This is a genomic window from Gordonia sesuvii (assembly GCF_036350415.1).
In the GTDB taxonomy this organism is placed as follows: domain Bacteria; phylum Actinomycetota; class Actinomycetes; order Mycobacteriales; family Mycobacteriaceae; genus Gordonia; species Gordonia sesuvii.
This window is the reverse complement of record NZ_JAZDUF010000007.1, coordinates 170,609-225,686: the sequence shown is the minus strand read 5'-3', so window position 1 is coordinate 225,686 and position 55,078 is coordinate 170,609. Positions and strand designations below refer to the sequence as shown.

Below are 55,078 nucleotides of genomic sequence, written 5' to 3'. Positions count from 1 at the left end.
AGGAGGGACTCATCCGCCCGCTACGCCCGGCCGACAGCGCGGTCGAGTCGCGCGCCCGCCTCTGACGTCGCTAGGAGTCGCCGCCACGATCGGCCACGCCACCCGGCGTCGGCAGTTCCGCGATCACATCGGCCTTGGCCGGGTCGAAGGCGAAATACCCACTGATGACCGCGCTCTCGGGTAGCGCGTCCGGATAGCTCCAGGCGACGTTCTCCACGACGATGTCACCGATGACCGCCGTCCAATAGGTGGATGCGCCCTTGTAGTTGCAGTACGTCGTCAGCTCACCACGGCGTAGCAGATCGGTGCGAACATGCGACGGCGCGACGTAGAGCACCGGTTCCAGCGCTGTCTCGAAGACGATCACGGTGTCCGTGGTGTCCACCAGCGTCGTGCCGGCGACCTCGACGCGCAGGCGTCGACTGGTCGGACGGCAATCGACCCGGTGGTAGGGGTTCGGCGGATAGTAGACGAGTTTGCGGCCTTCCTCGTACCACTCGTCGACCGCGTCCCACGGCACATGTACATGGCCCGGCGCCTCTGGTTCCGGCTCGCCGGGCAGGTCTCCGACCTCGTCGGCGGGGAACACGTAGCTCAGGAATTGGTACGGGCGATGCACCATCAACGCTCGCTCGGTGTCGAGGACGACCTGGCCGGCGCGCACCGCCTGGATGCGTCGCGGATGCGGCTCGACGAACACGACACCGGGCGGCACCGGGCTCGAATACCACCCGGCGGGCTCCGGGCTCAGCGGGCCCCGGCCGGCGACGAGACTCACCGGCCGTCCTCGACGCCGTCAGCGACCGACAGTGCACGGACGATCCGTCGACTCATGTGTTGGTCCGCCTTTCACGACATCCGACCCGGAGAAGAAGGTTGCCCTGCTCCGGATGTCGGGTCAATACCTCCGCTGTGGTCATCGGACCGCGTCAGGCGGATGGGCCGCTGAGGAAGGCGTCGAGCTGCGCCAGCGACGAGGTCATACCGGCGGCGTGATCCTCGGCCGAGACGCCTCGCGGTACGTTCTCGGCGGTGATCTGTACGCGTGTGCCACCGTCCACCTCGGACACCGACCAGGTCATCGTCATCGTGCCGGCGAAGTCGGGGTCGTCCGACTCGAAGTCGACGGCCTGCACGACCCGGACATCGGGGACGATCTCGACGAAGCGAGCCTCGACGATGTCGGCATCCGCTCCGGATTTGCCGCCCGCAGCCGGGACGACGGCGTAGGTCAGAGTCAGTCGGTACGACCCGCCCTGACGTGCGTCGAAGTGGTCGAATCTTCCGGTCATCCCCTGCGGGGGAAGCCATTCGACAAGAGCGTCCGGGTCGACGAGTGCGGCGAAGACGCGTGGCAGCGGTGCCCGGATGACCCGTGATGCCTGGTCGGTTCGCCCCCGCGTGGTCGTCGGCCACGGTCGTGGGTCGCGTCCCGTGACGGCCACGGTGGCCTCCAGCTCGCCGACTCCGTCCCGATGGACACGCGCACCCCAGAGCTCGGGTACGGGCGCGGTGGGGACGAATTCCGTCACGTGATCATGGCAGGCGCGCACGAGGTCGGCGGGCGGGTCGAACGGTGCATCGATCGCGGCGGCGAGATCCCAGCCGTGCACGATCACCTCGGTCAGGACGATGCGTCCCCACGTGGCGTTGCTCAGCCCGAGGCCGGCATTGTCACTGACACCGGACCAGGGCTCAGGGTGGGCCCACGCGCGGCCCAAGTCGATCAGGTGGCCGGCGAGTTGTTGCCGACCGTCGCGGGTACGAGTGTCGGCGCGGGCACCGGTCGGCTCGGCGGCAGCAGACCGGGAGCCGGCCACCTCGGTGAAGCCCGTCGCGAACTCCTCGATGTGATCGAGCAGGGCCGCGACGTCGTAGTCGGCACACGGGGTCCGGGCGGCGAGGTCGTCGTCGGTCACCGCCATGACCAGCTCGCTCAGTTCGGCGCACGCTTCGCTGAAATCGATCACCCTCGGCCTTTCGTCGGTGCGTTCTTCCTTCTGTACTGGTGTGACCACGCTGCGCGTCGGGATTCATCGCGCTATACCTGCACGTGTGGACGATGCAGCCGACATTGCGTTCCGTTCCCTGACGGCCGGCGACATCGATCTGCTCGTCACCGCGACGTTGGAGAACCTGAACTGGTCTGGCCCGCGATTCGATCGAGACGACGTCTGGGCTCGACCGGAGTTTCGCCGCTATGCCGAGTTCGACTCTGCCCGTGGTGACTTCGGTGTGGTCGCGCAGCATGGTCGGGAGCCGATCGGGGTCGGCTGGGCGCTGTTCCTGCCCACGGAACATGCCGGCTACGGCCACGTCGACGACCGCACACCCGAGTTCAGCCTGTGGGTGGCGTCGCGGAGCCGAGGCCGGGGGCTGGGGCGAGAGATCGCAGAACGGCTCCTCCGCGCTGCGCGGGACCGGGACATCGCCGCGGTGAGCCTCTCCGTCGAGCCGGGAAATACGCGAGCGCGGGGCCTGTACCGATCCCTCGGCTTCGTCGACGTGGCGGGACGACGAGACGACGGCGTCATGATGTGGACGGCGCCCGGCTCGTGAAAACGAACGGAGTCACTCGGCGCGAGCGGCGAGAGCGGCGTGCGGGCGGACGCCGGCGTGGCCGGGGCGGCTGAGACGTTCGAGTTCGGTGAATCCGGCCGTCGCCAGAACGTATGACATGGCGTCCACCGGCCATCGAAAGGCTGTCGCGACCTTGTGGTCGAAAGGCTCGACCTCAGGTCCTTCGAAGAAGCCGACAACGAGGACCCCGTCCTTCGCGATTACTCGGCGGAACTCGGTGAGCACCTTGCCGAGTGCGGTCGGCTCGAAGTGGATCAGCGAGTACCAGGCGAGGATGCCGCCCAAGGAGCCGTCGGGAACATCGAGCGTCCGCATCGACCCGACCTCGAACTCCAGATGTGGCCAGTTCGTGCGGGCGTTGTCGACGAAGGCCGGCACCACGTCGAGGCCTCGGATCGTCACACCTCGACCGGACAGATAGGCGGTCAGATGTCCCGGTCCGCACCCGGCGTCCAGCACGGTGCCTTCGCAGCGTCCGAGATGCCGCTCGAGGAACGCGAGGTCGAGGGCATCGACGGCGGCAGTCGAGCCGAACAGTCCGATGTAGGAGTCGGAGATCGCAGAGTAACTGTCTGCGATCTCCGACTCCGGCACGCTCACAGTCTACGAACCCACGTTCTGCAGCCTTGGTTTCTGTGCGATCTCGTTTGAGGGGCCCGTGCTGCATCACAGCATGACATTGTTGATGTCATTGGAGGTGCGGACATGAAAACAACGGTCACCATCGACGACGAACTGCTCGCCCGGGCGGCCGAGCTCACGGGTGTTCACGAGAATGTCGCCCTACTCAGGCACGGGCTGCAGACGCTGATCAGGGTGGAGAGTGCGCGGCGCCTCGCCGCTCTCGGCGGGACCGATCCAACTGCCTCGTCCGCTCCGCGGGGTCGCTCGGCCAACCCGTGATCCTCGTCGATACCTCCGTGTGGATCGATCACCTGCACTCCACCGAGCCGCACCTGGTCGACCTGCTCGGCATGGATGAGGTCGGTTGCCATCCGCTGGTCATCGAAGAGCTGGCACTGGAGTCGATCAAGGACCGCGCAACCGTGCTCGATCTCCTCGGCAGCCTGCGCGGGTTCCCGAACGTCGGCCATGAGGAACTCTTGCTGATGGTCGACTGTGACAAATGGTCGACCGCGACAAAGCGTCACGTCGGCGCTTCTGGTGATGGTTCTAGTGTCCCGCACCGGAAATTCGTTGATGATTTCGACGTCCAGGCGGCGCCTCGCTTCGTTGGCGTCGTCGCAGGTACATCCAGTACCTGCTCCTCCGCCGCCTCGCGATGCATCCACCTGGACCGCCGAACTCATGAAACGAATTTCCGGCGCGGGACACTAGCACCCCGACACTCGGCGACCGGCGCCCCCGGCGAAGGTCCTCCGCAGGGCGCTTCATTCACACTTCGGTACGGTTGGTCGGAGTACGAAGCATGAACCGCGCACGAATCCGAGCGAAAGGACATGCATGACCGCGCCTGCGACGACACCGAAGGACGCGCCTGCGAGGACGCCGAAGGACCCCTCGAAGGGGTACGTGGCACTGCTGGGTTGGAGTCTGGGGGCCATCGAGGCCCTCGATCGATTCGACCGCCGATACGTGGTGGTGGCCCCCGAATGGGCCGAAGAGTATTGCGCCGAGCACGACATCCCCTACCTGTCGTGGAACTTCGAGCGACTCAACGACCGCTCGATGGAGATCGCCGAGACGCTGCAGGACATGGGCGTCGACGTCGCGATCCCGCTGTTCGAGGAAACCGTGGAGTGGGCCGGGGCGATCAACTCCGTCCTGATGGACAAGCCGCGGCTCTTCGGACAGGCGATGCTCCTGCGTGACAAGGCGCTGATGAAACGTCGCGCGCAGCTCGGCGGGATCCGGGTGGGGATCTTCGAGGAGGCGCACGACCGCGACGACGTCGTCCGTTTCCTGCGTCGCGTCAACCAGACGCTGCTCAAGCTCGACGGCGACCCCAACGACCCCATCCACCTCAAGGCCTTCGACAAGGCCGGCTGCCTCGGCCACCGGGTTATCCGGACGCCCGACGAGGTGGACACCATCCCCGAGGAAGAGTTCCCGGTGCTGATGGAATCGCATCTCGACGGCTGGGAGTTCGCTGTCGAGGCGTGGATTCACAACGGAAAGATCAAGTTCCTCAACATCTCCGAGTACGTGACCCTCGGGTACTCGGTGTTCGTGCCGGCGACCCCCGAGTTGGAGAAGTACCGTCCGGCGATCACGGCGCAGATCGAGAAGCTGATCAAGACCTTCGACATCGACTTCGGGTTTGTGCACCCCGAGTACTTCGTCACCAATGACGGCGAGATGTACTTCGGTGAGGTCGCCTACAGGCCGCCGGGCTTCAAGGTGTTCGAGCTGCTCGAGCGGGCCTACGGTTTCAACGCCTACCAGGCGCTGGTGCTCTCGTTCGATCCGAAGACCACCGAAGAGGAGATCGACGCGTTCTTCCCGCGCGAGGTGGTCGACGCGAGTGGTGTCGCAGGCTGCTTCGGCGTGTATCCGCGTCGTCGCGTGGTCTCGCACCTGGAGGTCCCCGAAGAGACGGCCGACGACGACTACTACGAGACCAACGACCTCTCCGAACCCCTGGAGGAGACCGTCACCAAACGCACCGCGTTCGGAACCCACTGGGGTCTGCTGTACTTCTTCGGAGAGGACCCCTACCGGATGCGCGATCTGCTCAAACGGCAGGAAGAGCTCGATTTCTACGTCTGAGATTCCGCCGTCCGGGACGGCGCTGCGCGGCGACGACCGGCCGCGTGGCGTGGATCGTGAGAACAAAAGGGTGCCCGTGCCATCTATCGACCACACCGACACCGGCCGTGCCCAGGACTCTCGCCTGGCCTCGAGGATCGATCAGCTCGACCACGCCATCACGGCGATGGCCGACGCGCCGGACTTCGCCAAGCCGGGCAAGCTGCGTCGCGTATTGGACGCGTTGCGGCGGGTGCTGACCCAGGAGGGCGGCTGCTCGACGGTCCGGAACAGAGCAGCCGTGCTGGAGCGTGCCGGCGTCTTCGCCGGGTCGGACTGGGATCAGCCGGCGATCCTGGTGCCGTCGCTCGCCGGCCCCAGTCTGCACAGCGCGCAGACCGACACGGTGATCCTGGAGTCGACGAGTGAGCTTCGGTTGGTGGCGATCGCGGCGGGCGATTACGAGCACCCGGACCTGACCGCCGACGACGCCCGGCGGTTCCTGTCCCAGGTGCTCGCGTTGAACCTCGATCTGTTGCTGGCCGCGCCGTCGGAGACCGAACGGGCCCGGCAGGGCGGCGCCGGGCGGGTGGCCCGTGGGGTGTTCGCCTATGTGCTCGACGAGATCGGGTACGACAGCGTGCTCGACGAGCTGGTCGAGGAGATCTGGCGAATCCTGCGTCAGCGGCCCATCCAGGTCGATCACGTGAAGGCGATGGTGACGCGGATGGCCATCCATCGCAGCGACCCCGACGTCGATCTCGGTACGGCCGCACAGGGTCTCGACCGATTGACGACCGCGCTGTTCGGCCCCACCGAGGCCTGCCGCGAAGACCCGGGGGTCGACGTCTACCTGTCGCGGCTGTCGGCGATGGATGCCGAGGGGCTGGAGTTCGAGGCGCGCGGGTTCGCGCGGGCCATGCACGACACCGGTCTCGTGTCCGGCTATCACGCGGTCCTCGTCCGGTTCCTGGTGGAGGACAACGTGTATCTGCTGCCGGAGGCGTTGGGCCTGTCGGAGGTGGGGCGCAACTGCCTGTTGCGCTACTCCGATCTGGTGCACGAGCTGATCGTCCGGACGGTGCAGCCGCAGCATGCGCAATGCCTCTACGGATTGGCGTTGCTGCTCGACCGGGGCATCCTGCACCAGCCGCCCGTCGTGCCATCGCTGTGGCGGCAAGTGGCGCTGCGACTTTCACCGGACGTGCGGGAGCGGTTGGCGTCGGCGTTCGGTCCCGCGACCGAACCCGAGTCGCTGCTGCTCGGGGGCCTGCTGTCGATGTTGGGGCAGCCGCTGGGGGTCGGGCAGGGAGATAACCCGACGTGCCAGTCGGCGCGCGCGTTGTCGATGTGGGCATACAACGACCCCGACTATCTGCTTCAGGTCGTCGCCTGGGCGGCCCGCGACGACGAGGTGGTCGCGCATTTCGAAGGGCAGGCGATCTCGTCGACCGAAAGCGTCGGTGGTGTTGCCACCGCCGACCCGATCGACCTCGATCCCGTGTCGCTCCTCGTGGTTCCGCATCTGGACCGGATCTATGCCGAGATGGTCCGGCGCTGCGCCGACCGTCCGGGCGACCCGCACCGGTGGGTGAATCCGGAGTTCCACGGCTGGTGGTCGGCGCGAGGTTTCCGCATCAACGTGGATGTCGCCACCGGCGACATCATCGACCTCGACGACTTCGTGCGGCAGTTCTATGCGGCCTATCATCCGGCCTTCAACGGCAATCAGCCGCTGATCCACCCGCAACCCGCGGGCATCGCCTTCACCGACAGCGCAGCGCGCTACGTCGGCTGGCATGCGATCACCATCCTGCGGGTCGCGACCGACCCGGCCGGCGACATCCGGGTCTACTTCTTCAACCCGAACAACGACAGCGGGCAGGACTGGGGCGACGGCGTGGTGGTCGGGACGGCCGGCAACGGCGAGCGCCCCGGCGAGGGATCGCTGCCGTTCGCGCAGTTCGCGTCGCGGCTCTACATCTTCCATGCCGACCCGCTCGAGGACGGCGCCACCGGCGACGTACCTGCCGAGGATGTCGCGGAGGTTGTCGGCTACGTCGAGCGCAGCTGGGGTGCCGACCGCACGATCCGGCCACAACAGGAGACGCCGGCTGGTGTCGATCACTCTAATTGACCGATACCCGAGCGGCATGTTGGTGGTCACACGGGGGTGAGCCGCAGCACGGGGATGGTGCGTCCCAGTGATGCTGTCGTTGCTCGGTAGTCGGCAAAGCCCGCGTACACGCGCTCAGCTGCGGCGAAGAGTCGACGGTAGTCGATCGGATCCGCCACAGTCGCGGCGGTGAAGGATTCGTCGCCGAGCCGACAGCTCGGGTTGGCGAGGAGGTTGTGGTACCAAGCCGGATGGCTTTCTCCGCCGAAGTTGGACGCGATGAGGATGACATCGTCGCCGTCATGGAAGTACAGCACCTGGGTTTCTCGCCGATGCCCCGAGCGCGCTCCGGTGGTTTGCAGCGGTGCCGTCGGCACAGACCACGTCGGTGGGTATCGTCCGCGGGACAGGCGGTACAGCGGGGGATCTATCCGGGTCGCGACGTGGCGGGCAAAGGCACGGCCGGCGCGCGATCGGCCAAAATCCGTCCAGAATCGGTAGACCCTGCTGCGCGGAGTGTTCGGATCGACTCGTCGGAGCGGCATCGGTGACTCTCCATCGCCCCCGTAGGGGTCAACCATATCCCCGGCCACCATGATCACCCAGCGAACGCTCGTGCGGCACCCGCTGGTGTCGAGCGTTCGGACGACACGGGTGCCGGAGGCCGAGGACGGTGACCACGGCGGAGGGGCGGGATCCCGGGCTTCGGTACGGTTGCCTCGATGCGTGCGTTGTGGGAGCGGTTCCGTGCCCGCCTGCCGCGGCGTGTGCGTTCCGCCCTCGATCTCGCCGTCGCGACCGTCAAGGACTCCGGCGACGATCGCATCACCGGGCTGGCCAGCGAGATCGCGTTCTGGGTGCTGTTGAGTCTGCCCGCGGTGACGATCGCGATGGTGTCGTTGGCGGGGCTGCTCGACCCGGTCCTGGGGTCCGACGCGCGCGTCCAGCTCATCGAGCGGATCGAGGAGATCGCCGGTCAGGTGTTCCGTCAGGCGACCGTCGACGACGTCATCTCGGCGATGCTCGATCAGCTGTTGATCGAGGGTTCGCCGTCGGTGTTCTCGCTGTCGTTTCTGATCGCGGTGTTCACCGCCAGCCGGATCCTGCGCGTCGTGGTCCTCGCCGTGACCATCGCCTACGACCTCGACGACGAACGTCCCACCTGGATGGCCCGGGTGCTGGGCTTGGTGTTCTCTGTGATCGGTCTGGTCATCGGTGTGGTGCTGGTGCCGTTGGTGGTGGCCGGTCCGCAGCTGGGTTTCATCGTCGAACGGCGTTGGGGGCTCGAAGGTCTGATGCTGGGCGAGACCTGGACCGTGGCGTACTGGCCGGTGGCGATCGTGGTTCTCACCCTGGTGGTGGCCGCCCTCTTCCACTGGGCGACACCGCGGCGGACGCCGTTTCATCGGGACCTGCCCGGTGCGCTGCTGGCCACAATCGGTGGTCTGGCGGTGAGCGCAGGTCTGCGCCTCTACACCGGTAACGCCTTCGGCGGGGATGCGGTCTATGCGCCGTTGGCGGCGCCGCTGGCCATCCTCGTCTGGGTGTGGCTGGTGGCGATCGTGCTGCTGTTCGGTGCCGAACTCAACGCCGAGATCGAGAAGGCGCATCCGGCCAACGGCTGGCCACCGCCGCGGCGACGGTCACCGGTCGAACTCGGCACCAGTGGGCTCGCTCGCGTCCGCAGGATCGCACGTCGACGTGAGGTCAGAACACAGTTCGTCCCCCGGGATTCGCCAGACTCCGTCAGTTCGAATGATTGCCGAGTTTCGGAGAGGGGTTGCGAAGTCCCGGGGGACGAACGGCTCAGAGATCAGAAGTGATGGTCAGGAATCGGCGACGACGGCGCGTTCCTTGGCGTCGGCCTTCTTCTCCGCGATCTCTTCCTGCACATCGATCTCGGTGGTGCCCTCCGGGAGCCGTCGGGACGGCCCGGTGCGGTAGTGCGTCGCGTAGAGCATGATGCCGACGAAGGTGAGACCGCCGACCAGGTTGCCCACCACGGTGGGGATCTCGTTCCACACCAGGTAGTCGGCGATCGAGAAGTCGCCGCCGAGCATCAGGCCGGAGGGGAACAGGAACATGTTGACGATCGAGTGCTCGAAGCCCATGTAGAAGAACAGCATGATCGGCATCCACATGCCGATCACCTTGCCCGGCACCGACGTCGACATCATCGCGGCGACCACACCTGTGGAGACCATCCAGTTGCACAGCACACCGCGGATGAACAGGGTCAGCATTCCGGCGGCGCCGTGCTCGGCGTAGCCGACGGTGCGTGAATGGCCGATCTCACCCAGCTGCTGTCCGATCGCGTCGGGTTCCACGCTGAAGCCGTAGGTGGCGATGATCGCCATGAACAACGCGACGGTGATCGCGCCGAGGAAGTTGCCGACGAAGACCAGGCCCCAGTTGCGCAGCATGCTCTTGACCGTCACGCCTCGACGTTTGTCCAGCAGCGCGAGTGGCACCAGGGTGAAGACGCCGGTGAGCAGGTCGAAGCCCATCAGGTACAGCAGACAGAAGCCGACGGGGAACAGCACCGCGCCGAGTAGTGGCTCGCCCGTCCGAACCGTGATCGTGACCGCGAATGCCGCGGCGAGGGCGAGGATCGCGCCCGCCATGTAGGCGCGGATCAGGGTGTCCCGGGTGGACAGGAATGTCTTTGCCTCGCCGGCATCGACCATCTGTTTGGCGAATTCGGCGGGCTTCACATACGACATGCGAGCTCCTCAGGTAGGCAGTGAACGCCCGCCAGTCAATCGAGCCGGAATGTCGGTTTTGTGTCAGGGCGACGAAACGGTGTTACATCCTCCTCACGATGGCCCCGAACCCGTGTGATGTTGCGCGGCTGGGGGAGCGGCACTGTGACGCGGCGCACGAAAGTGGGTTCACGCGGGGGGATCTCGCCGATCACCAGATGACGGCGATCCCCGCAGCCGTCACCGACAAGACACCGGCCGCGACGAACAAGGCCCGGGGGACGGGCTCGCCCGTCCTGCGTTGCCGGGCGCTGCCCATCCCGAGCACGCCACCGAGGACGAGCAGGATGGCCAGCTTCACGGCGATCTTCGGGTAGTTGAGGTCGATGCCCGCGGGCCACGGCGCGGCGAGAGCCAGGCCGGTGAGCAGGGACAGGAGCAGGCCATAGTCCATCAGCCGGGTGAAACGGAACCGGCGCGCGGCCGCCTCGGCCGCCCAGGCACCGAACGTGATGGCGAAGCCGACGATGTGCAGCAGGACAACGACGTTGCGTAGTAGTTCCACGCGACCAGATTATCCGACTCGAGCAGCGGCCACTACGGACTCGGGGGACGGACTCGAGTCGTCAGAGGCGTGCCTCCTGACCTGCCGCGACATCGATCAGCGCGCGCACATTGACGTCGCGGGCCTCCCGTCGTGCGGCGGCGGTCCGGTTGTCGGAAGGCACGAGCAGACGCAGACCGCGGGGGTGGCTGCGCAGGGTCAGCGGCGTGGTCAGCTCCATCGACTCACCATCGATGCCGGTGGCCGCGTGGCCGCTGCGGGAGTGGATCACCACGGACTCGGTGGTGAACTCGTGCCAGAACGGGCTGGTCTTGCGAAGCCCGAACGCCGAGCGCGCCATCAGCCGCGCCGCCTCGGCGGCCGTGGAGGTGGACACCGCGATCACGCCGAGTGTGCCGGTGTCCATGCGCCGACGCGTGGCGGCATCCAGCGATGTCGCGGTGACGTAGGGGTTGTTCGACACCAGAATCATGAACGCGCCGTCGACCTCGCGGCCCGACGGTGCGGTGAACTGCAGGTCGAAGGGCTGCGCGGTCGGGCCCAGCAGGTCGGGTAACAGCATCGCCGCGGTCTGCGCCTTCTCGTCGCGGTAGGACTCCTCGGCCACGATGGTCGCGTAGACACCGAGGGAGACGTTGTTGACGAAGAGGCGGCCGTTGACGGTCGCATAGTCCACTCGGCGCTCCACGGCGTCACGAAATGCCCGCAGGGTGGTGCGAGGGTCGGCGCGGTCGAGTCCGAGGTCGAGAGCGAAATGGTTGCGCGTCCCCGCGCTGACGCACACGAACGGCAGATCGTGCTCCACCGCGACGGAGGCGACGAGGGCCTGCGAACCGTCCCCGCCGGCCATCCCCAGGCAGTCGGCCCCGGAGGCCACCGCGTCCCGCGCGATCTGTTCGAGATCGTCGCCCGGCTCGAGTACCACCGTCTCGACACCCAGTTCGGCTGCCGCCTCGCGGATTCCGAATCGCTGCACCTTCCCGCCGCCGGAGCGTGGATTGCAGATCAGTACCGGCTTGGCGGGTGGTCGGGATTCGCGTCGACGATCCAATGCGTGCAGGTCCGGGACGAGCGCGTACCTGGCGCATGCGATCGACACACCGAAGACGAGGACGGTGGCCGTCAGACGAACGACGATCGCGTCGAACGCGAGCAGCGCGTGACCCATCGCCCACGTGACGACCACGAGACCCGCGACGATGGCCATGGCGCCCCAGATACGTCGTCGATCGCGTTCGGTGACCACCCACCACGCGCCGGCGACCGCGGTGAGCAGCCCGGCCACGGCGACGACGACCGATGCGACGCTGTGCACCACGAAGCCCACCGACAGCGCCAGGAAGACGCCGAGACCGATCAGGGAGACTATTGCGCCGACGCGACGTCGAGGACCCGGTCTGCCGACCGCGTCGGGGTGATCGGTGGTGGAACGGCCCATTGCGTCACCGCTCAGCGAGGGTTGAGGCGGAACGACCGCGCGCCGACCGCGTACAGGCGATGCAGGTCGTCGGCGTCGGGTGTCCCGTCCGGGTGGATCGTGACGTTGTTCATCTTCGCGAACTGCGGTTGGCCGTGACAGATCTCGCCGTAGTGGGCGACGACGTCGGCCTCGTCCGTGAATGCCTCGACGTCGGCGGTCTGCCGGTGACGTCGCAGCCTGATCTCGATCGGGGTACCCGTCTCGAGGTTCTTGCGCCACGGGAAGTGCGTTCCGATCAGCAGCGCGTCACCGACCCGGGTGTAAGCCACCGGGAGGGTGTAGAGCCGGCCCGTCCTGCGGCCCACGATATAGAGGGTGAGCAGCCGACCGCTGACCAGTGTGTGCAGAACCGGGGTGGCCAGCACTCCTCGGACGAGCCGATTGGCGGCGTCCTGATACTTCATCTTCTGCGGCGCATCCGGGCTCGTCACGACAGTCAGGGTACCCATCGGCGACGTGCCGGTGACCGCTCCGCGCCGGTGCTCGTGTGGCGGACATCGCCGGCGCGACGCAAGGTGGGAGGACCTGAACCCGAACGAGGAGAGCTCATGACCGCTCCGATCATGCCCAAGTCCGATGCCGCCGATCTGATCGTCGCGGCGCGAATCCGGCAGGGCCTCAAGTGGTCCGACATCGCCGAACGCATCGACGCACCCGTCGTGTGGACCGTCGCCGCGTTGCTCGGCAAGCATCCGGTACCCGCGGACAAGGCCACCATGGTCGTCGAACTGCTCGGTCTGGGTGAAGGCGTCACGGAAAGCCTCATGCAACAGCCGACACGGGTGGCCGACGACGCGGCCGCCACGGATCCGACGATCTATCGGTTCCATGAGGCACTCGCGGTCTACGGGCCGGCGCTCAAGGAGCTGATCCACGAGGAGTTCGGCGACGGCATCATGAGCGCCATCAACTTCAAGGTCGATGTGTCCCGCCGCCCCGATCCCGACGGTGACCGGGTGGTGGTGACCTTCGACGGGAAGTTCCTCGACTATCGGTGGTGATGTCGATCTGGAGGATCGTCGATCGTCTTGATGGTGTGGCTCCCGACACGGGGAGACACTGAGACGAGGAGGACATCATGCGATTCGCACTATTGATCAACAACGCCGAGCCGGAACCCGGTCAGGTACCCGATGAGGCCATCGCCGAGATGCAGGTCGCGATGAGTGCCTACACCGACGCCCTGAACGCCGCCGGCGTCCTGGTGGCGGCCGAGATCCTCGAGCCGACCGCACGCACCCAGACGGTGACACGCCGCGATGGGGACCTGCGCGTCCAGGACGGTCCGTTCGCCGACACCCGGGAGGCCTTGGCAGGCGTCTTCCTGCTCGACGTGCCCGACCGCGACGCGGCGATGACGTGGGCGGAGAAGTTGCCGGCGACGCAGTACGCGGTGGTGGAGGTGCGTCAGGCCGCGCTGTCATGTGTCGACGGTGCCTGGGCGCACTGAATCAGTCGTGTGACCACGAGCTCGGCATCCGAGGTCGCGGAGCGTGCGGCCCGGGAATCCTACGGTCGGTTGCTCGCCGCGCTGGCGGCGGCCACGCACGATGTGGCCGCCGCCGAGGACGCGCTCGGTGACGCGTTCGAACGAGCCCTGCGGCGCTGGCCGGCCGACGGTGTGCCGACGGACCCGGACGCCTGGCTGCTCACGGTGGCCCGCAATCGTCAGCGCGACCTGTGGCGTTCGGCGGCGTTCCGCACCGCGGTGCCGTTCGACGAACTCACCCACGACGGTGTCGCGCCGGACGGCATCGTGTCGCCGTTGCGTGACCGTCGGCTGGAACTGCTTCTGGTGTGCGCGCATCCGGCGATCAGCGCGGGTGTGCACGCACCGTTGATGCTGAACACCGTCCTGGGCTACACGGCCGAACAGATCGGGCGCGCGTTCGCGATACCGACGTCGACGATGGCGGCGCGGCTGGTGCGCGCGAAGCGTCGCATCAAGGAGCGGGCGCTTCCGTTCCTGGTGCCGTCGGGTGACGAGGTCGGGCGCCGGGTGGCTCCGGTGCTCGAATCCGTCTGGGCGGCTTTCAGTATCGAGTGGCCGACCGTCCCGCGTGAACGGCGAGCGCTGTTGCTCGGTCTGGCCCGGGTGATCAGCGAGGTGTTGCGCGATGATGCCGAGGCGCACGGGCTGGTGGCCGCGATGGAGTTGTCGTCGGCGCGGCTACCGGCCCGCACCGACGACGACGGCAACTTCGTCCCGTTGTCGGAGCAGGACCCGGCGCGGTGGGACGCCGACCTCATCGCGGATGCGCACGGTCATCTTCGTGAGGCCCACCGGCTGAGGTCGATCGGACGGTTCCAGCTCGAGGCCGCGATCGGGGCAGTGCACTGCGCGCGACTGCCGGGCCGTCCGCCCGATTGGGACGTGCTGCGCAGACTGCACGAGTCACTGCAGGCGATGGCGCCGACTCTCGGCGGCGCCGTCGCGCTGGCGGCCGTCGTCGCCGAGACCGACGGCCCCGCAGCGGCCCTCGCTCGACTCGACTCGGTTGCCGGGGTGCACCGGTTCCAACCGGCGTGGGTGACTCGTGCCCACCTGCTCGAACGGTTGGGACGCGACGACGAATCGTCGGCGGCCTACGCCAAGGCGATCGACCTGACGACCGACACCACCGAACGCGCGTACCTGACACGGCGCCGCGCGGGTCTGTGACGGTCGCGATGCACGCGGGTCAGCCGGGGAGGCTCGTCACCGCGAGCACCACGAGGGCGGCGAAGCACACCACCAAGAACGCCGAGCGCCATGCCAGGGCCGTGACCGGTTTGTCGATGCGGGCCGGATCGGACCCCATCGGGCGGGTGCTGGTGCGGTCTGGGCTGTTGCGGTCTGGGTCGGCCCGGGGCGGTCGGGGCGTGGTCGGGGATTCGATGACTGCCATGACGTGTGTCCTCTCGGAAGGTCGTGGAAAGACCATCGCGTCGGCCGCTTGGATCGCACTTGCGGCCGGCTTGGGCGGCACCGGAAGACGTGGAACGCCAACGGCTCCGTCGATCGATCGACCGACGGAGCCGCCCCGCTCCCCGGGGTATCAGGGCACGAGTCCGTACCCGCCGCCGAACGGCAGTCGCGGCTGATTCGACTGGCCGCCGGATTCGGGAATGGTGGTCTGCGCACGATCGACGGCACTGCCCAGCGTCACCTGCACGGTGCGGGCGTCGTCGCCCGAACCCACGGTCAGGGATACGGTGTCGCCGGGCGAGTGGGTCAGCACCTGGGCCATGAGGTCGGCATAGTTGCTGACCGGGGTGTCGGCGACCTTGGTGATGACGTCTCCCTCAGAGATGCCGGCGTCGGCGGCAGCGCCACCGGGCTCGACGCCCGCGACCTGTGCCCCGGGTGCCGATCCGTTGGCAGCCGCAAGTGAACCCGTCACGCCGAGAACGGGTTTGGTGGCCTCGCCGTTCTGCAGCAGTTCGTCGCCGATCCGCTTGGCCTCGTTGACGGGGATTGCGAACCCGAGGCCGTAGGCCTGCACACCGCCGGCGGTGGCCTGCCCGGTGTTCACCGCGGAGTTCACGCCCACCACCTCGCCTTGCAGGTTCACCAGCGGCCCACCGGAATTCCCGGGATTGATGGGGGTGTCGGTCTGCAGGCCGTTGTAAACGGTGACGCCTGAGCCGCTTTCGTCCGCGGCGGTCACGGTGCGCGACAACGCACTCACGATGCCCGACGTCACAGTGTTGGAGAGGTTCTCCGGGCTGCCGACCGCGACCACCTGCTCGCCGACCTGCAAGGAGTCGGAGTCGCCGAGGGTGGCGGGGGTCAGGCCGGAGGCGCCGTCGAGTTTGATCACCGCGAGGTCGTAGGACGGTGAGGTGCCGGTGATGTTCGCCGTGTACGCCTTTCCATCGCCGGTCGTCACCTGGATGGTGTTTCCGTTTCCGGCCGCGGCGACGACGTGGTTGTTGGTGAGGACGTAGCCGTCGGGGGACAACACGATCCCGCTACCCACAGCGGTGCCCTGTCCGGTTGCGACCTGGATGTCCGCGGTCGACTTGGAGGCGACCTGTGCGGCATAGGTGACCGAGCCGGGTTTCACATCGGCTGCCTGGCGGGCGTTGTCGGGCTGTGAACTCAGGACGGGGACCGCAGCAGGCGAGGCGTTGTCGAGCAGGGCACTGCCGCCGACGCCGACGGCGCCGCCGAGCAGACCGGCGATCAACGCTGTCGCGATGATAGGCCGGGTGACGACCCGCGACCGGGGCGCAGGGCCGTGGTGAGGGGCGGGGCCGTGTTGCTCGGTGGGGCCGTACGGATGTTGTCCGGTCGGCCAGGGTTGCTGTGGCCCAGCGGGGTATGGCCCAGCGGGGTGCGGGGCAGAGGGATATGGGGCAGAAGGGGATTCGGCAGAGGGGGATTCGCCAGTGCGGTCCCCGGTTGTCGCGGGGATGGGCTCGGTGGCCGGCTCGGGGTCGACAGCACTGCGCTCGGGCCCGCGATCGTGGTTCCCGGTGGGATGAGGTTCGTTCACGACACCACGATGCCGATCGAGGTTGAGAATAAGTCAAGAGTGGGGATGCGGATTCGCTGACAATTTCCTGCGTCGCATCTCAGCGAATTCCGAGGTTCACCGCAATACGAGGGCGACGGTGCGATCGACCACCGCGTCCAGATCGTCGCCGAGCGCGCCGGTGAGCCACTGTTGTGCGAGTTCGGCCATGGCCCCGGTGAACATCGCGGCACCGGTGCGCAAGGTCAGCGGGTCCGGGGCCGGCCGGGTGGACGCGGTCTCGGCGAGCACGAGATCCATCAGCAGATCCTGGGTCGCCGCACGCCGGGCGGTCAACACGGGGTGCGCACGCCCCTCGGTGAACAGGATCCGGCCGCATCGGGGATCGTCGGAGGCGAAACCGAGCACCGCCCGGACACCTTCCGACGTTCGTGTGCGAACGGACGATCCGGCCGCCGACATCGCCTCGGTGACGCGGACGGAGAGCCGTTCCGCGACCATGTCGTATACGGCGCCGAGCAGTTCATCGGTGTCGGTGAAACTCTCGTAGAAGTATCGGGTGTTCATCCCGGATTCCCGACAGACCGATCGCACTGACAACCCGGCGGCACCCGCGGCGCCGAACACCTCGAACGCGGCGTCGATCAACAGCGCCCTCCGCTCGGTGCGGCGATCGGTGAGTGGCACACCTGCCCAGCGGGTCGGACTCGACATCGACCCAGCGTACGACGAGGTCAGCAAGATGGAAACCAAAGTCTGGTCACGGCCGTCACCAGAATCTATGCTGGAGCCATCACGTCACGCCGTCGAACCCAGGGAAGGACCGGGACATGCCGTTGACATTGGGCGCACCATCGATCCCGAACGTGCTGCCGTTTCCGCTGCCACACCAGTTGATGGGGATGTGGCTCAACGGTCGTTTCGACGACGCGGTACGCGCGAAGTTCTTCCGCGGCATGCAGTTCGGTGAGCCCGAAGGTGACCCGGGGTGGTTCGGCCCGGACAGTGCGACCTGGTACGTCCACGCTCACACACCGACGCTGATCTTCGGGTTGCAGTGCGCCTCGTACCTGGAGCGCCTCGACCCGAGCATCTTCTGGATGGGCGTCCATCATTCGCGGCTGGTGGAGAAAGCCGACGACGGCGAGCCGACCGGCCGCATCGACCCCGCCGGGGCGGCGGTCCGCCTCGGACACTCGCTGGCGTTCTTCATCGGTACCGCGTACGGCTCGACTGACACGGCCGAGAAGCTGGCGAGGACGGTGCGCGCGATGCACCACACCATCAAGGGCACTCGCCCCGACGGGCTCGCCTATGACGCCGACGACCCTGACTGGCTGCGCTGGAACTATGCGACGGTCGTGTGGGGGATCGCCACCGCGCACGAGATCTACCACCCGCGGCCGCTGCGTGGCGACGCGCTCGACCGCTACTACGCCGAGTTCGTCCGGGTGGGCCACGCACTCGGCGGTACCGATCTGCCGGCCACCAAGGCCGATACCCTGGCGTGCCTGGAGGAGTACCTGCCCAGACTTGCTCTGACACATGGCAATGCGATTGCCACGGGCATCAACCTGACCAACCCGGCGCAGGGGGCGGTGGACTGGGCGATCCGCGACACGATGCCGGAGTGGGCGGCGCAACTCGTGATGCATCGCCCGCCGAATCCGATCGAGCGTCGGGCGCGGCGCAGTGTGGTGTGGAGTGCGCTGAACGGTCTTCAGGCGAGTATGGGGGAGCTGCCCGAGTTCGCCGCGGCACGCGCCCGCGTCGCCGGCGGTGTCACCATCGCGCACACCGAGCCGCAGTACGTTGTCGGCACCGATCCCGCACTGGACCGAGCCGAGGTCGAGGCCGCTCTCTGATCGGGTTCGTGCCTTTTGCCACTATCGCCTCTAACCGCTGGTCGAGTAGCCGCGTCCTTTCGCTGGTCGAGTAGCTGCGAGCCGCTAGGCGAGCGGCGTATCGAGACCTCTTCGGCTGCACGGGATCTCGATACGCGACTCGCCTAGCGGCTCGCCGCTACTCGATCAACGGAGGGACACGGGATCTCGATACGCGACTCGCCTAGCGGCTCGCCGCTACTCGATCAGCGGAAGGGAGGGAACGGGAGGCGAGGGGAGGTGTGCGCTACTCGATCAGCGGGAGGGACGGTGCCCTGCCGATCAACGGAGGGGCGGACGGTGTCAGCGCCGCACCGCGATCTCTTCGCCGAGTCGGAATCCGGTCGCCAGCGGCAGGTCGTCGCCGCTCCAGAAACGTCCCGGATCGAACCAGCTGGAATCTTTCGACGCGTCGAGCAGACCCATGTCGGTGTAGGTGATCGCCACGACCTCGGCGCAATACGCCGACTCGAGACCGGCGTCGTGGGCGTGTCGGCGCGCACGCCGGTCGCGGGCGAGCCGATCGAGATACGGGATGCCCCGGACCACGTCGACACTGTTGGGCACCCGACCCCGAAACCACCGTCCCGCCAAGCGTGCGGTCGCCGGGAACGGCGTCCCGTCCAGGCGGGCGATCACCTTCAGCAGGCTGTCCTCCTGCGCGGCGGACACATCAGGGGTGAGCTGGCGGAGCCAGCAGTCCTGGTCATAGCGATCCATCCACTGCCGGACCGCCTCGCGCGCATCGTGTAACTGAACACCGCGGTGATTGCTGCCGGTCCAGACGTCGGTCAGCTTGTCACCGAGCTCGGCATGCCACAGCAGGGGCGGCAGATCATCGATGGCGACGGTCATCGCCACGTGGTTGACCGGCGCGTTCGTCAGGGTGCGGATGGCCCGGTCCGGTCCGGAGCGTCCGCGGAACAGCCACACGTCGCCGGTGCGCGTCACGTCCAGGGCCTCGTCGAGATCGATCCCGCGGTCGCCCAACTCGTCGTCTGTGCGCACCAGAGCAGACTAGACGAGCCACTATCCTCGAGCCATGCGCAACGCGTGGAGGTGGTTGGGACTCGCCGGTGCCGTCGGGGTCGCGGCGGGTGGTGTGCTGGTGGCCCGCGATCAGCGTCAGCGCAACGCCTACAGCGCCGACGACGTCCGTGAACGGCTGCACCGACGCCACGAAGAGGCCCAGGCCAGAGACGCCGCGGACCCACCGTCGTGAGGGGCCTGCCGCAGCTCACCGCACCGGTCGACCCGGTGGCCGCGCTGACCCGCATCGCGTGGCTGCTCGAGCGTGACCGGCAAAGCACCTATCGGGTCGAGGCGTTCCGGAAGGCGGCCCGCGCCGCCGCCGAGGTCGGCGACGACGAGCTGCGCCGACGCGCATCGGCGCGCACACTCACCGACATCCGAGGTATCGGCAAGAGCACCGCAGCGGTGATCACCGAGGCGGCGGCCGGTGAGGTACCGGGATATCTGCAGCAACTCCAGGACACCGCGCCGGCATCGCTCGCCGAGGGCGGTGACGATCTGTACGCGGCGCTGCGTGGCGACCTGCATGCACACACCGACTGGAGCGACGGCGGAGCATCGCTGGACGAGATGGCTTCCGCGGCAGCAGCGCTCGGCCAGGAGTGGCTCGCGATCACCGATCACTCGCCACGATTGACCGTGGCCAACGGACTCAGCGAGGAACGACTGACCCGCCAGCTCGACGAGATCGAGACCCTGAATGATCTGCTCGGCGACGAACTCCGGGTGCTCGCCGGTATCGAGGTGGACATCCTCGACGACGGGACCCTGGACCAGACCGACGCCATGCTGGACCGGCTCGACATCGTCACCGCCTCGGTGCACTCGAAACTCCGGATGGACTCCGCCCCGATGACACGTCGGATGGTCGCCGCCGTCTGCGACCCGCGGGTCAACGTGCTCGGCCACTGCACGGGCAGGCGCGTGGTGCGGGGCCGGGGCGCTCGGCCGCCGTCGCAGTTCGACGCCCGAGAAGTGTTCAGCGCCTGTGCCGAGCACGGCACCGCGGTGGAGATCAACTCCCGGCCGGAACGGGTCGATCCACCCGACGAACTGATCGCACTGGCCCGTGACCTCGGGTGCCTCTTCGCGATCGACTCCGATGCGCACGCGCCCGGTCAACTGGACTTCAAGGCGCTCGGCGCGCACCGCGCCGAAGAGTTCGGGATCGAACCGGATCGCATCGTCACCACCTGGACCGTCGACCGCGTGATCGACTGGGCAGGAACATGACAGCCGACCGGCGGGTCCCGGGAGAATGGACCCGCCGGTCGGCGTGTGCGCTCGGCACCGAGGTCACTTGACCTCCGAGCGCAGTACGCGGATCACCCCCAGCGTCAATGGGATGGCGATCCACACGATCGCGGAGACGGCCAGCCGGGCCCATTCGCCGCCGGTGGCCCACTCGCCGGACTGGAATGGCAGCAACGTCAATCCCGTGTCGACCCATTGTCCGAGGTTGTCGGCAAACCACGGCACGAGTTCGGTCATCAGCATCAGGGCCGTCGGTAGGGCGAAGTAGGCGACGATCGCGCCCGGGGTGTTCAGGATGAGCGCGGCGAAACCGAATCCGAGCAGGAGCCCGAAAATCTGCAAGAGGAACGAGTTGAACAGGCCGGCCGCGGTGAACGACCAGGCGCCCGCCGGATCGGTGTAGATGATGTCGGCGATCACCGTGGCGACCGCGCCCATCGTCAGCGCGATGATCACCGCGGCGACGCCGGTGATCAGCGCTGCGAGCAGCTTGGCCGTCACCACGCGTTCCCGTCGCGGCTCCATCGTGAATGTGGTCAGCGCCGCGCGTTGACTCCACTCGCCGGTCACCAGCAAGATCGCCAAGACCGGCAGGATGATCCCGGTCGGGATGTTCATGACACCGAAGAGCTCACCGAAGTTGAGGTTCTCCGGACTGTTGCGCTCCGTGATCAGCATCGCCACTGCGACGACGACCGACAAGACACCGATCGACGCGGTCAGCCAGAAACCGGCCCGCGTGTCGACGAGCTTGCGGAGTTCGACGAGGGTGAGTCGGCTGAGCGGGATCGGCCTACTGCGCACGTCGAGATCGATACTCGGCGCGGGTATCTCGGTGCGGGTGCGGACGGGGTTCTGGACGGTCATGACGGGACTCCCTGCAGGACGGGTTGTTCACGTTGGGTCTGTTGGGTCAGTTCGAGGAACATCTCCTCGAGTTGCGCGCCGTCGCCGGGGCGCAACTCCATCAGGGCTATCCCCGCGGTGGCCGCGACCCGCCCGACCTCCTCGGGTGCGGCTTCGGTGGTGAAGCCCCCATCGGTGGCCGGCAGTGTCCGGATACCGGCACCCGCCAAGGCAGCGGCGAGCGCGGCGTCGTCGAGCGAGCGGACCCGCGTGCCCTGCGCGGCGAGCAGATCGGACTTGGTGCCCTGGGCGACGATCCGCCCGTGACCGATGACCAGGATGTCGTCGGCGATGATCTCGATCTCGTGCAACAGGTGCGACGACAGCAGGACGGTCCCGCCACGATTCGCGTAATCGCGCAGCAGGGTCCGCATCCAGTGGATGCCCGCCGGGTCGAGGCCGTTCGCCGGTTCGTCGAGGATCAGGATGTGCGGGTCACCGAGCAGCGCGTTGGCGATCCCGAGCCGCTGGCGCATGCCGAGCGAGTAGTTGCGGACGCGCCGGTTCGCCTCCTCCGGCGTCAGGCTCACCATCTCGAGCATGTCGTCGACGCGAGACCGGTTGACGCCCAACGTCATCGCGGTCAGCCGGAGGATCTCGGCGCCGGTGCGTCCGGCGTGCTGCGCCGACGCGTCGAGCAGGACACCCACCTGGGTCGCCGGGTTGGGGATCTCGCGATACGCGCGGCCCCCGACGGTCGCCGAGCCCGAGGTCGCCGGGGTCAGCCCGGCGATGATTCGCATCGTGGTGGATTTCCCCGCACCATTCGGACCGAGGAAGCCGGTGACCTGACCGGGCGTGCAGGCGAACGAGACGTCGTCAACGGCGGTGTGGTCGCCGTATCTCTTCGTGAGGTTTTCGACAGTGATCATGACGTCCATCGTCTTTCGCCGGCATACCCGCCCGCATCGGCCGTGCGGACAGAATGTGGATAGCCGAAAGTCGGAGACGACTCTGGCCGCACGGTTGAGGTGACCCCGACAAGACCCCGATTACGGTGTAGGGGTGCGCCCCGAGGACTATCAGCCGCGTCTGTCGGCGGCCAGCCACGTCTGGCGTCTCGCGCTCATGCTGCTCATCTCAGCGGTCGCGTGGGGTTCGCGCGTCGGCTACCAGTGGGAGCAGGCGCGCTGGTGGTTCGTCGCCGACCTCACCATCGGTCTCCTGACCTACGTCGCCGTATGGTTTCGACGCTCGCACCCGGTGGCCGTAGCCACTTTCGGCAACCTCGCCACCGTGATGTCGGCGAGCGCGGCAGGTCCGGCCACGCTTGCGATGGTGTCGCTCTCGACCCGTCGCCGGTGGCCGGAGATCATCCCGCAGGTGGTCCTCGCCCTCGTGTGTGGAGTGGTCGCCGAGGAGTTCTTCAACGTGCCGGATGTCGCCGAACCCTGGATTCTCCGCTACGGCATCATGCTCACGGTCATCGCGACGATGGTCGCATGGGGCATGTACATCGGGTCCAGGCGTGAGCTCCTGGCCAGTTGGCGGGCGCGTGCCATTCTCGCCGAGTCCGAACGGGATGCGGAGATGCGTCGGGCCCGTTCGGTGGAACGCGCACAGATCGCGCGTGAGATGCACGACGTTCTGGCACACCGGATCTCGACGGTGAGCATGCATGCCGGTGCGTTGGCGTTTCGCGAAGACCTCGGGCGCGACGAGATCCGTGCCACGGCCCAGACCATCCACGAGACGTCGCGGCTGGCCCTCACCGAACTGCGCGAGGTGCTCGGAGTTCTGCGCGAGGGGCCGGGCGACGCCGATCCGGAGTCCCCACAGGCGGTGCCCGCCGATCTCGATGCCCTGATCGAGGACAACCGCCGCAACGGGATGCGTGTCGAATACCTCTGCACCGCCGATCTCTCCGCACTCTCGCCGGCGGTTTTCCGTACCCTCTACCGGTGCCTGCAGGAGGCACTCACCAACGCCCGCAAACACGCACCGGCCGCCACGGTGACCGTGCGGATCAAAGGTGACGAGTCGACGGGAGTCGACCTGCTGGTGGACAACCCGCTCCCGCTCCGGGCGGAAACGGTCACGCCTCCACCCTCCGGACTCGGACTGGTGGGTGTGGCCGAACGTGTCGCGCTCAGTGGCGGCCGACATTCCGCGGTGCACACCGACGACCGCCACTTCGTCTTGCACGTGTGGCTACCGTGGCATCCATGACAGCGCGCATCATGGTGGTCGACGACGATCCGCTGGTCCGGTCCGGATTGCGTCTGCTGCTCGGTGGGGACCCGGAGTTCGAGGTCACCGCGGAGGCCGGCAACGGGCGTGAGGCCATCGACCGGCACACCGCCGAGCCCGTCGACATGCTGCTCATGGATCTACGGATGCCGGTCATGGACGGCATCGCGGCCACGGGCGAGCTCAAGGCCTTCGACGACCCGCCCGCCGTGATCGTGCTGACCACCTTCGACGCCGACGAGTACGTGGTGCGTGCGCTCGCGGTGGGGGCCGACGGATTCCTCCTGAAGGACACGTCCCCGCACGACATCGTCGCGGCGATCAAGAACGTGCTGCGCGGCGAGCCCGCACTCAGTCCCTCGGTGACCGCGACGCTGATCAAGCAGGTCGTCGACGGGGGCGCGAATCGTCGGTCGCCGGAGGCCCGCGACGCTGTGGTCACGCTCACCGACCGGGAGCGAGACGTCGCGATCTGCGTGGCGAAAGGAGCGTCGAACGCGGAGATCGCCGCCGAGCTGTTCATGAGTGTGGCGACGGTGAAGGCCCACATCTCACACATCTTCGCCAAGCTCGGCACCACCAATCGGGTGCAGGTGGCGATCATCCTGCACGACGCCGGGCTGGCCTGACCTGCGCGCAGGTGACGCGGTGGTGGCGCACCGGTTCGATCGTGTGGACACTGGAGGGCACACGGCTATCACGCCGACCCGCGCTGTCAGGAGGTCGCAATGGCGGACAACAACAACCCGTTCGGGATGAGCCCGGAGGATTTCGATCGCTTCGCGCGCGAAGCATCGGAGGGTGTCCGCGACATGGTCGGCAAATTCCTGACAGGTCCGGGTGCGGCGGGTGGCGCGTGGTCGAACCTCTTCGAGGACGCCGGTCGCACGCGTCGGCGCGAACCGGAGACCACCGGGGAGACCGGTACGGGCGTGTGGGCCGTCTTCGTCGTCAGCGACGACGGCGGAGCGCGGGTCGAACAGGTCTATGCCTCCGAACTCGACGCGCTGCGCGCCAACAAACACAACACCGACCCCCGCCGCAAGGTGCGGTTCCTGCCGTACGGGATCACCGTCAGCGCGCTCGACGAGGACGATTCACCCGAGGCCTGAGCCGCACCACTGCACCGATCGCTACTGGGCCGATCGCAGCGCCGCGCGGCGTTCGGCTGCCTCACTGAATCGGCGGCGTTGCACGTCGGTCCGGGGTACGAGTTGGGGCACCGGATGGGGCCGGCCGTCGTCGTCGGTCGCGACCATCGTGAAATAGCAACTGTTGGTGTGCCGCCGTTCGCCGGTCCGCACGTCCTCGGTGTCGACCCGGATGCCGACCTCCATCGAGGTGCGGCCCGTGTGGTTGACCGACGCCGACAAGGTGAGGACCTCGCCGACACGGATCGGTTCGCGGAAGATCACCCGGTCCACCGACAACGTGACCGCATAGCGTCGCGAGTACCGGCTCGCGCAGGCGTAGGCGACCTGGTCGAGGAGTTTGAGTAGCGTTCCCCCGTGGACGTTGCCGGCGAAGTTGGCCATGTCCGGTGTCATCAGCAACGACATCGACAGGCTGATCCGGTCGGCGCTGTCCCTCTCTGTGCTGCCGGTCTCTGCGCCATTTTCCTCTGCGCCGTTGTCCTCTGCGTTGTTGCCCTTTGCGGCCGGGTCGGTGGTCTGCATGTCTGTCTCCCGTCGGGCAGGATGGCTGATCGTCCGACCAGCCTTGCACCAACCACCCGAGCGCGGTGGGGAAGTGACGGGATGTCCCGGCGATCATCCGGTCGGTGACTGTGCCACGATGACCGGATGATGGTGATCGCCGAGGCGTCGTCGGCAGCCGATACCGTGGCGATCGAATCACTCTTCTGGATCGCCGCCGCAGCGGTCGCCGCGCCGATCGTCTCGCGCATCTTCCGCGGCTACGTCCCCGACGCCGTGGTCCTGCTCGTCTTCGGCATGGCGATCGGCCCGCATGTGCTCGGGTGGGCCGACCGGGACAGCGTCGAGATCCTCAGCGAACTCGGACTAGGCATGCTGTTCCTGCTCGCCGGATACGAACTGGACCCGAAGTTGTTGGGCGGCAAATCGGGTCGGGTCGCGCGGTTCACGTGGCTGGCGGGGCTGTTGATCGCACTCGTGGCGGTCACCTTCACCGTCCCCGACGAGGATTTCGCCGCGCACATCGCAGTCGCGATCGCGCTCACCTCCACGGCGCTGGGCACGCTGCTACCGATCATCAAACAAGACGGGCTGCTCGACACGCCGCTGGGCCGCTCGGTGATGGCCCATGGCGCCGTCGGTGAACTCGGCCCGATTCTCGCGATGTCGTTGTTGCTCACCAGCCGCAGCGTCGGCGGGGCCATCGTGGTGCTCATTCTGTTCGGGGTGGCCGCACTGCTGATCGGTGCGTTTCCGCAGCGACTCCTCGAACGGATCCCCGGATTGCGTTACGCCGTGTACGAGATGAGTGGTGGCACATTCCAGTTGCCGATCCGAGTGGTATTCCTGCTGCTGGTGTCATTGATGACGGTCGCCGCGGTGTTCGAACTCGACGTCGTGCTGGGGGCATTCGCCGCGGGGCTGATCCTGCAGCGGCTGAACGGGCCGGCGAACCACGACGTCGGGAAGTCGTTGGAGGTCATCGGGTTCGGCGTACTGATCCCGATCTTCTTCGTGACGTCCGGCATGGGTATCGACGTCACCGCGGTCCTCGGTGAACCAGTTCTGTGGGTCGTCCTCGTCGTCGCAATCGGTCTCGCCCGGGGATTGCCGGTGTGGCTGAGCGAGCGCTACATCCCACACGGGTCGAATCTGACAGAGAAGCGCGAGCGAACCCAGCTCGCCCTCTACGCCGCGACCGGCCTTCCGATCATCGTCGCGGTCACCGAGGTGGCGACGGAATCCGAACTGATGTCACTGCAACTCGCGTCGAGTCTGGTGGCGGCGGGAGCGACGACGGTCCTTCTCTTCCCGCTCATCGCTCGCCTCGTCAAACCCACCGAACGCGTGTAGCCGTCGCCCCGAACAGTCGGGGCGACGGCCACATCACGATTGCTGAGATGTCAGCGGTCAGACCTCAGGGTCAGAGGTAGGCGCCGCAGGTCGGCCACGCGCCGGGACCCTGGCTGGCCAGAGTGTTCTCCGCGACCCGGATCTGCTCGGCCTTCGACGCGTTCGCCGGGTTGCCGGAGCCACCGTTGGCCTCCCAGGTGCTCTGCGAGAACTGCAGACCGCCGTAGTAGCCGTTGCCGGTGTTGATCGCCCAGTTACCGCCGCTCTCGCACTGGGCGACGGCGTCCCAGTTGTTGGCTGCCGAGGCGGTGCCGGCGACGGCGGCGAACGGGGCCAGGGACAGCGCACCGACGACTCCGGCACGCACAGCAAGCTTCTTGAAACTCATGGTCAACGTTCCTCCTATCGCCACCCCAATAGCGGGCTGGGCGGCTGATCTTCGGACCGGTCGCGACCGTACAAGCTGGTAACGGTCAGGTCACATCAGCGCAGCTACCTGCGGCATCTGGATCACGCATTGATAACAGGGGTGGGATTCCGGCGAATTACCAGCGCACCGCGGCGTGTCGCTGCTTCGGGATCACGATTCGACATTCGATTCAGTGTGAGAAACCGCACAGCCGAAATGTGGTATCGGTCACTGCGTTTGCGGCAGGTCGGGTCGGTTCGTCGGGGGTCCGGAACTCAGGTCAGGTCGGCACGCAGTGAGTCATCGAGCGACGCGCGGACGAGGGCCGCGGCGAGGGTTGCCGGTGTGCCGTCGGCGAGTCGTCCGAGTGTCTCCGGGTCGTCGGGGAGACCGAGTTCGGCAGCAGCGGTCAGGGCGCGCTTGTCGAAGTACGGCGCCACCCATTGCCAGACGTCCTGGACCTCACGCAGGAAGACGGATGCGCCGGTCGGCCCGATACCGGTGAACTCCTGGAGGAGGTCTGCGGCGCGCTCAGTGTCGCGGTCGGCGTTCGCGGCGAGTCGGCGGAGGTCGCCCCCGTAATCGTCGACGACCTTGCGGCCGGCCTCACCGAGGCGCGTTGCGGTGCTTTCGTCGTAGCGGACGTAGTGGCCACGGCCGAGGGCGTCGACGAGACTCTGCCACTTCGCGTCGGCCATCTTCTGTGGTGTCCGGTATCCCGCGGCATTCAGTTCGCGCGCAGCGGCGACCGCGATGTCCGCCGAGATGCGCGCACTCAGTAGGAGCGACAGGACCAGCAGTTGGAAGAGGGGCGCGGGCGTGTCCTTGAGGGTGATGCCTGCTGCGTCGGCGTAGGTGCGGCCTGCGCGGTCGATCAACGCCGTCGCGGTGGCCTGCTGCTTCTTCGACACGGTTGCTCCTCCCGGGCGAGATGGACGTCGTGTGGTCTCGTCCGGAAGTGCTACCCGGTCTGCGTACGTGTCAACCGGTCAGCAGCACCTCGCGCCGGGGCGGCGATCCTGGTCGGCGTATCGGCCCCGCCAGTAGGCGGACTCGGACAGCACCGGTTCCCGTGGGTGGGTGCGCGCCATGTGTTCGACGTAGCGCCGGTAGTCGTGGTCACCCATCAGGCTCCCGACATACCACCGGACCGCGTCGACCGCGCGCCGCAGACGACCCATCACGGTTCACCCTTCTCGCCACCGGCGGTCGCCGGCTCAGGAGGGGAGCCCGGCGGATGGTCGTGCAGGAACTCGTCCCATTCCTTCTGCAGGTGGCGTTCGGTCGGCGTCGTGATCAGTCCTCGCGGTCCGAAGATCCGGGACGGCACGGGTTCGTCCTCGGTCGTCGGCAGCCCGCCGCTTCGGACTGCCTTCACGCAGAGGTACGCGCCGACCACGGCGACGATCAGGACAAGCGACGCGAAGATGATCGAGAGCGTCCCCTGGATGAACGTGTTGCGTACGACGGCGTCGATCTCGTCACTGCTCGTGGCCGTCTTGAACGTCGTCAACCCCTGATCGCGGGCGCTCACGAAGTCGCGGTGCTGTGCCCAGTAGCCGATGGACGGGTTGTCGGAGAAGATCTTCTGCCACGACGCCGACATCGTGACGATCAGATCCCACACCAACGGCACACCGGGAATCCACGCCCACTTGAACTGGCCGCGTTTGAACAACACGACGGTCACCACCGTGAGGGCGACCGCGGCCAACAACTGGTTGGCGATGCCGAACAGCGGGAACAGGGTGTTGATCCCGCCGAGTGGATCGGTGACGCCCATCAGCAGGATGGAACCCCAGGCGGCGCACACGATCACGGTGCACAGCCAGGCCCCGGGGCGCCAGGACGGATCCTTGAACCGGCGGGCGCCCGGTAGATTTCCGAGGCCGTCGGAGAGCATGAAGCGTGCCACGCGCGTCCCGGCGTCGACCGTGGTGAGGATGAACAGCGCCTCGAACATGATCGCGAAGTGATACCAGAACGAGCGCAACGACTCTCCGCCGATCGCCTGCTGCAGCGTTTCGGCCATGCCCATCGCCAGCGTCGGTGCGCCACCCGTCTTGGAGACGATCGACGCCTCCTCGACACCCTCGGCGGCCTGCTCGAAGTACTCCGGCGTGACCGGTGCGCCGTCGAGCCCGAGGCCGTTGACGTACTCCGCGGCGCCCGCGGCATCGCCACCGGTGACCGAGGCGGGGGCGTTCATCGCGAAGTAGAGATGCTGATCGAGGATGCACGCGGTGATCAGCGCCATGATCGCGACGAACGACTCGGTGAGCATGCCGCCGTACCCGATGATCCGGGCCTGACCCTCCTTGGCGAGCAGCTTCGGCGTGGTGCCCGAGGCGATCAGCGAGTGGAAACCGGACAATGCGCCGCACGCGATCGTGATGAACAGGAACGGGAAAAGGGCACCGGCGAACGCGGGGCCCTGTCCGTTCCAGGCGAATTCGCTGACCGCCGGCGCCTGCATCACCGGCTGGACGAGCAGGATGCCCACGGCGAGCAGTGCGATCGTGCCGACCTTCATGAACGTCGACAGGTAGTCGCGGGGTGCGAGCAGCAGCCACACCGGCAGGATGGCGGCGGCGACACCGTAGATGATGATCGCCCAGCTCAGCGCCACCGGTGACAGACTGAACCAGTCGTTGCCCCAGGAGGATTCGCCGACATATCGGCCGGCCACGATTGCCGCCAACAGGAGTACCACCCCGATGGCGGATACCTCGCTGACCCGGCCGGGCCGGAAGAAGCGCAGATACACCCCCATGAACAGGGCGATGGGAATGGTCATGGCGATCGAGAAGACGCCCCAGGGACTTTCGGCCAGGGCATTGACCACGACGAGTGCGAGGACCGCGATCAGGATGATCATGATGACGAAGACCGCGACGATCGCCGCCGTGCCGCCGACCGCACCCAACTCGTCCCGGGCCATCTGGCCGAGGCTGCGCCCGCGACGACGAGTGGAGATCGACAGGACAAGGTAGTCCTGAACACAACCGGCCATTACCGCGCCGATGATGATCCAGATGGTGCCGGGCAGATAGCCCATCTGCGCGGCGAGGACCGGGCCGACCAGCGGCCCCGCGCCGGCGATCGCGGCGAAATGGTGACCGAAGAGAACCCGGCGGTCCGTGGGCATGTAATCGCGCGAGTTGTCGAGGATCTCGGCCGGCGTCGCATGGTCGTCGCGGGGTTTGACGACCTTCATCTCGATCAGTCGGGCGTAGAAACGGTAGGCGACGATGTAGGTGCACACCGCGGCCAACACGAACCAGACCGCATTGACCGATTCGCCGCGGACCAGGGCGATGATGGCCCAGGCCACCGCGCCGATGAGCCCGATGACCGCGAACAGAATGCGCTTGCCGACGGTCATCGGGGAGCGATCCACGATGGCCACCGGAGGCAGGTCCGGATCGGTCCGGAGGTAGGTGATGTTCGGATCGTCTGCGCGCTCGTCGGTCACCGCCATGGGGGCACCTTCCTCGAGTAGCGAGTGTGGCCCGCGTCACTATACGCCCAGACTCTGGTTCTGCTGCCCACACCATTGAATCGAGATGCCAACTCGGGCAATCTGGGCGCCATGTCGAGTCCGACCGCCCAGCCCTCGCACCCCGCCGATCACGAACGGCAGGCGGCCCAGATCGTCGCCCGTCTGTCGACCGCGGACAAGGCATCACTCACCACCGGGGCGGACTTCTGGCACACCGCCGCGATCACCGACGCCGGCGTCGCGTCGGTGATGCTCACCGACGGCCCACACGGAATCCGCAAGCAGCGCGGGGATGTCGATGCGCTCGGCATCAACGACTCCGTTCCGGCGGTGTGCTTTCCGCCGGCCGTCGCGATGGCGTCGTCGTTCGACCCGGAACTGATCGAGCGGGTCGGGGATGCGCTGGGGCGAGAATGCCTCGCCGAGGATGTGTCGGTGATCCTGGGGCCCGGTGTCAACATCAAGCGATCACTGCTCGGCGGCCGCAACTTCGAATACCTGTCCGAGGATCCCCATCTCACCGGGCGCATCGGTGCCGCCCTGATCCGCGGCATCCAGCAGCACGGTGTGGGCACATCGGTCAAACACTTTGCCGTGAACAATCAAGAGCACGAACGACTTCGGGTGAGCGCCGACGTGGACCCGCGGCCGTTGCACGAAATCTACCTCCGAGCGTTCGAACACATCGTCGCCACCGCGCGGCCCTGGACGGTGATGGCCTCCTACAACAAGATCAACGGCGTCTACGCGACCGAGAGTTCGTGGCTGCTCACCGAAACCCTTCGCCGACGTTGGGGTTTCGACGGACTCGTCGTGTCCGACTGGATGGCCGTGGACAACCGCGTGGCAGCGCTCGCGGCGGGCGTCGACCTGGAGATGCCGTCGAGCGGCGATCTGGGCCCGGCTGCGGTGCGCGAGGCGATCGCCGACGGCGACCTCTCATCCGAGGTGCTCGACGACGCGGCGAGCCGCGTCGTCGCGCTCGCCCTGGCCGCGGAAGCGAACCGGGTGTCGGGTGCGACCTACGACCGGGAGGCGCATCACCGTCTGGCGCGTGAGGTGGCCCGCAGATGTGCGGTCCTACTGAAGAACGACCCGGTCGGCGGGGAGGCGCTACTGCCGCTTGGGCACGGGGCGCGGGTGGCCGTCATCGGCGAGTTCGCACGTACCCCGCGATTCCAGGGCGGCGGCAGTTCCAAGATCAATCCATTCCGCCTCGACGCCGCACTCGACGAGATGCAGGCCATCGCGGACGACGGCGCGATCTCCTTCGCTCCCGGATTCGTGGTCGGCGCAACCGAATCCGACCCGGACCTGCACGACACGGCGGTGGCCACGGCCGCAGGCGCCGAGATCGCGGTGGTCTTCCTGGGCCTCGGCGACGACGACGAATCGGAGGGATTCGACCGTTCGAGCTGGACCTTGCCGGAACCTCAATTGGCCCTCCTACGTGCAGTTCTCGCCGTCAACCCGCGCACCGTGGTCGTGCTGTCGAACGGAGGAGTGGTGGATCTGGCCGAGATCGACGAGGCGCCCGCGGTGTTGGAGTCGTGGCTGCTCGGCCAGGCCGGCGGCGGCGCGGTCGCCGAACTCCTGTACGGACTCGCCGACCCGTCCGGTCGACTGGCGGAGACGATCCCGCACCGCATCGAGGACAGCCCGGCCTTCCTCGATTTCCCGGGAGAGCAACTCCACGTCCGCTACGGCGAAGGTGTGTTCGTCGGATACCGCTGGTACGACGCCCGCCGCATCCCCGTGCGATACCCGTTCGGGCACGGACTGTCCTACACCACTTTCGATTTCGGCGACCTGGAGGTATCGGCGACGGGCGATGCACTCCGCGTGCAGGTGCGGGTGACCAACACGGGTCGGCGGGCCGGTCGCGCGGTCGGCCAGGTGTATGTGGGTCTCGACTCCTCGAGGGTTGCCCGCCCGCCCCGGGAACTCAAGGCGATCGGCGTGGCCGACCTCGAACCGGGCGGCACCACGGTGCTCGATCTCGACATCCCCGAGTCCGAACTCGCCTACTGGGATCGGGACCTCGACGACTGGGTGGTCGAGGCCGGACGGTACCGGGTCGAGGTGGGTGCCTCCAGCCGCGACATCCGTGTACGTACGACCGTCGACGTCGACGGCGACGGCGCTGGGCGGGCGATCCGGCTGGGCCGCTCGGCAACCGTCGGAGAGGTGCTCGAGCACCCCACCGCCGGACCCGTCGTGCGGTCTGCGGTCGCGGCCACGATGGGTGTCGAGGACCTCGACCCCACGATGCTGATGCTGGTCTCGTCGTTCCCGATCCGCCGCGTCGCGCCGATGCTGGGACTCGACGACGAGCGGCTGCGAGATCTGCTGAACTGACCGACCTTGCTGCCTGACCGACCTTGCTGCCTGACCGACCCTTCCTGCTTGTCGACCCTTTCTGCCTGTCGACCCTGCCGCCGACCGGCCCCACCGGTCAGCGGTCGCGTCGCCGGTGGAGGGTCACCCGGCCGCCGTCGCCCGGCGCGTATGCCACGCCACGGGAGTGCCACCGTTCGCCGCGGCTCGTCGTCGGCTCGACGGTGAAGTCGCGTAGCAGTGTCCGCAGCACGACGTCCATCTCCATCTGCGCGAACGCGGCCCCGATACAGCGACGCGTACCGCCACCGAACGGTAGCCAGGCCGGTCCGGGTGTGCTCCCGAGGAAACGCTCGGGGTCGAAGCGTTCCGGATCGCGGAAGTGTCGGCTGTCGTCGTGGAGCAGCGAGATCGCGACCATGATGTTGTAGCCCTTGGGAATCCGGTACGGCCCGAGCTCGATCATGTCGTCGACGACGTGTCGGCCGGCGAAGTCGATCACCGGGCGGCTGCGCTGGATCTCGGTGATGGTGGCGGCTATCAATTCGTCACCACCGGCGTCGACCTCGCGGACCAGGGCGTCGAGAAGCGCCGGGTGGCGTTGCAGCCGTTCGATCGCCCAGGCGAGGGTGGTGGCGGTGGTCTCGTGGCCGGCGACGAGGAGGGTGAGCAGTTCGTCGGCGATCTCCGCATCGGTCATCGCCGAACCGTCGTCGTAGCGACTCTGCACCATCAACGCCAGGATGTCGTCGCGCTCGTCGAGCCGGGAGTCGTTGCGGGCCTGAGTGATCAGTGATCGGACGAGATGGTCATAGGTCGCGCGCCGCGCCGCGAACCGACGTCGGGGGTCCATGCGGCCCAGCGAGATCGGGATGTCGGGTATGGTCGCCATCCGCGAGCCGACCTCCACCATCGGTGGGATGATCTCGCGCAGCGTACGCAGTTCGGTGCCCTGCGCGCCGAACACGGTGCGCAAGATGACGTTGAGGGTCACTCGCATCATCGGCTCGAGCGTCGGGAACGGTGTGCCGATCGGCCAGCTTCGCGACTCGGCCTCCAATTCTTCGGCCACGACTGCCTCGTAGAGTCGAATACGCTTGCCGTGCAACGGGGGAGTGAGCAGGCGGCGCCGCCGTCGGTGGTCGCGACCGTCGAGCGAGAAGATGGACCCCGACCCGAGGACGCGACCCAGATTGGGCCGGATGTTGACGACCCGGTCGGTGGACGTGGTGAACAGTTGCCGGGCCATGGTCGGATCGGCGATCACCACGACGTCGCCGAAAAGTGGAATCGCGATCGTGAAGACCGGTCCGTGACGGCGTGCGATGGCGGCGATGGTCTGCCGCCGGCGGAGCGCGAATCCCAGGCCTTGCACGGCGGCCGGCAGCCGTGGCCCGGGCGGCAACATCGGCGTGAACCCGGTGGTGTGTGCAGTGGTGTTGTGTGCAGTGGTCGTGTGTGCAGCGGTGTGTGCGGAACTCATCGCCCGCACCCCCTTCCACGGGTGAGCTGGTACATCGGCGTACCACCGAACGGTACGCGAACGTTCCAGCTGGTGGCAAGGGGTCGTATCGTAGGGGAATGGTTCCCGACACTGTCACGGTCTCCCCCGACGTCGGATCCCCGGTGCGGGGGCGGCTGCTCGAGGCGATGGCCACGTGCGTGATGGAGCGGGGATATCGGGACACCACGGTCGCCGACGTGGTGCGGGTCGCCCGGACCTCGCGACGGTCGTTCTATCAGGAGTTCGACGACAAGCAGGCGTGCTTCGTCGAGCTGCTCCGCAGCACCAACGACGCGATGATCGCGGCGATCTCGGAGAACGTCGATCCCGATGCGGACTGGACGGTGCAGATCCGCCAGGCGGTCGAAGCCTATGTGGAGGTCACCGAGCAGAACCCGGAGATCGCGTGGAGTTGGATTCGCGAACTACCGGCGTTGGGCGAGTCCGCTCGCCGCATCCAGGTGGACGCGATGGAGTCGTTGATCGCCGTGCTGGTGCCACTGACCGACACCCCGCGCATGCGGGAGTCGGGCATAGCGCCGATGACACACGAGACCGCGGTGATGATCTGGGGCGGCATACGTGAACTGGCGGCGTCTGCGGTGGAGCAGAAGCGGTCGCTGTACACCATCGTGGAGCCGATGGTGGGCGCGTGCATCGCCTTGGTGGGCGCCAACATCGGTCGTTGACGCCCACGTGGCGATCAGCTGCTCGTGAGCGTGGCGAAGCGCGCCAGATGTGCGTCCGCCGAACCGAATTCGTACTCGACGGCGGTGAGTCGACGGAAGTAGTGGCCGATGGCCAACTCCTCGGTCATGCCCATCCCGCCGTGTAGCTGGACGGCGTTCTGTCCGATGAACCGGGCCGCGCGACTCGCGGTGGCCTTCGCCGCGGACACGGCCGCCGCCCGCTCGGCGGGTTGCGCGTTCAGCGTCAGGATCGCGTAATACTGTGCGGCGACAGCCTGTTCCAGCTCGATGTACATGTCGACCATGCGATGCTGCAGGGCCTGAAAACTGCCGATCGACTGGCCGAACTGCTGTCGCTGCTTGGCATACTCGACCGTGTCGTCGAAGACCTTGCGCATCGCGCCGACCGCTTCGGAGACCACCGCGGCCGTGGCCTCGTCCCACGCGTGTTCGAGGAGGGGGAGTGCCTCGCCCTCGGTCCCGATCAGCGCGTCGGCGTCAACCCGCACGTCAGCGAAGGTGAGGTCGGCGGCCCGACGATCGTCGATCGTGCGCAACGCCTGCATCGTCAGGCCCTCGGGCGCGCCATCGCCGAGGTCCACGAGGAACAGCGACACACCGTCGCGGTCCCGGGTGTCGCCCGACGTGCGGGCGCTGACGATCAAATGATCCGCCAGTGGCGCGGTGGTGACGACGGCCTTCGCGCCGTTGATGACCCACGAGTCGCCGGAGCGCTCCGCCCGTGTCGAGACGTGGTTGAGCATGCCACCCGATCCGTCCTCCACGGCGGCGAGCGCGGTGAGTGCAGACCCGGCGGCGACCTTCTCGGCGACAGCGGTCGCGCGCGGACTTCCGGTGCGCGCCAACAGCCGCGCACCCAGGACGACCGTGTCCACGAACGGTTCGATGACGAGTGCGTGTCCCAGTGCCTCGGTGACGACCATCAGTTCCTCGGGGCCACCGTCGTCGCCGCCGACGGATTCGGGGAGACACGCACCGATGACGCCGAGCTCGTCGACGAACGATCGCCAGATCTCGGGCTGCCAGCCAGCGCCGACCTTGGCCGCCTCACGGCTGGCGTCGAGGTCGTAGCGGGCTCCCAGGAACTTGCTGAGGCCGTCGCGCAGGAGTTGTTGTTCGGGGGTGAGGGTGAAGTCCATGAGGTCGGGTTCCTATCCGAGTCCGAGGGTGGCCTTGGCCAGGATGTTGCGCTGGATCTCGTTGCTGCCCGCATAGATCGAGCCTGCGCGATCGTTCATGTACAGCAGTGGCGCGACCGCTTGCCAGGCCTCGCCGCTGACGTAGCCGTCGGCAGGGGGTTCGTAGCGGTTGATCGGTCCGCCGGGCGCGGCGGCGTGCGGCTGGTACACGCGGCCGTGCACGCCTGCGGCCTCCAGGTCGAGTTCGGTGATCTTCTGGCTGAGCTCGGTGCCGAGGATCTTGAGCATGGACGCCAGCGAACCCGCGTCGCCGCCGGAACTCATCGCCGCGAGCGCGCGGTACTCGAGGACTTCCAGGATCTTCGCGCGCACCCGTGCATCCGCGAGCTTCGCCGCGAATGCCGGCTCCTCGACCAACGGCACCCCCGACGGACCCGTCATCGCGCCGGCACGCTCGGCGATGTTCTCGGTCATGACCTGCAGGGCGGGCGCCGCAGCGCCGCCGCCGCGCTCGAAGATCAGCAGGTACTTCGCCACGGTCCAACCCTCGTCCACCTTGCCGAGGACGTTCGCCTTCGGTACCCGGACGCCGTCGAAGAACACCTGGGCCTGCACCTGCTCGCCCGACGCCATGACGAGCGGTTGCACCTCGATGCCGGGCGCGGTCATGTCGATCAGCAGGAAGGTGATGCCCTGCTGCTTACGCTCCTGACGCGAGGTGCGCACCAGGCAGAAGATCCAGTTGGCCTCGGCTGCATGGGTCGTCCAGATCTTGCTGCCGGTGACGACGAAGTCATCGCCGTCGTCGACGGCGGCCATCGAGAGCGACGCCAGATCCGAGCCGGCCTCGGGCTCGGAATAGCCCTGGCAGAAGAAGACGCTGCCGTCGAGGATGCCGGGCAGGAAGAAGTCCTTCTGTTCCTGGGTTCCGAACGCCATGATCGCGTGGGACACCATCCGGATACCCATCGGCGACAGCGCCGGGGCGCCCGCGAGGATCGACTCGCGGCTGAAGATGTAGTGCTGGCCGAGGCTCCAATCGCGGCCCCCGTATTCGACCGGCCACGCCGGTGCGGCCCAACCGCGTTCGTGGAGGATCGCCTGCCACTTCATCGAGGCTTCGTGATCGGCGTACACGCTGGTTCGCAATCGTCCGGCGGCCCGCAGGTCAGGGGTCAGGTTGGCCTCCATGAATTCGCGAACCTCGTCGCGGAAGGCGTTGTCGGCATCCGACCATGTCATGTCCATCTCGAGCTGTCACCCCTGTCTTCGCTGACGCCGTGCTCACGGGCGTGTCACAAGCTGACGTATCAAATATATGTGACACGCCGAATGTACTTGAGTGCGCCCGCCGCTGAAAGGGTCGGAGCCCGGATTGCACGGGACGAGGGGCGCTCGTCTCGCGCGATCCGGGCTCGGATGTTGACGGTGGTGGGGGGTCGGGCGGGGCAACGCTTCGACGATCAGGCCACGTTCTTGAACGGGTCGTGTTCGGCGATGAGCTTGTCCATACGGGCGCCGTCGATACGTGCGCGCACCGATGTCTGTTCCTGACGGTCGCGCACCACCTTGGCGAGCGTGAAGGTGCTCGACGTGAGGAAGAGCATCGTGATGGCGAGGAATCCGCGCTGCCACGGGTCGATGGGGAGATAGAGGATGCCGACGACCGCCGTGGCGAGGCTGACGGCGAAGGCGATGGCGGCCTGCAGGAAGAAGGCGGCGGTGGTGGGGGCCTGGGGGACTTCGTTGGATGCGCTCATGACGATCAGGTTCCCAGCGGCCGTCCTCGGAGGGATGCGTGTGATTACTCAGCCGGGCTGGGGGGAGCCACCCGAATCTTGGTCACCGGTGCCACTACCCGGCGGAGCCTCGGTGCCCGAGGATGCGGTGGTGTTCGCAGGCTCGTTGTCCCCGGGCTTGTCTTCACTGGGTTTGTCGTCACTGGGTTTGTCTTCACTGGGCGCAGACGACGACAGCAGGACGTCTGCCCACCGCGTCGACGGGTCGATGTCGATCAGCAACGCCTTCGACATCAGTGTCAGCGGTACGGCGAGGATGGCGCCCAATGGTCCGATCACCCATGCCCAGAACACCAATGACAAGAACGTCAGTGTGGTCGACAAACCGACAGCGTCGCCGACGAATTTGGGTTGGATCACCGACTGGATCACGACGTTGATCACGCTGTAGACGGCGATGACCACCAGCATCTGGCCCCAGCCCCCGTCGAGGAGCGCCAGCAGCGCGGGCGGTACGAGGCCGATGACGAATCCGACGTTCGGGATGTAGTTGGTGATGAACGAGAGGAGACCCCAGAGGATGGGCAGCGGGATACCGATGATCCACAGCGCCACCGAGTCGAAGACGGCCACGATGAGACCGAAGATCGTCGACACCAACAGGTAGCTCCGGGTGCCCTGGGCGAAACTCCGGAATGCCGCGGCGATGTCGGGTCGCATGCCGTTCAAGACACTGATGCGTCGGTCGAACGACAAGGCGTCGGCGGCCATGAACAACAGCAGCGTGAGCACGAGGATCAATGCCGAGGCGACCGACAGCGTGCTCTCCAGCACGGCGGACACGTAACTCAGGGCCTTCCCGGGATCGATGTGGGAGATCATCTCCTGCACCTTGTCCGAGCTGATGCCGTGGTCGGTCAGGACCTGCTGGAAGTCGTCGATGAGACCCTGGAACTTGTCGGTGTACTCGGGCAGGATCGTCGCCAACCGGGCGACCGAGAAGACGAGAGAACCGAACAGGCCCAACAGGATTCCGTACACCGCGAGCAGAGTCGCCACGAAGGCCAACCAGGTCGGCAGACCTTTGCGGCGCAGCCAGGCCGGAATGGGCTGGACCGCCACCGTCAGCATGAGGGCCAGGAAGATGGGCCCTACCAGGCCGGCAACTGCCTTCATCCCGCCGACCGTGACGATCAGGCCGGTGACTGATAGCAGCACGATCGTGCCGCGAGGCATGGACCAGCCTTTCGGATCGTCGGTGCCTGCCTGCTCAAGCGTCATTCCCGGGCCTCTCGTGTCGTCCTGGGTGGCGGCGTCCGACTGCGCCGATGGTCGGGACGAATCGTAACCTCCGCCCGGTGGATTCGGGTCGCCGTGTTCGTTTCTGGTCGCTCTGTCAGCGGCCGGTCCATCGCGGCGGACGTTTGGACACGAAGGCGGTGATCCCCTCGATCGTGTCCTTGCTGACCAGCAAGGTGTCCACGACGTTCGCGGTCGAGTCGATCGCGTCGATCTCGTCCGGGATGGCACGCGCGGTCTCCATGGCGCGCAGCGACTCCCGCACAGATGTCGGCGATGCGGCGAGCACTTCGGCGGCGACGTCGCGAGCCAGGTTCATGACTTCGCCCGCGGGAGCGATCCGGCTGATCAGTCCGGCGCCGAGCGCCTCGGCGGCGTCGAGGCGGCGCCCGGTGAGGATCATGTCGCGCGCCAGCGCGCCGCCGACCGCGGCCGGCAGACGGACGAGTCCGCCCGCCAGCGCCGCGAGCCCGACCTTGACCTCGGGCAGACCGAACGTGGCGCGCTCGTCGGCGACGATGATGTGGCACGCCAACGCGATCTCGCAGCCACCGCCGAGGGCGTAGCCGTTCACGGCTGCGATGACCGGCTTCGGCAGGTGCCGGCGCGACGTGAGACCGGCGAATCCGTTCTTCGGCACCTCCAGTCCGGTACCTGCGGTCTGCGACAGATCGTTGCCCGCGGAGAATGCGACGTCGCCCGCTCCGGTCAGGATCGCGACCCAGAGATCGGAGTCGGCGAAGTATGCATCGAATACCTCGTCGAGCTCGGCGTTGGCCGCCGGATGCAAGGCGTTTCGGGCGGCGGGACGATTGATCGTCACCTCGAGGAGGTGACCGTCGCGGCGGATCTCGACGTGTTCATACGACGTCCGGAACGACGGCGAACTCGGCGGATGGCGACGCAGCATCGCTGCCCGGTCGGTGAACACCCGGTTGCCGCGGGCCGAGGAACGCACGTAAATTCTGCTGCCGATCGCGTGATCCGTGGCGAGCAGGTCGAACATCGGGTCGTCGTCGGCGTGGACGTTGGCGATGAATCGCGCGTCGTCGCCGAGACGGCCGATCACGATGCCCGTGCGCTTCCCGTCCCGTCCCGGGATGACGGTGAAGGACTCGAGTGTCGCCGGGCCGTCGGCGTAGTCGCGTGTCTGTACCGCCGGAACGGAATCGAGGAGTTCTTGCACTCCGGCCGAGTCGTCGGTCACCCACGGCGTCGGTCGTGTGCTGTAGACCCCGGCCGAGGTCTTGCTGAGCACACCCCCGTTGGCGACGACGAGGGCATACGAGTCCGGTGTGCTGCGGCAACGGTCGACGGCCTCGGCGATCGCGTGCATCGAGTAGTTGTTGCCCGGCCCACCGAAGAACGGCAGGCCGCCGGTCAGGGTCAGACCGCGGCGGTCATCGCCGCCGAGCCCGAGAGGGTCGATCACGTTCGCCACCGCGATCGGGAAGCAACTGTAGATGTCCAGGTGCTCGACCTCGTCGAGGTCGACCTCCGCGACTTCGAGGGCGTGCTGGACCGCAGCTGCGGCCGCCGGACCCGTGCTCAGGTCCGGGCGCTGCATGAGGGTGCGCTCCCTGGTGTCGGCATGGCCGTGAAGGAACACCCACCGGGACGGATCGATGCCGAGTTCGCGTGCCATGCCCACCGACATGATCACGACGGCCGCTGCCTGGTTCACCTGATCGCGCGCAACGATCAACCGGGTGTACGGGTCCGCGACCACCCGGTTGCTCTCGTCCACGGTCACGAGTTCCTCCGCACTTCGCGCCACGGGTGCGGCGGAGTGCGGATTTCCCGCGGCGATGCGGGACATGGGCGCAAAGAGCTCACCCATGTTCCGGGCGTATCGCCCGCGGGATTCGCCGAGCCGGTGCCGCCGCGCGTTCTCCAGCACCGCGTACTGCATCATCGGCGACAGAAAGCCGTGCTTGGCCTCCTGGTGGGAGGTGAGCCCGGCGATCGCATAGCCGCGATCGTCGATCTGGCCGCCGACCTCTTCGGTGAAATCGGGTCGTTCGTCGTCGGAAACGGTCGACACCAGATGTCGAACGGTCGACATGACCTCGGCGCCGAACACGACTGCCGCCGAGCATCGTCCGGCGTCGATCTCTCCCGCGAACTCGGTCATCAGGCTCTGCGGACTCTGGCCGCCGGTGACCCCCAGCACGGCTCGGCGTGGATCCATGCCGATCCGCTTCGACACCGCGCGCGGCATGTTGTCCGGGCGGCCCAACGGCGACGACGACAGCGGACTCGATTCCTCGAATGTGCGAACCCCGACGACTGTGTCGATCTCGGCGGCTACGGACGGCACGCGTGCACCGGTGTCGGCCATGGCCGACTCTACGGCCCGAGCAGCAAGGTCCGCCTCGCACAGTCCCTGGTAGCCGGAGTCGCTCAGGCGTTCCGAGGCTTGACCGACCCCCACGATGACAGGCGTGGACGGGTCAAGGGCTTCGGTGGGAACAGATGTCGACATGGGTTCCATTAATCCACCTGAGGTGATCGCTCCGCCGCGCGACCCCGGAACATGCTCCGCCTCGGCGCTGGACTGCACGCGATTACCGGAATACTCTGATTACAAGTAATCATCCGGACGAGGAGGAGCGATGTCCGAGACTCAAACATGCGTGACCGGGTGGCTCGCGGGACGACTTCCCGATGGCCTGTTCACGGAGCCGCCAGAGGTCCGGGTGGATCGTGAGGAGATCACCATCGTCGGCACGATCGCACCGCCGGACGTCGAGGGCGACGCCGATGCGACGGCGACCCGACAGGCCGAGGAGGGTCGCATCTCGCGGTTCCGCGAATCGACACGTGATCAGCGGATCGAGATCGCCCGCGAAGCCGAACACCGCTTCGATCGAAAGGTCGCGTGGGGTGTGCGGTGCGGTGACTCCTCTCAATTGTTCACGCATCTCGCGGTGCCGGTGATGACGAGGCTCCGCCAACCGCAGCGCCAGGTTCTCGACACCCTGGTCTCGGCCGGGGTAGCGCGCAGCCGGTCCGACGCATTGGCGTGGTGTGTGAAACTCGTTGGTCAGCACACGGATTCGTGGTTAGACGAGCTTCGCGACGCCATGCGGCGGGTGGACGAGGTCCGAGACGCCGGTCCCACGATCGACTGACGGGGCGTACACGGGTCACGCCATGGCGCCGACGTTGCCCCCGCCGGCGGTGTCGCGTACCGCGCACCGCGCCGACCTGGTGAGGTCGGGGTGGCGGCCGTCGGGTACGCGACACCGGTTGGTGGCGTGGGTGTTTCACTCTGTGGAGTTGTCAAGGTACAGATGCGGTCCCGACGAGGTCGGGTGCGAGGTCGGGGTGTTCAGAGCGTGAGGGTCAGGCTGCGCTGGGCAGGTTGTCGAGGTTCAGTGTTCGTCGGTTGTGGGCGGGCAACGGTCGCCGTTGCGGGTCGACGGTGGCGGGTGGGATGAGCCAGGGGTGGTGGTCGGCGCCGATGATCACGTCCCAGCCGTTGTGGTGCACGTCGGCGTGACAGGCCGGACAGAGCAAACACCCGTTCTGCAAGGATGTTTCGCCGCCGTCGGCCCAGTGGATGATGTGGTGGGCGTGGGCCCGGGTGGCGGGGGCCCCGCATTTGATGCAGCCCTGATCGCGTACGTGCAGGGCCCGGCGCAGGTGGGCGGGGAACAGGCGCTGTTCGCGGCCGATGTCGAGGGGGACGCGTTCGCCGTCGACGATCATGGTGGTGATGCTGCTGTCACACGAGAGGCGGCGCAGGGTGGCGTCGGTGATCGATCCCATGAACTGCAGGCTGGACTGGTCGGGTGTGTCGGCGGGAACGGTGAGTAGGACTTGGGTTTTGGGTGTGGAGGCGACTCCTGCGGTGTCGATGCGGGCGGCGATGTCGAGCAGGGTGTCCAGCGCGTCGGCGTGGCGCCGCGCGGTGGTGCGCAGGTCGGTGCGGCCGTCGGGTTCGGGTCGTGGCTTGCTGAGTGCTTCGAGGGCGGCGGTGAGTTTTTCGCCGACTTCGACGTCGAGGTCGGCGGTGAGGTGCAGGCGGCCGTCGTCGTCGGTGTGGGTGGCGAGTTCGTTGAGGGTGCGGTCTTCGGCGGCGGGCAGGCCGTCGGTGTCGTCGGCGAGTTGGTTGCCCAGGGTGCGGGCACGTTTGTCGATGTCGGCGGGGGTGGCGCCGGAGAAGTACTGTCCGAGAAGATCGGTCACGTGGTTTAGACGCAGCGTGTCGTCGATCGGTTCCGCTGATCTGCCGGCGATGTGGCTGACTCCGCGGGCGATGGCGTCGACGTGTTCGGCGGAGATGGCGCCGTCGGCGGCGTGGGCGTCCAGGGTCGGTAACGCCTCCAGCGATCCGGCGATACGCAGGAGCCGTTGGGCGACCGATGGTGCGAAGCCCATCACGATGAGCAGTTCGCGGGTGCTGCGGCCGTGGTCGCGGGCCACGCCCAGCCGTTCCAGCATGCCGGCGAGGCGGGCGGCGTGGTGGTCGACGAGGTTGCGGACGATGAGCATGAGCTGCATCGCCTCGAACGCGTCATGACCCGACAGGTCATCGACACATAGGTCGCGTAGTAGATCGCTGATGGTGGTGAGATCCCCCGAAGTTCTCATGCCTCCAGAGTATACGAACACATGTTCGAATCAAGGTGAATTGTGAAGTGGTGCAAACACATCCAGCACCTTCAGTGAACAGTGGTAGACTGTGGTGGACTGCAGTGAACAGAAATCACACAGGCCCCATCCGGGGTTCGAGGCCGCCGGCCGGTCACGACTGCAGCGCCGGACGCCGCCTGATCTCGCTGCGGTAGATGACGACACCGAACAGCATCGTCTGGACGATCTCGTCGGCGAGATAGCTGTCGACATCCAGTGGGTGCCGGAGCGTGTTGTCATCGAGGTGAACGACGAGCGCGGACGACAGGTTCTCCACGTTCAGCTCGAATGTCTCGCCACCGAGGTCGGTGATGCGCGCGCATCCCACACCGTCCCAGCTGTCGATTCGCGCCCAATGTCTGATCCCGCATCCCTCGACGGCTTCGATGAGCAGCCTCCTGGCGAATCGGGAGACGTCGGCCCGTGGAACGCCGCGTTCGGACTGTCGTCCGCTGTGATCGGCCACTGCTTCACCGAAGCCAATCGCGCGTGTAGACGTCCTGCCACCGGACGGTGACCGATGTCCGCGCCTGGGCCGCGGCATCGGTGCCGATGGTCGCGGTCAGTACCTTGGCGGCGACGTCACGCACGTCGTCGGACAATGCGCGGAGATCGTCTCGGTAGTGGGCGATCAGGCCGATCCGCAGACCCGTAACGACATCCTCGTCACCGTCGACAGCCACGAACACGACGAGCCTGCCGATGGTCGACCGAATGCGAATAGACAGTAACTGCTTGATGATTCGGTCACTCACCCACACATCTGGGAGATCGGTCGCGACTGCACGCGCAGGCCGTCGCGCCCGGTCGAGGTTGGTCGAGATCGCATCGATCAGGCGGCTGACGTCCCCTTCGGGTTCGTCGAGCTGTCGGCTCGCGTCCACCAGCCAGGCGTCTGTCTCGTCGGAGTGCCCGTCGTCGACGAAGATGTCGTTCACGGTTGCGCTCCTTTCCGGATGTCGTCGGTGGTGAGGGCCGGCGCGGGTGGTCCGGTAGCTGTATCGGGCGGGCCGCCTGGACGCCAGGGTGCGAGCCGGATCGACAGGTAGCGTCTGCTGCGCTGGAGATGTCCGCGGACCGATCCCGTCGTGATCTGCAGGATGCCGGCGATCTCCGCGTGCGACATGCCCTCCGATTCGCGCAGCCACCACGCGGCACGTGATGTCGCGGGCAGGTTTCCCAACTCGAGTCGAAGGGCATCGACGAGAGAGGAATGCTCGACGATGTCGGCGGGCATCGGCGACGGATCCGCGAGCTCGGCGAAACGTTCGTCATCGGTGGGAAGCTCGCGATGTCTGCGCCGATAGTCGACGGTCCGGCGATGCGCGATGGCGAACATCCAGGTTCGAAACGAACTCCGGAAACCGAAATCCGGCAGGTTCTTCCACGCGTGGAGCAGCGTCTCCTGTGCGAGGTCCTCGGCGGTCTGCGCGTCCGGAACCATCCGTTTGAGGTAACGCAGGAGACCTGGTGAGACGCGCGCGACAAGGATCCCGAATGCCTCGCGATCGCCGACGGCAGCCGCACCCGCCAATTCGTCGTCGGACAAGTTCGACAGGTCCAGCGATGCGACGTCGGGGATGCGCACCGCAAGACCGTCTGTGCCGGTCTCGGGTTCGATACGCGAACCATTGGTGTGACCGGCACCACAAGAAGTCGTGCGTGCACTTTCCGTTTCCACTGCGACTGACTCTATACACGGGCCAAACAGATGCCCAGGAGGAACGAAGGAGTTCGCATGTCCGAGACGACCGGTCGCACCACCACCGACACCATCGATCGGGAGAAGTCACCCTCATCTGCCGCCGGCACGGCCACCAGCACCAGCTTGGTCAAGAAGGATCCGGCCGGCGACCGGGGCAAGACGTCGATCTCGGACATCGTCGTGGCGAAGATCGCGGGTATTGCCACCCGGGAGATCGACGGCGTCCAGGATGTCGGTGGTGCTGCCGAGCGTGTGGTCGGACGGGTTCGTGAGGTGTTGCCCGGGACGACGACGAGCACTACTCAGGGCATCACCGTCGAGGTCGGGGAACGGCAGGCCGCGGTGGATGTCTCCATCGTCGCGGACTACGGCGTGGCGATTCATCAATTGGCTGCTGCCATCCGGCGCAACGTCGTCACGGCCATCGAGCAAATGACCGGACTCGAGGTGACCGAGGTGAACGTCACGGTTCACGACATACATTTCGGCGATGAGGACGAGGGCACCGACGAGACGCCGAGGGTCCAGTGAGTCAGGCCGATCGAGTGGTGCCGCCGACCGCCGGGGATGTCGCCGAGGCGGTCGTCGCGGTGCCGGGTGTCACCGGCCTCTACGGCGGGGTGTTCGGCGAGATCGCCACATACCTTCCGGGCGGTCGGGTCAACGGTGTCGTGCTGTCGGACGAATCGGCGGAGGTGCACATCATCGTGGACATGACTCGCGATCTACACGATGTCGCGATATCGGTGCGCGACGTCGTTCGTGACCTGACCGGTGCTCCGGTGATCGTCATCATCGAAGACGTCACGGTCGGTTCCGATCAGGTGGGAGCGACGGGCGGTGCGCAGCGATGAGAGAGGACAAGGCAGTGCGCGAGTTCGCGGTGATCGGTTTGTTCGCTGGTCTGATGCTGGCCCTGGCTGCGACGACCGGGGGACTCGGTGGATTCGTTGTGGCAGTGCTACTCGGGACAGTTGGCGTTCTCGCCGGTCTTCAGCTCGACGGAGTCATCGATGTGCGCGCAGTGGTACGGAGCCGCAACCGTGGTTGATTCGGCAGCCGACCCGGTGGGCGACCTGACCATCGCCGACCGGGTCGGTGAGAAGACCGCCGTTCGCGCGGCTCTCGGCGTGCCCGACGTCGTACGCCACCAGACCGCCATCGGGTCGATCCTGTCCGGCTCGACCCCAGGGAGGGCGCTTGTCGGCGGTGATCATCCGCACGCCTCGGTGGACATGTCATCGCCGGCGCCGAAGGTGCAGATGACCATCGCCGTTCGATGGCCGTGCCGGCTCACCGATGTCTGCCTGGAAGTCCGGCGTGTGGTGACCCGCGACCTCGAGCAACTGACCGGACAGCGGCCTGCACGTGTCGACGTCAGCGTGGCCGCAGTGCTCACCGAAGCGGAGTTGGCCGCCAAGAACTCTCGGCGTGGCTACACCGACCTGCCTCCGACGGTGCCGTCCCCGGACAGTGGGCAGGACACACCTGCGCGCACGCGAGCATCGCTCGACGAACGGGAGGAAGTGCAGTGACCACACCGAGTTCCCCGGTGATACCCGTACCCGACGACGAGGACGACAGATCCACGGCGGACCGCACCGCAGACACGCACGGTGGCAAGGTGTTCGCGCCCGCAGCGAATCCCGCCGCTGCCGTGATGGGGGCGGTCATCGCTGCGTCGCTTCTTGCGCTCGGCGTGGTTGCGGCGCGCGATCTACTCGTGGAGGCCGGCTGGCTCACCGGACCAGGCTGGTTGCACGCGGCAGCAGACTGGATCGCCGACATCCGTTGGTGGGACTGGATGTGGCCGATGGCGATAGCGATGATCTCCGTCGGAGTCGGCCTGCTGTGGCTCGCCGTCCGTCCCCGCCGTCGTACCCACCTGTCCATTGCCGAACACGAGGTCCTCTGGACGCGTCGTGTCGATGTCGCGCGCAGCTGTAGCGCAGTTGTGTGCGCGCTGCCCGGCGTGGCGGACGCGACGACCGTGGTGGGCAGACGACGAGCGAAGGTGTCGGTCAAGGCGCACGGTCCGGTGGACCGCGCTGCGGTCGATGAGGCGGTCGAGGATGTGCTGTCGAAAGTCGATGTGCCGCTGCGGTCGAAAGTCGAGATCGTGGGTCGACACGGAGGGGTTCAGAGGAGGGGTTAGGGCATGAACAGGAGACCTGCGGCATGGCACCGGCTCACCGTCGGCCTGGTCGGCGTCCTGCTGGTCGGCGTCGGTCTCGGCGCCATTCTGTGGCGCATCGACGTCGATCCGGTGCACGGGTGGATCGAACGGATCGACCAGGGGTGGGCGGCAAGGATGGCGGACACCGACTGGTGGCCGGTGCTGGTCGGTGGAGTACTGGTCGTCGCTGCGCTGTGGGGTTGGCGACTGGTCGCCGGCACGATCCGACCGGGCAAGGTGGATGATCTGGTGCTCGACGGCAGCGACCACACCGGCACGATCTCGGTCTCGCCCAAGTTGATCGCGACCGCGGTCGGCTCCGATCTGGAGCGGAACCCCGCGATCGACGCTGTCGATGCCAAGGCCACCGACGACCGCGGGCGAAAGATCATCCGGCTCACGGTGACGGCCCAGGCGACGCACACCTACGACGACCTGGCCTCGATTGTGGGTGAGGCGGTCGACGCTGTTCGGGAGGCATTGGACGGCGCGCAGATCCATGTGCAGGCATTCGTTCATCTGGAGCCTCGGAACAACTGAGCGCGACGTCTCATCGCCGGACCCGCATGCGCTACCGTTCGACCATGGAGCGCATGGGGCCCGCGGACGCGCGGACGTACTGGATGTCGAAGGTGATACCCAGTGATCAGTTCCTGCTGTATGCCTTTGAGTACCAGGATGTTCCGCTCGGAGACCTCGCTGACGGACTCCGCCGACGCGCGGCGACGATCCCGGACCTGAACCTTCGGGTCCTCGACATCCCTGGCTCCCTCGACCGCCCGATATGGGTGGAGGATTCCGCCGACGACGAGCAGATCGTCGTCCACCACGACGTGCTGTCCTGGCCGGAATGCCTGGTGAAACTCGGGATGGTGATGGCCGATCAACTGCAACCGGCCCGACATGCCTGGCGTATCCACCTGTTCGGGCCCGTACCCGATTCTCCGCGTGGCCGGGGCGTCGTCGCGGTGCTACAGGTCTGCCACGCACTGGGAGACGGCCGCCGCAGCTCGGAGATCGCACGGCAATTGTTCGACCCGCAGGAGCCTCCGCCCGGCCGTCGTTCGCCCATGGCCTCCCGGCTCCCGTCCAGAGCGGTAGCCGCCGGTGTCGCCGCGACGGGCGTTGTGGCTCTTCCGATTCGCGTCGGGCGGATGTTCTGGCTGGGGGCGCGCGCATATCGTACGGTCCGTGATCGGCCGCCGACGCGAGCGCCCGGCTACCCGACGACAGCGCTGAACAATCCGCCGGGACCCGACCGGACCCTGCGGGTCCTCGTCGTCGACCGCAACACCTTCGAGTCGTGCGCGACCGTGACAGTCGGCGCGTTGACCGCGATCTCGGTCGCCCTCGAGCGGTACCTCGACCTCCGTGGCGCGTCCGCCGGCGCCGAGCTGACCATCGGGCGCAGCCGGCCATCGACCTCTCGCAACAATTTTCGCAACGCCGGGATCGATCTCCACGTCGAGGTCGACGATCTTGCACAACGATCCAGGGCGATCGCCGACGAGATCGTGTGTGCTCGTGCGCTCGACGATGAACCCGCACGAACGGCGCAACGCAGGGCCGACGACGCCGTCCCGGCGATCCTGACCCATTGGGGCACACAACAATTCGATATCAGCGCTCGACCCGATCGGGTCACGGGTGTGACGGTGGTGTCGTCGGTGAACCGCGGGAACGCCGACCTTCGCCTGGGCGGCGGCCGAGTCCTGTTCACGAGCGGATTCCCCGCCCTGTCGCCCGCTCAGGGGCTCACACACGGCGTCCACGGAATCGGCGACACCGTGGCGATCTCGCTCACCACGAGCCCGCGCATCCTGCCGGATGTCGACGCCTACCTCGGGTACCTCCGGGATGGGATCGAGGCAGTCCGTGCCATCGATCAGGAGTCGGATTCGTCGCCGCGAGAGTAGCCGTTGCGCTCGGACCCGTCGGTGATCGACGGATTCGACGAGCCACCGCGAGCTCCGCGGGTCAGTCGCTTGGGCAACCGGTCGGCAAGTCCGCCCAACGGAGCGACCGTCTGGTTGAGCAGCTCCACCGTTTCCGACAGTTCGTGAACGGTGTCCTGCATGGCGAGCAGATTCGGCGCCAGCTGACCGATCACCTCGGTCAGTTCGGTGATCCGGTCCAACGGTCCACCCGGCGCGATCGCGCGTTCGACTGCGCCGTCCTCGCCGACGAGCTGATCGAGCAGACCTCCGTCGGCCGCCATCCGGTCGAGAACCCCGCCGTCGGCGGTCACCTTCTCCATCACGCCGTCGGGGGCGGTCAGCTTGTCGACGATCCCGCCCTGCGATGTCAGCCGTTCGAGGATGCCCTCGTTCTCGGTGAACTGGTCGACCACCCCGCCGGGACGCGTCAGTCGGTCCAGCGGACCGTCTTTCGCGGTGAGCCGCACCAGGATCCCACCCTCCTCGGTCATCTGATCGAGGAGGCCACCCTTCGCCGTCAGTTTCTCGAGCAGGCCGTCGGGTGCGGTCAAACGGTCGATCACCCCATCCGGGTTCAACAGTCGTTCCAACGGACCGCCGGCGGCGAGGATCCGGCCGAACGGACGATCCGGCCCGAGCAGTTCGGCGAGTTGGTTCAGCAGGGCGATGGGTGTGCGGGCGTTCCCGAGTTCGTCTCCGGACAGTCCCAACGCGGAATTGACCTCGTGCTGGACACTGTTGGCGGTGAGCCGGGCGATGGACACCGCCGATTCGGCTGCGGTGAGGACCACGCCGGTGACGGCGAAGCCGAGCCGAAACGGCACCTCGACGACACTTCGGGAACCACCGGTGGCCTCATCCATGACCATGACATTAGGCGATGGCAGGATCTCGCGGGAGTCCCTGTCCGCATCTGTCGATATCGGCTCGCTCAGCTCTTCTTGGCTGCGGCCTTGGCCGCCTTCTTGAAATCCCGGACCTTCTGTAGTGACACCGGGTCCGTCACGTCCGCGACCGAGCGGAAGCCGGCCTTGCCGTAGTCGCCCACCACCTTGGTCCATCCGGACGGCTTGACGCCGAGCTGCTTGGCGAGGAGTGCGGTGAAGATCTTCGCCTTCTGGTCGCCGAAGCCCGGCAGTGCCCGGATCCGGTCGAACAGGTCGGCCCCCGAAGCCGCCTCGGTCCAGATCCGCTCGGTGTCACCGCCGTACTCGTCGACGACGACCCGCGCCAGGGTCTGCACCCGTCCGGCCATCGACCGCCCGTAGCGGTGGATCGCCGGCGGCGTCGCGCACAGGTCGGCAAACGCCTCCGGATCGGCGTCCGCGATGGCCTCGGGGTCCATGCTCCCGAACCGGTCGCGGATCTTGGCCGGACCGGCGAAGGCACGCTCCATCGGGAACTGCTGAGAGGTGTCAACACGTTGTAAACCACCAGCGTTCATGCGGTCGTAGATTTTCTTAGGCCCCTGAAATGCAACTTCGAGCCGGATCTGTTGATCCAGCAGCATTCCGGTGAGCAGCGCAAACGGATCTCGCGAGATCAGTTCGTCAGCCTCGGGATCCTGGGCTATGCGAAGGTTCGCGTTCATGCGATCAGCTTACGGATTCTCCGCGCTCGTCGTCAGAAGTAGCTCTCGGGCGTCCCAGTCACATGCAGGTCTGCGCGGATGGCTTGCAGGAGGTCGATTTGTGCCTGATCAACCAACTCTTGAGCGGCGTAGAACTGGCTGTCGTCCCGGCCGCGCAGCGTTCCATGACCCCAGCTCCATGCATTTTTGTACGCCTCGAGAGCGGCAGCTGAAACCTCGGGAGACGCATAGACCTCAAGTCGTCGACACGCTTCGGCGGCCTCGGTCTGCCAATCCCACGGGAGTTCAGCGGCAGTGCTGTCACCGAGGTCCATGCCGTGGTTGTACGCCAGTAGCGTCATCCTGCGGAGTGCCTCGTAGAAGTCGACGTAGACGATCCGGCGCTGCTCGAACGTCAACCGTTGATCCTCCCTTTCCCAGCGCTCCTGCTCTCGCTGCGTTTCCCTGGCCCACGAGGCGCTTTCTCTGCGGTGTGCGAGCATCTGGGTCACTACGATGCCTGCCACTGTGGACACAAAACCGAGTGCGGCGACGACCAGAGGAACCCATACCGGTGTCATAGAACATGGACCATACTTGCGGTCGCCTCGGCGTGCGATTTGCTCTGACTATCAGCTCGTCGGTGGTGGCGGGACCCAACGTCTCGCCGACTCGTAATGAACGCTTGGGCGGCCGGTGGAAATATTGCTTCGACGAGCTATTAGCGGTCACGCAAGCATCTTGGGTATTCAACGACGGTTCCACGAGTCGAGCGGAAGGCGACGGCCGCAGCATGACCCATCCTTAGTCGACGACCTTCGGAGGCATCTCGACAAGGGCCACGTTGTCGGATACGTCAAGCAGCCGCCGTGCCTTTTCGGTCAAAGTGCCGCCTGCCTTACCGGGAATGCTGCTTAGCAAACCGGCCTTGCGGACGCGATGCAGATGCTGTTTAACCGTGTCAGGGGATCTGCCTGTCATCTCTGCGAGCCGGGTAGCGGTCGACCGCTCTCCGGATTGCACCAGGAACACGTACGCCTCCGCGAGCCGAGCTAGATAGTGCTCCGTTACACCTCCCTCGAGGCTTAGCCGGAGCTGCTCGCCTAGTGCCCTCTTCTTTGCCTCCCTGGACTGTCCTGCGTGCATTTCACTAACCATTTCCCAGTCCATTCGGAGCTGGCCAAAGTCAATCTGCCGCAAGACTGTCGAAGAGATCCCACTCATGATCTCCGCTTCGGTCGCGCCTTCCGCGGGCGTCACTGTTATCGAGGTTGGGCCCAGCTGATTTGGGTCAGTCGGCCACTCAATCTCCACGACCCACGGTCCGATCTGCTGTCCGAACTCAACGACTCCGTCTGAACTTGACATCCCCCGACCATACGCCAGCCGACATAAGTCCGGCAGGGTGTTAGTGTCTCCCATCACAACTGGCTACATTACCTTGACCGGCATATGTCGGTCATGCCAATGTGACTTCGTCAGCGAAGATGGTCACAACGAAGTTCTCCCAGGAGGGAGTCAGCCGGTAGCCCGGTCAGAATCGCCCGTTAGAGGGGCTTTTGTCCCGCGTCTCGGCTGTCGCGGGACAAAGCAATACACACGGATGGATAGCTACCCCGAGTGAGCACGAGCATCGAGTTGTGCTGCGTCATCGCAGACATTCGGCCACCAGGGCCAGCCCACGGCAGAGGGATCAGCTGCCACTGATATCCAAGGAGCACGTATTGACAGTCAACATTGACAGCGCGTCAGGAGCGTCGACGCTCGACGCCGATCCGATCACCACGGTTCGAGGTCTGGAGGGCCAATCGCCCGCCGGCCTGCGACCAACAGGCCAGTTCAGCAGCCTGTCCTACACCGAGGCGCTGACGCTTGCTGATCACGAAGAGCCGTGGATTGTCGAGAACCTCATCGGATCCGCGACGACACTCATCTATGGTGAAGCCAAGTGCGGCAAGTCGTTTCTGGTGTCAGCGCTGATCAGATCGCTGACCACGAAGAGTGACTTCCTGGGCAAGCCAGTGTCGCAGGATCGCGAGTTCTCCGTCGCGGTCTGCTGGACCGACGACCGTGGAGCGCAGGAGTACAGCGAGCGCATCCGTTCGGTGATGCCAGAATCAGCAACACCGGACGTGCGGTTCTACCACCTCCCGATCATGCAGACCCCAGAGATGTGGCAAGCGCTATACCGACAGGTGATGCTCACGGGTCACAACCTCGTCGTCATCGACAACATGGCCCAAACGTTAAACGGCACAGTCAACGACGACGCCGTGGTGCGGCAGTTCTTCGATGGTGTGCGACAGTTCGTCAGCGCCGGTATCCCGGTCGTCGTAGTCGCCCACTCGTCGGACAAAGCCGGCGTGAACGGCCACAAACCCGAAACGCCGCTCGGCTCGGCATACATCACCCAGGCGGTGCGCTGGCGGGTGTTCGTCCGCCGGTTCCGCAGCGGACACCTGACGATGAAGTTCATGGGCAACCACTCTGAGCCCTACGAGATGACGTTGTCCCACGGCACGGGCGCTCGGTTCGAGGTCCTCGACGTGAAGTCGTCAGATCAACTGAAGGCCGACGCTGGGGGTTCGGCCCGAGCGAGATCGGACAAGAAGCTTGCCGACAACGCTGAGCTTCTGGAATGGCTCAACGCAAACTGCCACGGCATGACCCTTGCCGCCGCCGCAGCGAAGCACGGCGCGCGCCTGGACATCGAAGCCAACACGGCTAAGCAGCGCATCCGCCGGGCCGGCATCCGCAAACAGGGAGCCGGCTGGGTCTTCCGCGTACCCGAGGAGTAGTCAGTGTTCTCGCTGGTCAATCCATATCGGGTACACGGGTACATGGGTACCCCTTATAGAAGGTTCGTACCTCACCTTCTTAACCCAGTTGATCCCGCCATCTGTGCGGATGGCGGGAGAGATAGGACCAGGGCTGGCTGATCAGCCCTCAGGCGAAGCCGACCGCTTCGCCAACCGGTAGTAAAAGGCAGCCGATTCGGACGGCTGCCGTCTAGAACCATCAGCTGGATCACCGTGCATCCGGTGATCTCTCAATCGGTTGTCCTCGAACGGCCAACCGGACTTCACACTTGCCACTCCAACGAGCGGCAGATCGGGCTGCCAACCGGCAGCTCCCATCACGGGCGTGCCCAACCGGGGCACACCCACAACAGTAAGGAAACAATGCAAGACAACATCAACACCGCCAACGCCGTCAGCCGCTGGACCGGGCTGGGCGTCACGCTCCCACAGGAACTCTCGACCGCAATCGAGACCTTCGAAGCGATCCGATGGGTCGAGACCGGTCATACGGTCGGGTTCGACCTGGGCGGCATTACCGCCGAGAACGCGGAGGAGAAGATCGTTGAGTTCGCGAACCGGCTGGTGCCAGCGCTCAAGACGGGAGACCACCTCGGCAGAACCCCGCTGGAAGAAGCCAAGCGTCGGATGCTCGACTCGGCCGCTCGTGAGGTGCTGGGCAAGGCGACTGTCGCCGTTCCAGAAGTGATCGCGCAGCTCACTCCGG

At 66.7% G+C, this 55,078-nt stretch carries 61 protein-coding genes and 1 pseudogene (2 of these 62 cut by a window edge); 29 read left to right on the top strand and 33 right to left on the bottom strand.

Translation table 11 applies throughout. The features are described from left to right. Positions 1-65, top strand: partial view of an acyl-CoA thioesterase gene (locus tag VZC37_RS21035; RefSeq protein ID WP_330435395.1) — the final stretch only. 817 nt of this gene lie to the left of the window's left edge; only the last 65 of its 882 coding nucleotides appear in the window; its start codon lies beyond the left edge, outside the window; its stop codon occupies positions 63-65. Between the two features lie 5 nt (positions 66-70). On the opposite strand, the gene VZC37_RS21030 is transcribed toward VZC37_RS21035, so the two are convergent. Both VZC37_RS21030 and VZC37_RS21025 read right to left on the bottom strand, forming a co-directional pair. Next, positions 71-778 (bottom strand): DUF427 domain-containing protein, encoded by a 708-nt coding sequence (locus VZC37_RS21030; protein WP_330435394.1) that lies wholly within the window; start codon positions 776-778, stop codon positions 71-73. A gap of 151 nt (positions 779-929) precedes the next feature. Further along, positions 930-2,018: a TIGR03086 family metal-binding protein gene (locus VZC37_RS21025; protein WP_330435392.1), complete on the bottom strand. Its 1,089-nt coding sequence runs from the start codon at positions 2,016-2,018 to the stop codon at positions 930-932. Positions 2,019-2,055: 37 nt separating this feature from the next. On the opposite strand from VZC37_RS21025, the gene VZC37_RS21020 reads away from it, so the two are divergent. Next, on the top strand, positions 2,056-2,559 hold the full coding sequence (locus VZC37_RS21020) for a GNAT family N-acetyltransferase (RefSeq protein ID WP_330435390.1): 504 nt from the start codon (positions 2,056-2,058) through the stop codon (positions 2,557-2,559). Between the two features lie 12 nt (positions 2,560-2,571). On the opposite strand, the gene VZC37_RS21015 is transcribed toward VZC37_RS21020, so the two are convergent. Then, the gene (locus VZC37_RS21015; protein WP_330435388.1) at positions 2,572-3,174 is read right to left on the bottom strand and encodes a class I SAM-dependent methyltransferase; all 603 of its coding nucleotides are present in this window, start codon (positions 3,172-3,174) and stop codon (positions 2,572-2,574) included. A 111-nt stretch (positions 3,175-3,285) separates the two neighbouring features. On the opposite strand from VZC37_RS21015, the gene VZC37_RS21010 reads away from it, so the two are divergent. The 4 genes and pseudogenes from VZC37_RS21010 (at position 3,286) to VZC37_RS20995 (ending at position 7,426) form a co-directional block, all read left to right on the top strand. After that, positions 3,286-3,483: a type II toxin-antitoxin system VapB family antitoxin gene (locus tag VZC37_RS21010; protein ID WP_330435386.1), complete on the top strand. Its 198-nt coding sequence runs from the start codon at positions 3,286-3,288 to the stop codon at positions 3,481-3,483. Then, a pseudogene (locus VZC37_RS21005) lies at positions 3,480-3,695 on the top strand (type II toxin-antitoxin system VapC family toxin); the annotation flags it as partial. The gene VZC37_RS21010 and the pseudogene VZC37_RS21005, both read left to right, overlap by 4 nt. Positions 3,696-4,044: 349 nt before the next feature. Then, positions 4,045-5,310, top strand: a complete 1,266-nt coding sequence (locus VZC37_RS21000) for an ATP-grasp domain-containing protein (protein ID WP_330435384.1) — start codon at positions 4,045-4,047, stop codon at positions 5,308-5,310. A gap of 166 nt (positions 5,311-5,476) precedes the next feature. After that, positions 5,477-7,426 (top strand): hypothetical protein, encoded by a 1,950-nt coding sequence (locus VZC37_RS20995; protein ID WP_330435565.1) that lies wholly within the window; start codon positions 5,477-5,479, stop codon positions 7,424-7,426. Positions 7,427-7,452: 26 nt separating this feature from the next. On the opposite strand, the gene VZC37_RS20990 is transcribed toward VZC37_RS20995, so the two are convergent. Continuing rightward, positions 7,453-7,950, bottom strand: coding sequence for a nitroreductase/quinone reductase family protein (locus tag VZC37_RS20990; protein WP_330435383.1), 498 nt, complete (start codon positions 7,948-7,950; stop codon positions 7,453-7,455). 177 nt (positions 7,951-8,127) lie between these two features. Here VZC37_RS20990 and VZC37_RS20985 point away from each other — a divergent pair, with 177 nt between their 5' ends. Continuing rightward, positions 8,128-9,228: a YihY/virulence factor BrkB family protein gene (locus VZC37_RS20985; RefSeq protein WP_330435382.1), complete on the top strand. Its 1,101-nt coding sequence runs from the start codon at positions 8,128-8,130 to the stop codon at positions 9,226-9,228. 3 nt (positions 9,229-9,231) lie between these two features. Here VZC37_RS20985 and VZC37_RS20980 read toward each other — a convergent pair whose 3' ends face one another. The 4 genes from VZC37_RS20980 to VZC37_RS20965 all read right to left on the bottom strand — a co-directional run bounded on the left by VZC37_RS20980 (position 9,232) and on the right by VZC37_RS20965 (position 12,583). Beyond that, on the bottom strand, positions 9,232-10,128 hold the full coding sequence (locus VZC37_RS20980; protein ID WP_330435381.1) for a formate/nitrite transporter family protein: 897 nt from the start codon (positions 10,126-10,128) through the stop codon (positions 9,232-9,234). A 190-nt stretch (positions 10,129-10,318) separates the two neighbouring features. After that, entirely contained in the window at positions 10,319-10,672 is a 354-nt protein-coding gene (locus VZC37_RS20975) for a Fe-S protein (protein ID WP_330435379.1), read from the bottom strand. Positions 10,673-10,733: 61 nt separating this feature from the next. Then, complete coding sequence (locus VZC37_RS20970; RefSeq protein ID WP_330435378.1) at positions 10,734-12,110, bottom strand: diacylglycerol/lipid kinase family protein; 1,377 nt, start codon at positions 12,108-12,110, stop codon at positions 10,734-10,736. A gap of 11 nt (positions 12,111-12,121) precedes the next feature. After that, positions 12,122-12,583 (bottom strand): PNPOx family protein, encoded by a 462-nt coding sequence (locus VZC37_RS20965; RefSeq protein WP_330435377.1) that lies wholly within the window; start codon positions 12,581-12,583, stop codon positions 12,122-12,124. Between the two features lie 117 nt (positions 12,584-12,700). Between VZC37_RS20965 and cynS the strand changes: the two genes are divergently transcribed. The 3 genes from cynS (at position 12,701) to VZC37_RS20950 (ending at position 14,814) form a co-directional block, all read left to right on the top strand. After that, positions 12,701-13,153 carry a cyanase gene (cynS, locus tag VZC37_RS20960; RefSeq protein ID WP_330435375.1) on the top strand — a complete coding sequence of 151 codons (453 nt, stop codon included), beginning with the start codon at positions 12,701-12,703 and terminating at the stop codon, positions 13,151-13,153. Positions 13,154-13,230: 77 nt separating this feature from the next. Continuing rightward, complete coding sequence (locus VZC37_RS20955; protein ID WP_330435373.1) at positions 13,231-13,602, top strand: YciI family protein; 372 nt, start codon at positions 13,231-13,233, stop codon at positions 13,600-13,602. A 9-nt stretch (positions 13,603-13,611) separates the two neighbouring features. After that, a complete protein-coding gene (locus VZC37_RS20950) occupies positions 13,612-14,814 on the top strand; it encodes an RNA polymerase sigma factor (RefSeq protein ID WP_330435371.1) in 1,203 nt (400 codons plus the stop codon). Positions 14,815-14,833: 19 nt separating this feature from the next. Here VZC37_RS20950 and VZC37_RS20945 read toward each other — a convergent pair whose 3' ends face one another. From VZC37_RS20945 to VZC37_RS20935, 3 genes are all read right to left on the bottom strand, one after another. Then, on the bottom strand, positions 14,834-15,040 hold the full coding sequence (locus VZC37_RS20945) for a hypothetical protein (RefSeq protein WP_330435369.1): 207 nt from the start codon (positions 15,038-15,040) through the stop codon (positions 14,834-14,836). Between the two features lie 150 nt (positions 15,041-15,190). After that, complete coding sequence (locus tag VZC37_RS20940; protein ID WP_431309467.1) at positions 15,191-16,633, bottom strand: S1C family serine protease; 1,443 nt, start codon at positions 16,631-16,633, stop codon at positions 15,191-15,193. A gap of 96 nt (positions 16,634-16,729) precedes the next feature. After that, a complete protein-coding gene (locus tag VZC37_RS20935) occupies positions 16,730-17,326 on the bottom strand; it encodes a TetR/AcrR family transcriptional regulator (RefSeq protein ID WP_330435366.1) in 597 nt (198 codons plus the stop codon). 116 nt (positions 17,327-17,442) lie between these two features. On the opposite strand from VZC37_RS20935, the gene VZC37_RS20930 reads away from it, so the two are divergent. Then, a complete protein-coding gene (locus VZC37_RS20930) occupies positions 17,443-18,477 on the top strand; it encodes an oxygenase MpaB family protein (RefSeq protein WP_330435365.1) in 1,035 nt (344 codons plus the stop codon). Positions 18,478-18,798: 321 nt separating this feature from the next. Here the strand turns inward: VZC37_RS20930 and VZC37_RS20925 are convergent, their stop codons facing one another. After that, positions 18,799-19,503, bottom strand: coding sequence for a guanylate cyclase (locus VZC37_RS20925; protein ID WP_330435364.1), 705 nt, complete (start codon positions 19,501-19,503; stop codon positions 18,799-18,801). Positions 19,504-19,537: 34 nt separating this feature from the next. On the opposite strand from VZC37_RS20925, the gene VZC37_RS20920 reads away from it, so the two are divergent. Continuing rightward, positions 19,538-19,717 (top strand): hypothetical protein, encoded by a 180-nt coding sequence (locus tag VZC37_RS20920; RefSeq protein ID WP_330435362.1) that lies wholly within the window; start codon positions 19,538-19,540, stop codon positions 19,715-19,717. Then, entirely contained in the window at positions 19,714-20,760 is a 1,047-nt protein-coding gene (locus tag VZC37_RS20915; protein ID WP_330435360.1) for a PHP domain-containing protein, read from the top strand. The genes VZC37_RS20920 and VZC37_RS20915 overlap by 4 nt, the downstream gene beginning before the upstream one ends. Before the next feature lie 63 nt (positions 20,761-20,823). Here VZC37_RS20915 and VZC37_RS20910 read toward each other — a convergent pair whose 3' ends face one another. Next, on the bottom strand, positions 20,824-21,648 hold the full coding sequence (locus VZC37_RS20910; protein ID WP_330435358.1) for an ABC transporter permease: 825 nt from the start codon (positions 21,646-21,648) through the stop codon (positions 20,824-20,826). Next, on the bottom strand, positions 21,645-22,559 hold the full coding sequence (locus VZC37_RS20905; protein WP_330435356.1) for an ABC transporter ATP-binding protein: 915 nt from the start codon (positions 22,557-22,559) through the stop codon (positions 21,645-21,647). Before VZC37_RS20905 ends, VZC37_RS20910 begins: the two co-directional genes overlap by 4 nt. Positions 22,560-22,692: 133 nt before the next feature. Between VZC37_RS20905 and VZC37_RS20900 the strand changes: the two genes are divergently transcribed. From VZC37_RS20900 to VZC37_RS20890, 3 genes are all read left to right on the top strand, one after another. Beyond that, positions 22,693-23,856, top strand: a complete 1,164-nt coding sequence (locus VZC37_RS20900; RefSeq protein ID WP_330435355.1) for a sensor histidine kinase — start codon at positions 22,693-22,695, stop codon at positions 23,854-23,856. After that, positions 23,853-24,506: a response regulator transcription factor gene (locus VZC37_RS20895; protein ID WP_330435353.1), complete on the top strand. Its 654-nt coding sequence runs from the start codon at positions 23,853-23,855 to the stop codon at positions 24,504-24,506. The genes VZC37_RS20900 and VZC37_RS20895 overlap by 4 nt, the downstream gene beginning before the upstream one ends. Before the next feature lie 99 nt (positions 24,507-24,605). After that, positions 24,606-24,989, top strand: coding sequence for a hypothetical protein (locus VZC37_RS20890; RefSeq protein WP_330435351.1), 384 nt, complete (start codon positions 24,606-24,608; stop codon positions 24,987-24,989). Positions 24,990-25,010: 21 nt separating this feature from the next. On the opposite strand, the gene VZC37_RS20885 is transcribed toward VZC37_RS20890, so the two are convergent. Next, positions 25,011-25,436 carry an acyl-CoA thioesterase gene (locus VZC37_RS20885; RefSeq protein ID WP_330435562.1) on the bottom strand — a complete coding sequence of 142 codons (426 nt, stop codon included), beginning with the start codon at positions 25,434-25,436 and terminating at the stop codon, positions 25,011-25,013. A 246-nt stretch (positions 25,437-25,682) separates the two neighbouring features. On the opposite strand from VZC37_RS20885, the gene VZC37_RS20880 reads away from it, so the two are divergent. After that, positions 25,683-26,885 (top strand): cation:proton antiporter, encoded by a 1,203-nt coding sequence (locus VZC37_RS20880; protein WP_330435561.1) that lies wholly within the window; start codon positions 25,683-25,685, stop codon positions 26,883-26,885. Between the two features lie 70 nt (positions 26,886-26,955). On the opposite strand, the gene VZC37_RS20875 is transcribed toward VZC37_RS20880, so the two are convergent. The 4 genes from VZC37_RS20875 to VZC37_RS20860 all read right to left on the bottom strand — a co-directional run bounded on the left by VZC37_RS20875 (position 26,956) and on the right by VZC37_RS20860 (position 30,775). Continuing rightward, entirely contained in the window at positions 26,956-27,273 is a 318-nt protein-coding gene (locus tag VZC37_RS20875; protein WP_330435348.1) for a transglycosylase family protein, read from the bottom strand. 296 nt (positions 27,274-27,569) lie between these two features. After that, positions 27,570-28,205 (bottom strand): HhH-GDP family DNA glycosylase, encoded by a 636-nt coding sequence (locus VZC37_RS20870; RefSeq protein WP_330435347.1) that lies wholly within the window; start codon positions 28,203-28,205, stop codon positions 27,570-27,572. A 78-nt stretch (positions 28,206-28,283) separates the two neighbouring features. Next, the gene (locus VZC37_RS20865; RefSeq protein ID WP_330435345.1) at positions 28,284-28,475 is read right to left on the bottom strand and encodes a YbdD/YjiX family protein; all 192 of its coding nucleotides are present in this window, start codon (positions 28,473-28,475) and stop codon (positions 28,284-28,286) included. After that, on the bottom strand, positions 28,475-30,775 hold the full coding sequence (locus VZC37_RS20860) for a carbon starvation CstA family protein (RefSeq protein WP_330435343.1): 2,301 nt from the start codon (positions 30,773-30,775) through the stop codon (positions 28,475-28,477). The genes VZC37_RS20865 and VZC37_RS20860 overlap by 1 nt, the downstream gene beginning before the upstream one ends. Positions 30,776-30,886: 111 nt before the next feature. On the opposite strand from VZC37_RS20860, the gene VZC37_RS20855 reads away from it, so the two are divergent. Further along, a complete protein-coding gene (locus VZC37_RS20855) occupies positions 30,887-33,154 on the top strand; it encodes a glycoside hydrolase family 3 C-terminal domain-containing protein (RefSeq protein ID WP_330435341.1) in 2,268 nt (755 codons plus the stop codon). A gap of 97 nt (positions 33,155-33,251) precedes the next feature. Here the strand turns inward: VZC37_RS20855 and VZC37_RS20850 are convergent, their stop codons facing one another. Beyond that, positions 33,252-34,541: a cytochrome P450 gene (locus VZC37_RS20850; protein ID WP_330435560.1), complete on the bottom strand. Its 1,290-nt coding sequence runs from the start codon at positions 34,539-34,541 to the stop codon at positions 33,252-33,254. 173 nt (positions 34,542-34,714) lie between these two features. Here VZC37_RS20850 and VZC37_RS20845 point away from each other — a divergent pair, with 173 nt between their 5' ends. Next, the gene (locus VZC37_RS20845) at positions 34,715-35,326 is read left to right on the top strand and encodes a TetR/AcrR family transcriptional regulator (RefSeq protein ID WP_330435338.1); all 612 of its coding nucleotides are present in this window, start codon (positions 34,715-34,717) and stop codon (positions 35,324-35,326) included. A 14-nt stretch (positions 35,327-35,340) separates the two neighbouring features. On the opposite strand, the gene VZC37_RS20840 is transcribed toward VZC37_RS20845, so the two are convergent. The 5 genes from VZC37_RS20840 to VZC37_RS20820 all read right to left on the bottom strand — a co-directional run bounded on the left by VZC37_RS20840 (position 35,341) and on the right by VZC37_RS20820 (position 42,009). Beyond that, the gene (locus VZC37_RS20840) at positions 35,341-36,486 is read right to left on the bottom strand and encodes an acyl-CoA dehydrogenase family protein (protein ID WP_330435336.1); all 1,146 of its coding nucleotides are present in this window, start codon (positions 36,484-36,486) and stop codon (positions 35,341-35,343) included. Between the two features lie 12 nt (positions 36,487-36,498). Further along, complete coding sequence (locus tag VZC37_RS20835; protein ID WP_330435335.1) at positions 36,499-37,734, bottom strand: acyl-CoA dehydrogenase family protein; 1,236 nt, start codon at positions 37,732-37,734, stop codon at positions 36,499-36,501. A 215-nt stretch (positions 37,735-37,949) separates the two neighbouring features. Next, positions 37,950-38,246 carry a YiaA/YiaB family inner membrane protein gene (locus tag VZC37_RS20830; protein ID WP_330435334.1) on the bottom strand — a complete coding sequence of 99 codons (297 nt, stop codon included), beginning with the start codon at positions 38,244-38,246 and terminating at the stop codon, positions 37,950-37,952. A 48-nt stretch (positions 38,247-38,294) separates the two neighbouring features. Next, positions 38,295-39,461: an AI-2E family transporter gene (locus tag VZC37_RS20825; protein ID WP_431309466.1), complete on the bottom strand. Its 1,167-nt coding sequence runs from the start codon at positions 39,459-39,461 to the stop codon at positions 38,295-38,297. 160 nt (positions 39,462-39,621) lie between these two features. Continuing rightward, a complete protein-coding gene (locus VZC37_RS20820) occupies positions 39,622-42,009 on the bottom strand; it encodes an acetyl-CoA acetyltransferase (RefSeq protein ID WP_330435328.1) in 2,388 nt (795 codons plus the stop codon). 130 nt (positions 42,010-42,139) lie between these two features. Between VZC37_RS20820 and VZC37_RS20815 the strand changes: the two genes are divergently transcribed. Then, positions 42,140-42,658, top strand: a complete 519-nt coding sequence (locus VZC37_RS20815) for a hypothetical protein (protein ID WP_330435326.1) — start codon at positions 42,140-42,142, stop codon at positions 42,656-42,658. Between the two features lie 214 nt (positions 42,659-42,872). On the opposite strand, the gene VZC37_RS20810 is transcribed toward VZC37_RS20815, so the two are convergent. The 4 genes from VZC37_RS20810 to VZC37_RS20795 all read right to left on the bottom strand — a co-directional run bounded on the left by VZC37_RS20810 (position 42,873) and on the right by VZC37_RS20795 (position 45,753). Continuing rightward, positions 42,873-44,123: an HNH endonuclease gene (locus tag VZC37_RS20810; protein ID WP_330435324.1), complete on the bottom strand. Its 1,251-nt coding sequence runs from the start codon at positions 44,121-44,123 to the stop codon at positions 42,873-42,875. A gap of 154 nt (positions 44,124-44,277) precedes the next feature. Continuing rightward, a complete protein-coding gene (locus tag VZC37_RS20805; protein ID WP_330435322.1) occupies positions 44,278-44,631 on the bottom strand; it encodes a hypothetical protein in 354 nt (117 codons plus the stop codon). 4 nt (positions 44,632-44,635) lie between these two features. Next, a complete protein-coding gene (locus VZC37_RS20800) occupies positions 44,636-45,103 on the bottom strand; it encodes a hypothetical protein (protein ID WP_330435321.1) in 468 nt (155 codons plus the stop codon). Next, positions 45,100-45,753 carry an RNA polymerase sigma factor gene (locus VZC37_RS20795; RefSeq protein WP_330435320.1) on the bottom strand — a complete coding sequence of 218 codons (654 nt, stop codon included), beginning with the start codon at positions 45,751-45,753 and terminating at the stop codon, positions 45,100-45,102. Before VZC37_RS20795 ends, VZC37_RS20800 begins: the two co-directional genes overlap by 4 nt. Positions 45,754-45,903: 150 nt before the next feature. Between VZC37_RS20795 and VZC37_RS20790 the strand changes: the two genes are divergently transcribed. The 7 genes from VZC37_RS20790 to VZC37_RS20760 are packed head-to-tail and all read left to right on the top strand — an operon-like array spanning position 45,904 to position 49,962. Then, on the top strand, positions 45,904-46,401 hold the full coding sequence (locus VZC37_RS20790) for an Asp23/Gls24 family envelope stress response protein (protein ID WP_330435319.1): 498 nt from the start codon (positions 45,904-45,906) through the stop codon (positions 46,399-46,401). After that, entirely contained in the window at positions 46,398-46,724 is a 327-nt protein-coding gene (locus VZC37_RS20785; RefSeq protein ID WP_330435317.1) for an Asp23/Gls24 family envelope stress response protein, read from the top strand. Before VZC37_RS20790 ends, VZC37_RS20785 begins: the two co-directional genes overlap by 4 nt. Continuing rightward, entirely contained in the window at positions 46,721-46,921 is a 201-nt protein-coding gene (locus VZC37_RS20780) for a DUF2273 domain-containing protein (protein ID WP_431309465.1), read from the top strand. The genes VZC37_RS20785 and VZC37_RS20780 overlap by 4 nt, the downstream gene beginning before the upstream one ends. Beyond that, a complete protein-coding gene (locus tag VZC37_RS20775) occupies positions 46,914-47,405 on the top strand; it encodes an Asp23/Gls24 family envelope stress response protein (protein WP_330435315.1) in 492 nt (163 codons plus the stop codon). Before VZC37_RS20780 ends, VZC37_RS20775 begins: the two co-directional genes overlap by 8 nt. Beyond that, positions 47,402-48,025: an Asp23/Gls24 family envelope stress response protein gene (locus VZC37_RS20770; RefSeq protein ID WP_330435312.1), complete on the top strand. Its 624-nt coding sequence runs from the start codon at positions 47,402-47,404 to the stop codon at positions 48,023-48,025. Before VZC37_RS20775 ends, VZC37_RS20770 begins: the two co-directional genes overlap by 4 nt. 3 nt (positions 48,026-48,028) lie before the next feature. Then, the gene (locus VZC37_RS20765) at positions 48,029-48,586 is read left to right on the top strand and encodes a hypothetical protein (RefSeq protein WP_330435310.1); all 558 of its coding nucleotides are present in this window, start codon (positions 48,029-48,031) and stop codon (positions 48,584-48,586) included. Between the two features lie 44 nt (positions 48,587-48,630). Then, a complete protein-coding gene (locus VZC37_RS20760; RefSeq protein ID WP_330435308.1) occupies positions 48,631-49,962 on the top strand; it encodes a WS/DGAT domain-containing protein in 1,332 nt (443 codons plus the stop codon). On the opposite strand, the gene VZC37_RS20755 is transcribed toward VZC37_RS20760, so the two are convergent. The 4 genes from VZC37_RS20755 to VZC37_RS20740 form a co-directional block, all read right to left on the bottom strand. Further along, positions 49,932-50,846 carry a hypothetical protein gene (locus VZC37_RS20755; protein WP_330435305.1) on the bottom strand — a complete coding sequence of 305 codons (915 nt, stop codon included), beginning with the start codon at positions 50,844-50,846 and terminating at the stop codon, positions 49,932-49,934. The two genes, VZC37_RS20760 and VZC37_RS20755, sit on opposite strands and share 31 nt — an antisense overlap. 68 nt (positions 50,847-50,914) lie before the next feature. Further along, complete coding sequence (locus VZC37_RS20750) at positions 50,915-51,574, bottom strand: HhH-GPD-type base excision DNA repair protein (RefSeq protein ID WP_431309464.1); 660 nt, start codon at positions 51,572-51,574, stop codon at positions 50,915-50,917. A 32-nt stretch (positions 51,575-51,606) separates the two neighbouring features. Continuing rightward, positions 51,607-52,134 (bottom strand): hypothetical protein, encoded by a 528-nt coding sequence (locus tag VZC37_RS20745; protein WP_330435303.1) that lies wholly within the window; start codon positions 52,132-52,134, stop codon positions 51,607-51,609. Positions 52,135-52,357: 223 nt separating this feature from the next. Continuing rightward, complete coding sequence (locus VZC37_RS20740) at positions 52,358-52,921, bottom strand: Rrf2 family transcriptional regulator (protein WP_330435302.1); 564 nt, start codon at positions 52,919-52,921, stop codon at positions 52,358-52,360. Positions 52,922-53,277: 356 nt separating this feature from the next. On the opposite strand from VZC37_RS20740, the gene VZC37_RS20735 reads away from it, so the two are divergent. Beyond that, on the top strand, positions 53,278-54,351 hold the full coding sequence (locus VZC37_RS20735) for an AAA family ATPase (protein WP_330435299.1): 1,074 nt from the start codon (positions 53,278-53,280) through the stop codon (positions 54,349-54,351). 384 nt (positions 54,352-54,735) lie between these two features. After that, positions 54,736-55,078: the 5' end (the start) of a hypothetical protein gene (locus VZC37_RS20730; protein WP_330435295.1), read on the top strand. The gene runs 422 nt beyond the window's last position; 343 of the gene's 765 nt are visible here — the first part of the coding sequence; the start codon lies at positions 54,736-54,738; the stop codon falls past the right edge of the window.

Bases quoted from the DNA above. Each gene is read 5' to 3' on its own strand.
- VZC37_RS20755 (WP_330435305.1), bottom strand. From the start codon at position 50,846: ATGGATGAGGCCACCGGTGGTTCCCGAAGTGTCGTCGAGGTGCCGTTT.
- VZC37_RS20820 (WP_330435328.1), bottom strand. From the start codon at position 42,009: ATGTCGACATCTGTTCCCACCGAAGCCCTTGACCCGTCCACGCCTGTC.
- VZC37_RS20935 (WP_330435366.1), bottom strand. From the start codon at position 17,326: ATGTCGAGTCCGACCCGCTGGGCAGGTGTGCCACTCACCGATCGCCGC.
- VZC37_RS20880 (WP_330435561.1), top strand. From the start codon at position 25,683: ATGGTGATCGCCGAGGCGTCGTCGGCAGCCGATACCGTGGCGATCGAA.
- VZC37_RS20840 (WP_330435336.1), bottom strand. From the start codon at position 36,486: ATGGACTTCACCCTCACCCCCGAACAACAACTCCTGCGCGACGGCCTC.
- VZC37_RS20875 (WP_330435348.1), bottom strand. From the start codon at position 27,273: ATGAGTTTCAAGAAGCTTGCTGTGCGTGCCGGAGTCGTCGGTGCGCTG.
- VZC37_RS20745 (WP_330435303.1), bottom strand. From the start codon at position 52,134: ATGACACCGGTATGGGTTCCTCTGGTCGTCGCCGCACTCGGTTTTGTG.
- VZC37_RS20980 (WP_330435381.1), bottom strand. From the start codon at position 10,128: ATGTCGTATGTGAAGCCCGCCGAATTCGCCAAACAGATGGTCGATGCC.
- VZC37_RS20760 (WP_330435308.1), top strand. From the start codon at position 48,631: ATGGAGCGCATGGGGCCCGCGGACGCGCGGACGTACTGGATGTCGAAG.
- VZC37_RS20985 (WP_330435382.1), top strand. From the start codon at position 8,128: ATGCGTGCGTTGTGGGAGCGGTTCCGTGCCCGCCTGCCGCGGCGTGTG.
- VZC37_RS20990 (WP_330435383.1), bottom strand. From the start codon at position 7,950: ATGCCGCTCCGACGAGTCGATCCGAACACTCCGCGCAGCAGGGTCTAC.
- VZC37_RS20790 (WP_330435319.1), top strand. From the start codon at position 45,904: ATGTCCGAGACGACCGGTCGCACCACCACCGACACCATCGATCGGGAG.
- cynS (WP_330435375.1), top strand. From the start codon at position 12,701: ATGACCGCTCCGATCATGCCCAAGTCCGATGCCGCCGATCTGATCGTC.
- VZC37_RS20860 (WP_330435343.1), bottom strand. From the start codon at position 30,775: ATGGCGGTGACCGACGAGCGCGCAGACGATCCGAACATCACCTACCTC.
- VZC37_RS20955 (WP_330435373.1), top strand. From the start codon at position 13,231: ATGCGATTCGCACTATTGATCAACAACGCCGAGCCGGAACCCGGTCAG.
- VZC37_RS20810 (WP_330435324.1), bottom strand. From the start codon at position 44,123: ATGAGAACTTCGGGGGATCTCACCACCATCAGCGATCTACTACGCGAC.
- VZC37_RS20970 (WP_330435378.1), bottom strand. From the start codon at position 12,110: ATGGGCCGTTCCACCACCGATCACCCCGACGCGGTCGGCAGACCGGGT.
- VZC37_RS20945 (WP_330435369.1), bottom strand. From the start codon at position 15,040: ATGGCAGTCATCGAATCCCCGACCACGCCCCGACCGCCCCGGGCCGAC.
- VZC37_RS20845 (WP_330435338.1), top strand. From the start codon at position 34,715: ATGGTTCCCGACACTGTCACGGTCTCCCCCGACGTCGGATCCCCGGTG.
- VZC37_RS20910 (WP_330435358.1), bottom strand. From the start codon at position 21,648: ATGACCGTCCAGAACCCCGTCCGCACCCGCACCGAGATACCCGCGCCG.
- VZC37_RS21010 (WP_330435386.1), top strand. From the start codon at position 3,286: ATGAAAACAACGGTCACCATCGACGACGAACTGCTCGCCCGGGCGGCC.
- VZC37_RS20780 (WP_431309465.1), top strand. From the start codon at position 46,721: ATGAGAGAGGACAAGGCAGTGCGCGAGTTCGCGGTGATCGGTTTGTTC.
- VZC37_RS20890 (WP_330435351.1), top strand. From the start codon at position 24,606: ATGGCGGACAACAACAACCCGTTCGGGATGAGCCCGGAGGATTTCGAT.
- VZC37_RS20855 (WP_330435341.1), top strand. From the start codon at position 30,887: ATGTCGAGTCCGACCGCCCAGCCCTCGCACCCCGCCGATCACGAACGG.
- VZC37_RS20825 (WP_431309466.1), bottom strand. From the start codon at position 39,461: ATGCCTCGCGGCACGATCGTGCTGCTATCAGTCACCGGCCTGATCGTC.
- VZC37_RS20815 (WP_330435326.1), top strand. From the start codon at position 42,140: ATGTCCGAGACTCAAACATGCGTGACCGGGTGGCTCGCGGGACGACTT.
- VZC37_RS20835 (WP_330435335.1), bottom strand. From the start codon at position 37,734: ATGGACATGACATGGTCGGATGCCGACAACGCCTTCCGCGACGAGGTT.
- VZC37_RS20885 (WP_330435562.1), bottom strand. From the start codon at position 25,436: ATGTCGTTGCTGATGACACCGGACATGGCCAACTTCGCCGGCAACGTC.
- VZC37_RS20740 (WP_330435302.1), bottom strand. From the start codon at position 52,921: ATGTCAAGTTCAGACGGAGTCGTTGAGTTCGGACAGCAGATCGGACCG.
- VZC37_RS20850 (WP_330435560.1), bottom strand. From the start codon at position 34,541: ATGTTGCCGCCCGGGCCACGGCTGCCGGCCGCCGTGCAAGGCCTGGGA.
- VZC37_RS20865 (WP_330435345.1), bottom strand. From the start codon at position 28,475: ATGGGTCGTCTGCGGCGCGCGGTCGACGCGGTCCGGTGGTATGTCGGG.
- VZC37_RS20995 (WP_330435565.1), top strand. From the start codon at position 5,477: ATGGCCGACGCGCCGGACTTCGCCAAGCCGGGCAAGCTGCGTCGCGTA.
- VZC37_RS20920 (WP_330435362.1), top strand. From the start codon at position 19,538: ATGCGCAACGCGTGGAGGTGGTTGGGACTCGCCGGTGCCGTCGGGGTC.
- VZC37_RS20930 (WP_330435365.1), top strand. From the start codon at position 17,443: ATGCCGTTGACATTGGGCGCACCATCGATCCCGAACGTGCTGCCGTTT.
- VZC37_RS21000 (WP_330435384.1), top strand. From the start codon at position 4,045: ATGACCGCGCCTGCGACGACACCGAAGGACGCGCCTGCGAGGACGCCG.
- VZC37_RS20895 (WP_330435353.1), top strand. From the start codon at position 23,853: ATGACAGCGCGCATCATGGTGGTCGACGACGATCCGCTGGTCCGGTCC.
- VZC37_RS20830 (WP_330435334.1), bottom strand. From the start codon at position 38,246: ATGAGCGCATCCAACGAAGTCCCCCAGGCCCCCACCACCGCCGCCTTC.
- VZC37_RS20905 (WP_330435356.1), bottom strand. From the start codon at position 22,559: ATGATCACTGTCGAAAACCTCACGAAGAGATACGGCGACCACACCGCC.
- VZC37_RS20750 (WP_431309464.1), bottom strand. From the start codon at position 51,574: ATGAACGCGAACCTTCGCATAGCCCAGGATCCCGAGGCTGACGAACTG.
- VZC37_RS20765 (WP_330435310.1), top strand. From the start codon at position 48,029: ATGAACAGGAGACCTGCGGCATGGCACCGGCTCACCGTCGGCCTGGTC.